Here is a 57,671-nt window from a genome sequence, read left to right on the forward strand (position 1 = left end):
AATTAAATAAATGTGGTTTATTTGTAAAAAAATTGTGGTTTATTTGTAAAACTATTAAGTTATAATTAATAGGAGAAAGACTTACTTAAAAACGCATTTGTCTTGCCTTTAAGCAAAAAGCTGAATGCCCTGAAAAGCTGGTTACCTGTTTTATTGTTTCATTTAATATTCTAATAGTCCAAATATATATCCTAATTTAATTAAGGAAATAAAGAGTCTTACAGGAGGAATAAAAATGAAGAAAGTAATCACTTATGGAACCTTTGATTTACTTCATTGGGGTCATATCAATCTATTAAAACGTGCTAAAGATTTAGGGGATTATCTTATCGTTGCCATTTCCACGGATGAATTCAATGCATTAAAAGATAAAAAGGCTTATCATAGCTTTGAAAACAGGAAGATGATCCTTGAATCAATCCGCTTTGTGGACGAGGTTATACCGGAAGACAATTGGGAACAAAAGAGAGAAGACATCCTTCGTGAAGGTGTAGATATCTTTGTAATGGGAGATGACTGGAAAGGCCAATTCGATGAATTATCTGAAGTTTGTGAAGTGGTCTACCTTCCAAGAACAATTGGCATTTCTACATCCCAAATTAAAGATGACCTTTTACAAGTTACTAATGGCTAAAGAATTCGCGATAGGAATTTACCTTTTTTGTTTTAAGGTTTTATTCTCTATCTTTAAACTTTTCCCTTTACGTGATAAAACGACCTTTGTCACATCATTCGGGGACAACTGCCAATATATAGCGGATGAAATGGACAAGCAGGACATTCCTATTCAAAAAGTATTTTTAATGAAGCCGAGCAGTCATATAGAAGTGAAGGACGATGGAAAAACCATCGTCCTTCCGTTTGAATCTAATAATATCATTGCCATGATCCAATCGATTTATCACCTCGCTACATCAAAATGGATCATCATTGATAATTATTTTGGCTTTCTTTCAGCCATTGGATTCAAAAAGCAAGTGAAATGTGTTCAAGTGTGGCATGCGGCCGGTGCCGTTAAGCAATTCGGGGCAAAAGACCCTTCCATTCAAAACCGCTCTGCCCGTGCAAGGACAAGATTTTTAGAGGTATATAAAAAATTTGATTATGTTACGTCAGGTTCAGAGAGAATGGCGGAAATTTATCAAGAAAGTTTTCAATTGCCGACATCCCATATTCTAAGAACCGGGATACCTCGGACTGATTTCTTTTTCAATGATGAATCAAAAAAAAATGCACGCAGTTCGTTGCTAGCCAAATATCCAGAACTTGAGCATAAGAAAATCATTTTATATGCCCCTACATTTCGTAATGACGGCTTGAACAACGGAGAGATTGCACTCGATTTGGAAATGCTCTACAAGGAACTAAAGGACGAACAATATGCGTTATTACTTAAACTGCATCCAGCTGTAAAAACGGGGGATGATCTACAACATAAATTCCCAGGGTTCGTTTACCCTGTCAAAAGTGAATTTCACGTAAATCAACTGCTGATCAGTACGGATCTTTTAATAACCGATTACTCTTCGATTCCATTTGAATTCTCTTTTTTGGAAAGACCAATGATATTCTTTGCATATGACTTAGAAAAGTATGTGAAGGAACGGGGATTTTGGGAGGATTACGCCTCTTCCATGCCCGGACCGGTGGTATCTACCACTGAAGAGCTTTTAGGGAAAATACGGGTCGCAGATCAATCATTAATGAAGATTGCTCCCTTTAACCAAAAATGGAATCAATACTCCACAGGAAATTCAAGTAGGAATTTAGTTGATTTCCTTTTTAAATAAAATCAACCCACTTTGTAAAATGAAGTGGGTTTTTAATGTTAAGTGGCAGAATATCCAATAACCCCTCATAAAAAGAAGGAAATACCTTCTCAATGTGAAATTAGATGGGACAGGAAATAAACATTTTAAAAATAGCGCTATTTTTACAGGGATTGACAAATAGGAAAGCACGAAGCCACATTGTGAGAAAGGACTCATAATATAGAAAATATTGTAGATTACACCTCTCAAACCTAACCAATATAAACCAGTAAAATACTACTATTTTCCCCTTGTAACAAAAATGTAATATTTTTTAACCCTTTTCATTTGTTAGAATAGGGAAAAAGACATATTCGAGGTGGAAAACCGTGAAAAAAAGTATAGTCGCATTTTCGACATTAGCCATTTTATCTTCGACTTTTGTTTCTCCTGCCCTTGCCAGTACTTATACAGTCAAAAGCGGCGATAACCTAAGTAAAATTGCACAGAAGCATAATACGACAGTAAAAGACTTAAAACAGCTTAACAACTTAAAAACAGACTTTTTGAAAATTAATCAAAAATTAATTACATCCAACTCCAAAACAACATCAAATGCTTCTTCAGTTTCCGTGAAAAAAACAAAAAATACCACATATACCATTGTTTCAGGTGATACCTTAACAAGGATAGCAAACAAGCATAACCTTACACTTGCTGAATTGATGAAATTGAATAACTTAAAATCCGATAGAATTTATGCAGGTGCTAAACTTATCGTATCTAAATCAACCACTACCACTACCATTGATTTACCCAGCAGCTCCAAGCCGTCCAATGTTACACAGACCCCAGCGAATTCAGCTACATACATTGTGGTAAAAGGTGACACACTTTCCGGAATTTCCAGAAAAACCAATTTGACTGTAGCTCAGCTTAAATCTAACAACTCGTTAAAATCCGATTTAATCAGAGTTGGACAAAAACTAAAATTAGGTAAATCGGCAAGTACAGCCCCTGCAGATAAAAATGATGGAAAAGTGGAAGCCCCAAGTTCCGGGAACAAAGTAACCGCACTCGTTTCCGAAGCAAAGAAATTAATTGGATCACCTTATTCGTGGGCGGGCGCCTCCCCATCAGGTTTCGATTGCAGCGGATTTATTTACTATACGTTCAAAAAGGCCGGGTATGAAGTTTCCAGGCTATCATCTTCCACATATTATGATATGGGTAAAAGGGTTACTTCACCGAAAAGTGGCGATCTTATCTTCTTTGCAACGGGTTCTAATAAATCAGTTGTAAGCCATATGGGAATCTACTTGGGCGGCGGGCAGTTCATTCATGCCTCAACAAGTAAGGGAGTAGAAATCACTTCTACTTCAAACTCCTATTTCAAGAGCAGAATCATCGGTTATAGAAGTTTATAGGATTTACTTGCAGACTTTCTCTTAAAGCCGAAGTTCATGTAAGAGAATCACATCTTCTTTTTATATATGGGTATATAATTAACTAATATTCGAATGATTAGGAAGCGAAGGAATTCATTTTCTGTGAATCCTTCGTTTTTTTTGAATAAAAACAGGTAAATATGCACTCTAAGTACAAAAAGAAACTATTCTATTTTTGATTAAAAAAAGGTATAGTTAAAAACATACCGACTAGGTACTTTTTCACATCTTCCATTTAGTGGAATGGTTCAGGGAGGAATTAGATGAGATCCGAACATAAAAAAAAGAAAAAGAAACGCAAATCGTTTAAAATAATCGGCTTCACCCTTCTTATCCTTTTCATTGGCACAGTTGCTTATGGAGCTTCAGTTTATCAATCTTTGGCAGGTGCGATTCAAACTATGCAAGGTACTGCGCATAAAACGGATAAGCGTGTAGATGACATCAAGTTCAAAAGCAAAGATCCATTTTCTATACTAATTCTTGGCGTGGATGAAAGGAAAAATGACAAAGGTCGATCAGATACGATGATTGTCATGACTGTTAATCCTAAACAAGAATCCATTGAATTATTGAGTTTACCCAGAGATACGCGTACAGAAATCATCGGTAAAGGCACAAATGATAAAATGAATCATGCCTATGCCTATGGCGGAGTTTCCATGTCGATAAACACAGTGGAGGCCTATTTAGATATTCCAATTGATTATTACGTCAAAATGAATATGGAAGGCTTTCAGGATATAGTGAATGCCGTAGGCGGTGTCACTGTTGATAATGATATGGACCTTGCCTATAAAGGGTATAATTTTAAAAAGGGCACAATCGACTTAAATGGAAAAGAGGCGTTGATTTATTCCCGAATCCGAAAGGAAGATCCCCGCGGGGATTATGGACGGCAAATGCGGCAACGCCAGGTTATCCAAGCCGTCATGAAAAAAGGAGCAAGTCTCTCAACACTTACCAATTATGACGATATTTTCGAGGCACTAGGTAAAAACGTGGAAACCAATTTAAGTTTCAATGAAATGTTGAGTATCCAAAATAACTATAAATCATCCCTTAAAAATATAAAACAATATACTCTCGAAGGTGACAATCAAAAGCTAGATGGCATTTGGTACAACATTGTTCCAGAAGATATAAAACTTGAAGCCCAGAACCGTGTGAAGAAACATCTGGGATTATAATGGAGAAAGGATGGCTTTTATCAGTCATCCTCTTTTTTTCGGTCAATCCTTCGTTTGTTTAAAATAATCGGTACGTATCACTTGGTCACTCAGATCAACCTCCTTTTGGTCTTCTGGTGAAAATCCTTCGACCTTCCCTTTTCCATTTATTTTCATTTGAGAACCATAATCCCCTTTTAATATCAATGCGTCGCCATCTTCGCCATTCAGCATGCTCTCCCCAAAGTATGATGAACTCTTAATATTTAATAAATCGTATAGAGTTGGTAAAATATCGACCTGGCCCCCTACCTTATTAATCGTTCTTCCTTCCATATCCTCCTGATAGATGATCAACGGAATGGGCATATATTTTTCAATCCACTGCTCATCGCTAATTTTATTCTCGTAATACGCTTCAACTTCTTGTTTATCTTTTAAAAATAGTCCATCATGATCTCCGTATATGACAATCACGCTGCCTTTCAATTTCCCGTCATCCTTCAGCTTCTTTACGAAATCCCCGATGGCTGAATCTGTATAATGAATTGCTTCGAAATATTTAGTCAGATAGCTGTCCTCTTTTCCAACTTTAGGTTTCAATGTTATCTGTTCCTTCGGTAGCGAAAAAGGTACATGACTGGTCAGCGTAACGAAAAAAGCGTAATAGGGATTTTTTTTATCTTTTAAGAAATTATAGCTTTGATTGAAGAAACTGCGGTCTCCCAGGCCCATCGATATCATCTCATCCTTCTGCATATCCTCTATGGAAAGATAGTCATCAAACCCTAGCGAGGGATATGCATGCTGCCTATTCCAGAAGTCTTCTTCATCCCCGTGGAAAGCATAACTTTGATAATCCGACTTCTTTAATTCTTTAGCAAGACCCGGAAAATCATTATAAGGGAACCGAAAAAAGGTCGCCCCTTGCTTTAAAGGAAATAAACCGGTATTCACGATCAGCTCTCCGTCAGATGAATTTCCAAATACAGTCTGTGGATATACATGCGGGAAGTACAGACCCTCTTTCGCCAATTCATTCATGAATGGTGTGACCTCCTGTCCGGCACTCTTTTGAAATAGCGGAAACGCCTGTAAAGATTCCACCTGGATGATAATGAGATTCTTCCCTTCCAAAGAGCCTGAAAACGCATGATCCTGCCTGTTCTTTTCATCGAAGTAATCAGAAACGGCCTTCTTTTCTTTCGAAGACATACCATGCCTTCCCGAGTCAGTAAAATAGGCATACGTATCCAATACGTGATGACCGATCGGACCCCAGTTTCGCAAGAAGGTATTCGCCTCATAACGCCGGGTTATATCGACCTTATCGATAAATATATTCTTTACCGGCTTTAGCCCCGCTATCATGAGGAATATTACGGCCGGTACAAGTGCCATATGCTTGAGGGGGTATTTTTTCTTCATGAATGACTCAGCAATTGGAAAGCCTAACAGAAGAAAGATTGAATCCTTCATTTTCATCATACTGAATATACTTTCACCAAGCCCATTCAGATTGCTTTTTTGCATCCACATATAGGAAGTGATAGGTGTCGAGTAATAGCGATAAAACCAAATGTCCCCAAGGAAAAAGGCCATGATCGAAAGAAGGAAGACTGAAAAAATGATGCCCTTTAGGACTCCATTCGGTACGCATTCCTTCAGATAAACAATAAAACCGGCAACGCCGATGATTATCGTAAAAATTCCAATCGAAAGATCATTACCCATCCTATCATTCGTATAAATGAAAAGTATTGCCACGATTAAAATGGACATAATCTCAAATAACCGTTCCTTCAATCGCTGATTCAGGTTGTTCTTCATGCTCCTGCCACTTTCCTCTTCATTATTTCCAGGACTTAATTAAGCCTGATTACGGAAGAATACTTATAAATATTACTTAGCGTTGCCATTTATGAGAAACTGCACACAGAAAACAGCATAAATATTTGGCAGTTATCCAACTAGTCTTTAATGTCTTCCGTTAAAAACAAAAAGCCTTCATCGGATGAAGGCCTTTCAACTGTTCTAATCATTTCTGCGTGTTTTGATTTGGCAGTCCGGCAAAAAAATATCGTCCGGCTGCCGCCAATCATAGTGTTTTTCCTACTATCTCTTCCATTCAAAAGCAATCTTCCAATCTTCATCAGGAATCGATTCTGCCAACATATCCCCTTCTTCGAATAAAAACCGCCATGGCATGCTTGAAAGTGCTGGTATCTCACCCAGCTTTGAAAGATCGAAAGCCTTTTTTGCCAATAATTTTCCGTTCTCATCAACTAACAGTAAATCCACGATATCAAACAGGACAGCTTTCTCCAATGAATTTCGTAGAAAAGCCACTATGATTACATCATCCTCCACCCTAGTCAGCTTAACACCGGAAATTGAAATTTGATTCGGTTTTAATGCAGGCAGCCTTTGATGGTGGAATTTATATACATATTCCTCTTGCTTGGAAGTTTCCCAATCCTTGTGAAACATTAGGGAATTATGAACAGTGACATCCGGATTGTGTACCTTATGCCCATCTGAAGCTAAAATATTTTCCCTTCCATTAACCCCTTTATCCCTTTTTCCAAAAAAACTCATCATTCATCACTCCCCAAAGCAGCTTCGTCTTCCTGATTGCTTTTCATATATTCCATAAAGCCGATGCTAATCTCCGACTCGATTTTACTTAATAGAAGATTGAATTGACTAAGAGCTTCTTTTTCAAACAGCATATATGGGTCCTGTTGACCATAACCGATTAAACCCATTCCTTCCTTCACACTATTCATTTCGTCTAAATGGTTCATCCAATTTGTATCAATATGCTGCAGCATGAAAACACGTAACTGATTTTGCCATTCTGCATCGGCTTGAAAAATTTCAAGTATCGCTTCCAATTCACCTAAAGCATCCAGAGCTTTTCCCTCAACTATATGACCTTCTAAGTCCTGCAAATCACTTGCCTGCCAATCCAACGTCAGGAAAGCAAGGGAAAGCTCTTCAATAAAGGCCGAGTAATCAGGTTCCTCTATATGCTCATGGTAATATTTCACTATGAGCCGACGAATGTATTTTTCGATATATTCAAGTAAAATGGCCGACATCCGTCCAGATTCCAAATCTAGTATCCGGTCTCTCATCGCGTATATGATTTTACTCTGCTCATTTAATGCATGTTCTAACTTCAATAAATGGTAACGGCTTGATTGATGCATCTGCTCTATCGTTTCCTGTACCCTTTTCACGAATTTTTCGGGTGCATGGCCCACCACCAATCCACTTTCATCCGTTTTGATTTTCTTTATATACCGTTCGAGTTCTTCTTCATCATAGTAATCAAACAAATCATCTTCAAATGAAATGATGAATTGTGTTGAACCTGGATCACCCTGCCTGCCGGAACGTCCCCTAAGCTGCATATCAATCCGATTGCTTTCATGTCGCTCAGTACCGATAATATGAAGGCCGCCCAATTCCTTGACAGCTTCATCCAATAATATATCGGTTCCTCGCCCAGCCATGTTCGTCGCCAGCATCACTTGATATTTTTGGCCGCTATTTGCGATGATTTCCGCTTCATCCGCTTCCGTCTTCGCATTAAGGATTTGATGCTTAATTTTCGCCTTCTCTAAATGAACCGAAATTTTTTCAGATTGCTCAATGGAGGTCGTCCCGATCAAAATAGGTCTACCTTCATTATGAATCCGTTTTACTTCTGTGACGATTTTGTTGATTTTGCTCATTTCATCCTTATAAATTAAATCAATCTCATCAACACGAATAATGGGCTTATTAGTTGGAATTTCAATGACGGGGAGCTGATATATTTCCTGGAATTCCGACTTTGATGGCATGGCACTGCCGGTCATCCCAGATATTGAATGATATAAACGAAAATAATTTTGGACGGTAATCGCTGCCTGTGTTTCATTCTCTTCGGTAATCTCCAAGCCCTCTTTTGCCTCGATTGCTTGATGAAGCCCATCACTGAAGCTTCTACCTTCCATCACCCTGCCTGTGAATTTATCGATTAACGCAATCCTTCCATCCATGACAATGTAGTCCACATCCAATTTCATAATCGCGTGGGCTTTAAGTGCCTGTGTTACATTATGTAATAACTCTTGATGATCCAGTCCATACAGATTGTCGATACCAAAGGCCTCTTCAATCTTCAATGCCCCTCGGTCCGTGAAAAAGGCAGCCTTTGACTCAATGAAAATTTCGTAATCATCATATTCTATAAATGACTTCATGATTTGTGCAGTGATCTGGTGAAGCCCGGTACCATCGCTTGACTTACCCGCAATAATTAATGGTGTCCTCGCTTCATCAATCAAGATGCTGTCAATCTCATCAACAATGGCAAACCGGTGTCCTCTTTGAACCTTTTCTTCTCTTCGGAAAACCATATTATCACGCAAATAATCAAAACCGAACTCTGTTGCCGTTCCATACGTGATATCCGCCGCATACGCTTCACGTTTTGCAGAAGGCTCCAATTGGGAAATGTTCAAACCGACCGTCATTCCTAGAAATTCATGAATTTGTCCCATTAACTCTTTATCACGTCTTGCCAAATATTCATTGGCCGTAATTATATGGACACCATTCCCGTACAGTGCATGTAAATAGCTTGGTAAAGTAGACACAAGCGTCTTCCCCTCGCCCGTATTCATTTGTGCAATGCCCCCTTCATTCAGGACAAAACCGCCTGCAAGCTGAACATCATGGTGCCTAAGATTCAATACTCGTTTAGAAGCTTCCCTTACTACCGCAAAAGCTTCGATTTGTATATCCCATATATTTTTACCAGCATCCAATACGCTTTTAAATCTATCCTTCATTCCGCTTAATTCTTGATCTGAATAACTTTCATACTTACCCTCTAGTCGATTCACGGCATCAACCAACTTATACATTCTATTCAAGTCTTTAGAGCTTTCTTTGAAGAACTTTTTCATACTGGATAGCATAGGGTTCTCTCTCCTATTATTTCAAATGAACTCTAGTGAAATTATAACAGTTATATATTTACTGTTTATAAATTATTGCCTATATATTGTAATTTATAGAAAAGTTTTTTTCACTTTATTACAATATCATTTTAAAACTGTATATTCTTTCATTATTCAATGAGTAAAAAAGGTTCAGGTTACGGTTGGCGGATCATTCGTCAGCTAACATTCTTGGCGATTGCTTTTTCCTTGTTGCACAAACTGGCAATATAGGCAGGCTCTTTACTTTTGCATTCACATAGCGCAGAAATTAATGAATATCATAAAGGGGTTTTTTTATCGATTTTAACAAAGAATATGGAGACTTTCACCCAATGGAGGATTACCGATGATTAAGACATCCAGAAGTCATAAACATTTACAGTCTCATCACTTTGGATTACTCGTTCTTATCTGCTTTATTTGCATGACCTCTCCTATTCAAGCAGAAACAAAGAACACTCCCAGGAATGTCATATTGCTGATTGGCGACGGTATGGGGTTAGGTGCAATAGAAATTGCCCGACAAATGGAATATGGAAAAACAGGTATTTTACATTTGGAAAAACTGGAGCACGTTGCCCTAATGCGCACCTATTCCGCCAATAATTATGTCACTGACTCAGCGGCAGGTGGGTCCGCGATTGCCACTGGAATAAAAACCAACAATGAATCGATCGGTGTCGATGCCAATGGTTCCGAGGTAGATAGTGTATTGGATGCATTTCAGGCTAACGGAAAAAAAGTCGGGATCATCTCAACCAATATGGTAGTCGATGCCACTCCTGCAGCCTTTGGTGCAAGTGTATCTAACCGCTGGACAGGCGGCGCGAATATCGCGAGGCAGCTCTTTGATAACCGGATCGACGTCATTCTTGGCGGAGGTTCCAGTTATTTCGAGGCAAATAAGCAGAATGGCGAGGATTTAATCGCTAAATTTAAACAAGCTGGCTATGGGATTACAACGACGAAAGAAGAACTTAGTTCCATTAATAAACCGGAAAAACTTTTAGGGTTATTTCACCCTACCTACATGAATTTTAAGCTGGATAAAGAAGTATTACATTCACAAGAGCCATCTCTGCCCGAAATGACATCCAAAGCGATTGATATTTTATCCCAGAGTGATAAGGGATTCTTCTTGATGAGTGAAGGTGCACGTATTGATCATATGGAGCATGCAGCTGATATCACTGGAATATGGAAAGAAACGATCGAATTTGACCAGACCGTGAAAGAGGTTGTGAATTGGGCAAAAAATAGAAATGATACTTTGATTGTTGTGCTTGCAGACCACGAAACAATGGGGACCTCCGCTTCTGAAACGATGGATATCCCCGCATTGAAAAAAATCAGGGTTTCTTCTGAATATATGTCCAAACAACTTATATTCGATAAAAATAATGAAATCATTCCAGAAAGTGTCGTTTCCGCATTCAAGAAGTATGCACATATATCCCTTACGGATCAGGAAGTTCATCAATTCATCGATAACGTAAAAAAGAATAGAACGCTTGTCTATCCACAGCATCAAATTGATTGGGAAATCGGAAGCACCATCGCCAAGCATTATAAGGCAGGTGTAGCTGATAGAAGCATACGGGCCGCCAGTTCCACAGGAGGGCACACCGCCAATATGATTCCCATTTTTGCTTCTGGCCCGGGAAGCGAAGCCTTTGATGGGGTCATTGAAAATACAGATGTTTCGAAAATCATCACAAAAGCCGCCGGTGTTCCGTTCACACCTGGTCAGCATAAAACAAAAGAGGAATGAATTCATTCCTCTTTTAAGTTCATTCTTCCGTCTTATTTTACTTTTATGAGGTGCGTTAACTCGAGTTTTGGGCAATTACTAACGATATTGCGCGATATCCCTGAGTTTAGTGGATTTACTCGTGTGTTCCAAGCGTTTACTCGTGAATTCACGCCGTTTACTCGTGAGTTTAGTGCATTTACTCGTGAATTTGCGCCGTTTACTCGTGAGTTTAGTGCGTTTACTCGTGAGTTACACCTTTTACTCGTGAATTCGTGATTTAGGGATCGGACCAGTTGATAAAAAGACGCCATGAATGACGTCTTAATTACTCATTTTTTAACATGTTTTATTAAAACATACCCAATTTGGCTTCCTTTTTTCACTTTATACCACTCACCTTGTTGAGATAGTATCGTAATGGTTTGATCCGTGTTCAGTTTCCCGACCGTTTTTGAAGATGTACTTCTTTTTTCTTTAATATGTAATACACTTGCTGTCACAATTCCCATCGTCTTCCTAATAGGGATTTTCGTTGAAACGGTATTCCGATTGTCGCTCTCATCCTTAGCGGAGATGGTCACGGTAAACGTCCCGGTGGACATATTTCTGAAATCCCAAGTTGCCGATTGCCTGCCTTTAGTGACCTGCCTTGAAGCAAGGGTTCCAACCACTATTCCTTTACTGTTCTTGATTTCCACTGTTACATTGGCATTTTCATTTATTATATACGTTATGTTCGCTTTCTCGGTACTGTAATTACCCGATGTATCGACATCGGTGATATCCGGAGCCGACGCATCCTTATTTATCTTAATCTTCATTGTTGTCGAACCTTCATTACCGCTTCGGTCCATTGCAGACATTTTTGCTGTATATGTACCGTTATTTACAGCTTTCGTGTTCCAGGTTGCTGAATGGCTCCCCTTTTTCAAGGTTTGGTCATGGACTGGGGTGGCTAAGACTTTCCCCTTACTATCTTTAATCGTGAGTGAAACTACAGCTTCTTCTTTAAGGGAGTATATGATTCCAACCCCATCATTTATATGATCCTGCTTCGCTTTTAGGTTTATTGGATTCGGTGCCGCCTTCGCAACAGGATCCCTTTTAGGTTCAGACACTGCATGTCCATATTCCTTTTCTATATTAGTGTTAGGATAATAAAACCCCAAGATCTCTTGATACGTTTGACCTGCTTCCGCTCTGTTTTTCGCTCCAACCTGACTTAGGCCGACGCCATGTCCGTATCCTGACCCTTCAATAGCAATTCTGGAAGGATTGGAAGATGAATGGTCAACCAGGTAGCTTTTCATCACATCCTGCCCCACCATGCCCCTGATTTTGGAAGCCGCTACATTCGTAAGGCTAACCTTTTGCTCCAAAAGTTTCCCCCTTTCATCAACGAGATTCCTTACATAGAAATTGATTTGGATGGAGCCTTTCGTAACCCGGCCTCCCGTTTTTTTACCAGTTAAGGTTAAAGCGGGTATTTCAGCAATTTTAATATCCTGCTTGGCATATCCGTTATTTTTCAGCCAAACCTTCAGCTTAGGTACAACCGCTTTATCTTTTTCCTGTACACTTGTCCACCATTCATCCGGCTGTGATAAATCTTTCTTTGACAGGTCAATTTGCTGCTTGTCCAGCGTTATCGCCCAATTTGTTTTTGTATCATAGGAATCTTCTTTTATAGGTAAATATGCAAGAGGGTTCCCACTTGACCAAACATTCGAATTCGATTCGGTCATGCCTCCATTGCTTGAGGAAAAAAACGCTTCGATTATTTCACCATCATGTTTGATTACCATACCCGTTGTCTGCTCAATGGCTGAATTAGTTTGGTAGTGACCGTCCGCCCCGCCATATACTTGGTAGGAAACCGTATCATCAATTAATGCAGATTGATGGCGAAGTGCATAAGTCCGGGCTGCAATTGCCTGTGCCTTTAAGGCTTCGGAATGCCATAGTGCGGGCATTTCCCGCGGGACAACGCCCTTTAGATAATCTTCAATGTAAACATGATTGATAGGACGAATGTAACCGCCCTCCACTGTAAATAAAAATGATCCTGTATACGGCCGGCCGTTTATGGACAATAAAGCATCTTGTTTAACAGGAATTATCTTTAAGGAGGCATCGGATCCCATTTTCTTGGAATCTTTGTAAACGCCAAGTTTTCCTGACTCCATTTTCAAAGTCAGTTCTTCCCCCTCCTTGATGAATGTCTCTCTCCCTGAAGTACGATAGTCCCCGGTTGCCGTTAATTTGACACTGGTTTGATTCCCTAAGTAATTCTTCAGTTTCACTTCCATCGTTTTACTCTCTTCCGTTGCCGATGCTTCATGAGAAGGAAATGCAGAAAAAATGATAAAGAAAGCAATAAACAAATACTTTAGACTCCTCATTCCTCTTCATCCTCCCTAAACTATTTATCCTTCAAAGATTTCCAGATCCTTGTACGCTCAATTCATTGTCCATAACGGCGAGGATGATGTCACTGCTGCTGAATGATTCCAGGACCATAGAATTCAGGTCCCGGGTTCCCTTTTCATTATTCGTAAAGGCTTCTATGATTATGGCAAACTATATTCCGTTCACAGAACTCTCTTTTTACATTCTGGATGTATGGCTCATTATCCTTCAAATCCAACCTTTAATATTGAGATAACGTGACTCATTCCATAACCGGTGAAAAAATAAAAAAGCTGGACACGGAAGAAACCATGTCCAACTTTTTTAGGGTAAATGCTAGATGCATATAACCCATTACCGATGAATTATTTCTTTACTTCAAATACTTCTTCAAAACCGGTTTCATATGATCGATGACTAAATGGCTGCCGCCACGTCCTTTCACATCTTCAATCATCCAGGCCATGAGAAGTTCTGGATCTTCCGTGTCCATGGCAACAAACCAGCCATTTTCCGTTCCGTCAGAATTTTTGGATGCCTTGATTTCAGCAGTACCCGTTTTGGCTGCCATTTTGATGCCAAGATCATTTATTCCATGTCCGCTTCCCTTAGGATGTTCCACCACTTGTGTCAGCATCTTGGTGATCTGATTTGCTTGGTCAGCTGATATGGCATTTTCTTTCCATATTTTCTTTTCTATTTTATCTCCAGCTATCAACGAAGGTGCCAGGATATTTCCTTCATTCAAGAAGGCTGAATAGGTCATAGCGAGATGAAGCGTGCTCATTTGGACTTGCGCTTGACCATATCCAGCGTCTGCCAAGCGTCCTTCACTGTCGATCTTACCAATGCTCGATGCTTTGATCGGATAATCGTAGTTCAAAGCTTCATCAAATCCGAATGCCTTGAGTCCATTTGTGAATTTTTCCTTTCCAAGCCCCAATGCTTTTTGGGCAAAGTAAATATTGTCTGAATAAATTAATGCCTTTTCCATATCGATTGGAACACCGGGGTCAGAAACCCTTGTAATGGAATGGTCTTTCCATGTCGATTTGGCCCACGTTCTTCCTTCGATATTGATCGCCTCATTCGGATCCACGCCATTTTTCAATGCGATTGCCGCAGTTATGGCCTTAATGGTTGAACCAGGTGCAAACGTCGAACTGAAGCGGTTTAGAAGCGGTTTTTTTGGATCTTCTTCAAGCGCTTTTTGTTCCGCTTTTGTTATCCCGAATATATATTTATTAGGATCAAATGACGGACTTGAAACAAGTGCAAGTGTTTCACCGGTCTTCGGATCAAGTGCCGATGCTGATCCTGCTTCGTTTTTATATTGCTTAAAGATATCCTTTTGAAGCTCGGCGTCGATGGTCAATGTAATTGTTTCTCCCTCTTCAGCGGGCTTCTCAGCAATCACCTTTTCTTCGCCATCTGCTGTTTTAATAAAGATCTTACCGCCCGGTTTCCCTTTAAGGCGTTCCTCTAAAACTTCCTCAAGGCCGCGCTTGCCAATAACGTCATTTGAGGTGTAGCCTTTTCCTTTTAATCTCTCCAGGTCTTCGGCCGATGCCTCGCCGACATATCCGATTAGATGGGCAGTGGCCTCTTTATATGGATATATGCGTTCTTCCGTATTATTGACCGATACCCCAGCAATGCCCAATAGCTTTTCCAGGGTTGCAGCATTATCACTTGACATTTTCTTGATAGGGACGAAATAGCTGGGCTTTACCCATGATTGTTTTAATTTCTGATTCACTTCGTCGGTGGACATATTGAGGATTCCAGCGACCTTTTTAACCGTTTCGGATGCGTTGGCCATTTTCTCTGGCACAATTCCTACTTCCGATACCGTTCCATTCATGGCAAGACCACGTTCATGTCGATCGACAATTTCCCCGCGAATGGCTGGATACGATTCGACCGATATCTTTTCACCGGCTTCCAACTGAGGGAATATATAGCTTTCATCCCACTTTATGTACCAATTCTCTTCCTCACCTTCCCCTTCCTTGACAAGGGTCGCTTTATGGTCAGAGCTGACAGCCCCCGCCATAGTGGACATATCTACGGTATAATCAAGGTTTACCTTTTCTCCATCTTTATGATCTTTTTCTTCTTTTGGCTGTTTATAATCCACCTTTAATTGGTTGACTTCTATGCCCTTATAGATTTTTTCATAACGCTTCGCAAATTCATCCGCACTGATTTCTTTCTTTGTCTCAGGTGACAGATACTCGTACATTTTCTTAAAATCCTGTTTATTCCAAAGCTTCGTGTATGCCGCAAAGCGATCTTCTGGACTTGGCTCATCCGAGCATCCGGCCAGGAACAATACGCTCATCAACAATAAGCTGGAAACTAAAACTAGTTTCTTCATGATTTCCTCCCAATGAATAGTTAGAATGGTATACATATAGTTTATCAAAATATTAGGGGAATGGGGGAATTTGTATGACCAATTTCTTCATTTTGCTAATTTACCATGTTTTTTCTAAAGCAAAAGTCCTGTACATAGTGTACAGGACTCTTTACTAAAGCATTCTTTTTTTTCGGCTTTTCTTCTCTTGCAACCATTTTTTCAAGAAGAAAAAACCCATGACGCCCGAAATGATGAGACCGCTTGTCGTTACAATGACAGCTATCCATTCGTATAAGGTGTAATCCATATATGCTTTCCAAGGTAATTTCCCTTTCCAATCTTCAATATATAGATTCATTCCGAATATCCCGGAGATAACCGTATAAATCGTTAGTATTTGCAAAAGATAATTACTGCTTTTCCCAGCCAGTTTATCCTGATTTTGATAAAGGTAGGAAAGGGTCTCCTTCACTTCTTTGTAGAGTGGAGCTATCCTGAAGGTTTCATCCGTTTTTTTGAATAGCTCTTTACCGATAGCCGTACTATTGACTTCTGTAAATAAATATTTTGCAGAAAACTCAGTGATCATGAAAATCAGCATTTCCGTATCCGACTGATCTTTTTCTACATCTATCTGGGAATTCTCATGAGCCAATTTGAGCAGTACGATCTTATAATAGAAGAAAAGCAACACTGTATAAAAGTGCTGGCCATACATTTCGCTTGCCAGTTCCTGTTCCAGTTTACTTGTTGCTTTCGTGACACACGCAAAATGATACATGCTTGTTACATAATAGGTTTCCTTGCCCCACCTGTCATATACTCTTTCTTGATAATACTTTTCAATATAATCAGGGTTTAGTGCCCCTATATATGGCGCTCCATCATTGTCATATCCGTTCAGCTCGCTGATCCGGAATAAGTCATTTTTAGATATTTCACGATTCTCGGGGAATGCAATATAACTGATTACGTACATTCTTTCATCGATGAAGAAGGGTAAACTGCCAAAATAGGTCGGGTCCGCCTGATCTTCATCCATATATTTTTCCATTGGCGGCAATAGTTCATTAAAGATGAAATCCTTCACCTGTTCATACTGATTTTCCCGACAGCCGACTTTCGTTTTCTCTTCGTCATCAGCAATCGGTTCGAGGATTCGGAATGTATCGCCAAAATAGAGCACATCATTATAGGAAAGTCCTTCAGGTAACGTAACACGAAGATTCATCATGCCAATATGAAATGGGCATATAAAAATATCTATAGAGTTAATAATAAATGGGGTATTTAGATAGGGAGATTCGAAGGTACATTCAATATCCAGTTTTTTCGTAAAACGGCGCAAGCCTTCCTTCTGTTGTGCGTTACCTGGAAATAATATCGGCTCGATGTAAGGCATAAAATACTTTTCCAATTTACGGTGTGAAACTTTATGGCCACCGTAAAATTGATTTTGTTGTTCCATATCTTTCAAGTTCAAAAAAACGAAATTGTCCTCAAACAACTTTTCGACAAACTTTTCAATCATATTTCCTTCAAGGGTAAACGGAAAGATGTATTGCTGGAAAGCTCGCTTCGTGGGATCATTCTTATTTACTTTCACATCCATAAAATATATTCCTCCGATTAAACTGGGATAAATCCAGGTTTAATTCATCTTGTTTCTTATATTTACCCATGTATATATAAACAAAACGAAACATATTATAGAAATAAAGTGGACATATTATCCAAGAAAAAAAGATCCCCCAAGCAAGCGCTCGGGGGCCATCGAAAAGAGTTCTCCAACTCTCTTCACTTTAGGGTACTAGAAACTGATGTTTCTAATGAAAAATCCGATATTCGGACCATTTTAGCATTTATTTTCAGTATGATAAAACACGGAATCCCTTCATATTTGGACTTTACGGCTTATTATTAACTTATTAATCCGGATATACAGTCGTTAACACATGAAAATATAACTATAGGAATAAACACAAGATCTCCTTACCATTTAATCCATCCTTTTATCATGAAAATCACGTTTTAAATAATGGAGAAAGGGTAAATAAAAAAAGAAAAGGGGAGACATCATGAAAACCGATAGCAATAAGCAACACTTTAAATTTTTCGAGAGAACAAATAACTCTAAACCAAGCGAAAGAAAACAAATGAGCGATTTCGTCAAAAAAATGAAAATGAATGCTCAAAGCTCTCATTTAAATGGTAAAAACTCATGACATATGGGATGTCATGAGTTTTTATCGTTTAAAGTGCGATTTCATTTCCCTGAAGGTTATGCCTCACACATTTTTTGATACCGATTACATTCAAAAAATGTTGGATTTTCTTCATGGAGGTTGCCTGATATTCATCTACAATGGCAAACTCTTTAATATAAGCGATTTTTTCTTGTACATCTGTATCTATATGATCATGGCTGTATTCTTTTTCATTCGATTTTTTGCATGTGTACACCACGGCTTCACCAATTTTCCTGGTTGCCTCATCAAAGTAAAAAGAAAACACAATGGCACATTCTTCATCGTAAAAAGAGGGCTGAACTTTCATATTAATATCAATCATTAACCTTACACCTCTCCCCGTTTTGTTATTTACACTATAACAAAATTAATAAAAGGAAATAGGCGTTCCAAACTACCCTCACGGTTCTTCCACACCTACCAAATGGACCTTACACTCCCAATGCATAGATAATTATAACTACAGGAATATGCGCAAAAGAATAATCCATTGATAAAAAAAAAACATCTTCAAATGAAGATGCTGAATGAGTGATTGGAAGCTTCATTACTTATTTATATAAACCTGGAAGTTCTGCGTAAAGGCCTGGTAATTCGCTTGGGACAATAACGAAAGCGGCGATGATAAGAAAAGATACGACTAATGCTTTAGTACTTTTTTTCATAGGTCATTCCTCCTTTTCTTTAAAAAAATATTGGTTAAAATAGAAATTAATTCTATAGTTATATTTAACCACATTTCTTTTAACCATATATTTCGACTAAAGAATCTATTTAATCAGTTAAGGACATGTACATACAGCTTTCACCGATTTTTCATAACAAAATATAACTCTAGGCATATTTCAAGGAGAATCAAAATGGATTTTTTTGCAGTTGGACAAAAGATCAAAGAGCTACGTAAACAAATCGGACTTTCCCAGGAAGAGTTGGCATCCGGCATTTGTACACAAGCACAGATCAGTAAGATTGAAAAAGGCGATGTCTATCCATATGCATCCACTCTCTACTTAATTTCTCAACGTTTAGGCGTTGATGTAAACTATTTTTTCGATATTGGAATGACCCCTAGGCTGGATTACGTGGAAGAAGTGATTTATCAATTAAAAATTGCCAGAAGAACCCGAAATTATGAGGAAATGCAGCAAATTGTAAAGGCTGAGGAGAACAGTCCTCTCTTTCTTCAGAATAAAAAGAATCATCAATTGATACTTTGGCACAAGGGGATATACGAATACGAAAAAAATAAAGATTTAGATAAAGCCATTAAATTTATTAATCAGGCCATCGCCATCACTCATACGACTGATAAAATTTATTCAGAACGGGAACTTGAAATCTTGAGTAGCCTAGGTGTAATGTATGTTGCCGAAGAACAATACGAAAATGCATTTGCCTTGTTAAGGAAAGCTTTAGATCATTTGGAAGCCCTGCCCTTTTTGACGGATAAAACGCTAAAGACACGTTTGTCCTATAATTTTGGCAGAGTGTTAACACGCCTGGTCCGATATGAGGAGTCCATTGCCTGCTGCCAAGATGCCATAAAGTGGTGCCTCCAACATGATCAATTATATGCTTTAGCGGATTTACATTACCATTTAGGTTATAACTTTGAACTCGTAGGTAACTTTGATGAGGCAAAAGAGTACTTGGAAAAGTCAGCATTTCTCTTCACATTACAAAAAAATCATACCTTTGCTACATTCATCAACAAAAAGTTGGACAGTTGGAAGAATGAAATGAAAATAAACTAATTCCATATATTAAAGCCATTCCCCACGGGAATGGCTATTCCCATTCACAAGAATATGTAGAATCTATCACATATCAATTCCAAAACCTCTATTCTACATTTCAAATTCCAAGCCAAAATGAAGTATAATAAAGAGATGCTTCAAAAACCCACTTTTAAAAAAGGGTTCCGGCCCCTCATCACTTGGTTTCGTGAGTGTGAAGAGGATGAAGGATTCGTGGCATCGTTATCTTGAAGGCCAGTTATTCCTGTTTGGAAGGCTATATATCCGAACTGCTTATATTCATGAGGGTTTTTGACGATATTGACTTTTACAGGGTTTAAATGAATATACGGCTTGTGGCATTGATGATTTGTTCGATTAAATGGATGAAGATGCAAAGTGAACGGCCATGAAATAAGTCCAGCATGATGCATATGATGGCTAAAAAAAGGCATTGCGGCAATTGCTCGGGATGTAATATACACGTCAAATCCTCGGTTAACCGAGGCAATAATATGGTTATTAAAGTACTGATAGTATATACAAAATATAATTTTGGTTAACAGGGATTGACCCTGAAGGAGGAGAGTATGGAGCGGGAGTTGTTGTTAGTTGGGGAAAGGCTGGCGGAATTTTTGGAGGTCGGGAATCCGGAAGATTCAGACGTGGTGAATCAAGGGCTCCAGTTATACCGTCAGGGGCTTGTTGATATTAAAGAAGAAGCGGTAGATACGATTGTGGCCGAGGTACAGGATGAGACTCGCTTTAAGTCCAGGTTGAATCTTCTCTTCCCTCAGGATGGAAGCTGTACATGTGATTCAAGGTTCATTTGCCGGCATCAAATGGCCGTTTTCTTTTCTGCGTATTCAGAAAACGCTAGTGTTTCCGATTGGCTGAGTGAATGGAAAGCACCAAAAGATACCTCAACCGCCCAAGCACTGCAGCAAGTAAAACGGGCGAGTGAATTACTTAAACAAGCGGGGGAAAAATCCCTCATCTTAGATAAAAACTATCCTTCATGGAAGCAATTCGTGAATGCAACCTTTGCGGAACATGTCGAGCCCCATATAGGCGAGCCTACTTATATAATTGAAAACCATATACAAACATACTTTAAACGCCTTAGCTCTAAAGCTCCAATGGAAAGGGAATGGAAACTGCTTTATCATTTTGTTACGCAATTTTGCACGATGCAGCTGACACTGAGAATGATTCAGTTACATAAAAGTCAGCCACAAACGATTCGGGTCTTTTATGCACTTGCTGTCGACCTAGCGGAAGAGCTGCATGAAACGGTGCAGCCGCTTAGCCGGCAAGCCAGGCCCTTCGCCTTTGACCCCTTCGTTTTCAGCATCAAGGAAGATGTAGCTAAATTACTTGACGGAGTAGAAGGTCTAGAATATGAAAAGATCGATCTCTACCGGGAGATTTGGAGCTTCTTATTCTCCAATTCCTCATGGCGTAAAGAGGAACTGGAACGAATCAAGAAAGAACTTCCTGAGAAGTATATGGGCACAACTGAGAGGACGTCCTATTCCCTCGCAGCCATTCACCTTTCCCTTCTGGAGAATCAAGATAAACAAGCGATTGGACTTCTCCATGAATTGAAGAAGGAAGCCTGTCCATACATTTTTTATTGGCTGAATCTCCTGTCTGAATCAGACAATCGGTCACGGGCCATTCCTTTCATTGAATTCATCATCGCTAATGTCCAGGGGTTCCTTGCCGATTTATCCGATTATTATCAGCGGGTAGATTTCGTAAGGACCTTTACGACTTTAATCAGCAGTTGCTGTTATAAATTAAAACGGAACGATTTGCTAGAGAAATTCTACAGAGCCACCCTTCCGCACAGCTATTGGAACTATGCAAATTTCCTTTTTGAACAAGGACAATATAAAAAATGGGTGGAGATGCATATTTACTCAGAAATCAGCATTGACTTAATCAGCAGTGAATCCATCAAAGAAGTGGTCTCTAAAGAACCGGAACTAATCCTGCCCCTTTATTACCATGCGGTCCAGGAAAAAGTTTCCTTAAAGAACCGGCCTGCCTATAAGCAAGCTGTCCGTTATTTAAAAAGGATGCGCACCATCTATAAAAAGAGCAAAAAGGAAGACGTATTCGACCGTTATATTCTGTATGTGGCCGATTCAACCAAACGGCTTCGCGCTTTCCAAGAAGAACTAAAAAGGGGTAAGCTTATCGATGTTTAATCCAGGGAAATTAAAAATCAAAATAGCGGCTCTCGAAAACGGATCCTACGCCCTTGGTGCCGTCAATGAAGAGAATGCCTTCCTCAACACGAATTATATACGCAGGTTGCTATTCAATTGGGATGACGCAAGCTTTTATGGAACTAAAATGACTTCGGATACCATTGATGGAAATCCTGTATTCATTCTTGACGCTTGGGGACTCCTCAACTTTTTTGCGAAGGAGAGTTTCAACTCCTTCATAGAATGGGAATGGTCGGAGATATCCTCCCTTTGCCTGTCTGCTGCGCCTGTTCTTCATGAATCCATCGAAGCGGGGATCCCCGTACCGGATTTCACTAATCTTCAGTTGGACTCCATCGGCTGGAAGCTGCCGGAAGAGGTAGAGGAGGAATTCGTCCCTTCCTTTTGGGAAGAAGAAATATCTTTAGATCTCCCTTCACCAGAAGTGGAAACCAATCGGACTTTTATCGAGAAATGGTATAACGGTGCCGCTAATATGTATTTAAAAAACTACTCACCTATGCAGCATAAATGGAGTGAAGCCGTCGGGGCATTAAAGGATTCAAGACTTTCCCCCGAAGAATTGCAGGCCTTTTTTGACAAAGACAGCTGGCAGGAATGGCTTGGGACCCAGCCTGATCCCAAACCATTCACTATAGGTCTCCGTTTGACTGAGCCTCCGGATGGTAATGGGCCCTGGGTACTTGATGTTACCCTTCGTTCCAAAAGGGATGAGAATATCATCGAAACCTATACAGGAAAAAAACTGCCGCGCGGCTGGAATAAGTATGCAAGCGAAGTGGTGCGTGCTACGAAACGCTGGCAACTCGTCGTACCATGGCTTGGAGAGAATGGACGTCTAAAAAGGGAGATTTCGGAAACGGATGCATGGGAATTCTTGACCGACGCAAGCGAAAAACTCCTGTTTCTTGGCGTCGAAATTCTCCTTCCATCCTGGTGGCTTGCCTTGAAGGAGTCCTCTTTGAAGGTGAAGGCGAAAGTAAAGAGCCAATCGAACCGCGGCCCTTCTTATGTCGGGTTAAAAGCTTTAATGGACTTTGATTGGCGGTTCTCTTTAAATGGAAAAGAGCTCACTGAGGCGGAGTTCGAGGAGCTCGTCGATGAAAAAAGGCGGCTTGTTTTCATCCGCGGCCAATGGGTCAAGCTTGACCCCGCTTTCATTAAACAAATTCAGGAGCTGATTGAAACAGCTAATGAAAAAGGAATCCAACTGACTGACTTGCTGCAGCAGGAACTGTTGAACGGCGAAAATGAAGATGACGATAGTGATTCTGAAAACGACGAAATGCTCCGAATTCAATTTGAATTGAACCAGGAGCTTCGTAAAATGGTGGGAAGACTCAGGGAAACCAAAAACATCTCCATCCTGCCCGTCCCTAATGCACTTCAAGGCGATTTACGCCCCTATCAAAAACTGGGCATGAGCTGGCTCCTTTTTTTAAGGGAGCATGGCTTTGGTGCTTGTCTAGCTGACGATATGGGGCTTGGAAAAACAGTCCAGATGATAGCCTACCTCCTTCATGTAAAAGACAAAGAAGGAGCCAGTAAAGAGCTGCCCACTGCCCATATGGACGAACAAAAGAGTGAACCGATCATTGTTGATGAGGATAGTAACGCAGAGAGCTGCGAAGAGGCTGAGGTCAATACCGCTACATGCGAATCGATCTCTGTACAATCGTCGCTCATCGTATGCCCAACATCCGTCCTAGGCAACTGGCAAAAGGAATTGGAGAAATTCGCACCAACACTAAAAGTTCACCTTCACTACGGGTCTAATCGGGCTAAAGGTGAAGCATTTGCTAAAATAGCAGTGGATCATGATATTGTCTTAACATCATATGGCCTTACCCACCAAGATGCAGCTGAACTATCCTCCATCCATTGGAGCAGCGTGATCCTTGATGAAGCACAAAACATCAAGAATGCCCAAACAAAGCAATCCAAAGCGGTCCGCAAGCTAAATGGCAGGCATCATATTGCCTTATCGGGTACGCCAATGGAAAACCGTTTAAGTGAGCTATGGGCGATTTTCGATTTCATAAATAAAGGGTATCTTGGAACGCTAGGACAGTTTCAGGAAAAATATGTGGCAACCATTGAACGTGATGAACAGAAGGATAAAATCAAAGAATTACAGCGTTTGATACAGCCATTTTTGCTCCGCCGTACAAAACGCGATAAAGAAGTCGCCCTTAATCTGCCGGATAAGCAAGAACAAAAGGAATTCGTACCGCTTACCACCGAGCAAGCATCGTTGTATGAACAACTGATCAAAGATACATTCACTGATATCGAACAACTGTCGGCCTTCGAAAGAAAAGGCATCATCCTGCAGATGCTGAATAAGCTAAAGCAACTTTGCAATCATCCGGCTCTTTACTTAAAAGAGATGGAAAAGGAAAACATCATGAAGGCGCCTAACCGTTCTGGCAAACTCGAGAAGCTGACTGAGCTTGTCGATGCTGTCCGCGAACAGGATGAAAGCTGTCTCATTTTCACTCAATATATTGGTATGGGCAATATGATGAAGGAATTGTTGGAAAAACGGTATGGCTTTGAAGTGCCATTCCTGAACGGGAGTGCGAACAAGAAGCAGCGTGATGATATGATCACTCGATTCCAAGATGGGGAATTCCCTGTCTTTATCCTGTCGTTGAAAGCAGGCGGCACGGGGCTGAATCTAACAGAAGCAAACCACGTGATTCACTATGATCGCTGGTGGAACCCAGCTGTTGAAAATCAAGCAACCGACCGTGCATATCGAATTGGACAACAGCGTTTCGTTCATGTTCATAAGCTAATTTGCACAGGGACACTGGAAGAAAAAATTGACCAGATGCTTGACAAAAAGCAAGCCCTGAACGACGAGATCATCAGCAGTGACAACTGGATCACCGAACTTTCCACAGAGGAAATCAAGGACTTGGTTGCTCTTCAATAATGTTCTCACACTCAAGAATCCGCTCTCACGATACGAAGTTGAATGAGGGCATGCTAGCTTATCAAGACATAAGAAAATACAGGAGAATACATATTCGATATGTATTCTCCTTTTTATTCAAAAAGCACGGGTTAATGCTGCAAAAACGACCTCAGTTACTTCATTTTTCAAACTCCGAAAACCTTTCATAGCTTTCTGGACTGGTATATAACTTTCCCTGTCCGCCCATACTTAAGTAGCCATCCACCATCGATCTAAATCTGTTCAAATAAGTCTGTATCTTTAAAGCGTCGCTCATCATTTTTCCCGGACGTTGAAAGAGGCACTTTATCATGGAAACCATAAAGAACCACCGGTAAGCCATATTTGTTTCAACTTCTTCGATCGTTTTTACGCATGGAACGAATACCGAAGTTATATTGAATGAATGTCAGTTTAACTAAAATAACTGGATCAATACTTGTGCGTCCTACCTCTGGATACATATCTTTCACCAAGTCATATTGAATGAGAAGTCAATGGCGGCCTCCATTTTTCGAACCAAATGGTCGCTGGCACCAGTTGATCTAAAGTAATCATTTCAAGTTGATCTCGCTGAATGGAATCATGTTTAGAAAGCATCCTCATCACCTAAAGTTTTAATACTTCCATTTTAAAACAAAAAAGACTGTAGGCAAAAAGAGATTTTAATTTTATAACGAAGTTGATTGGAACGGGTGTGCGAGACCCCTGCGGGAAAAGCGCGTCTAGGGGCCCCAAAGGCGCAAGCCGAGGGCGGGACAGCCCTCGGAAAGCGAGTGCCCTGCGTTCCAATCAACGTTCAAATTGTACAAGCCATAAAAAAACTGTAGTTAAGTTCGAACTCTGTTTCAAAAAATCGATTTCACCATATAGAGTGCCGTAATCCAGATGATGATTGCAGAGATTTTATTTAATATTCCAAGGAATTTGCCTGATGCATCAACCTTTTTCAACAGTCTTCCCGCAAAACATAATCCATGGAACCAGCACCATGACACAACGATGCATGTTCCCGTGAAAATCACTTTATCCATTCCTGAATAAACAAGTGAGCTCGAACCGATTACACCTATCGTATCCAAGATTGCATGTGGATTCAGTAATGATACTGATAAGGCAAATACAATTTGTTTTTTGGTGGACATTTGCATAGTTTGAGCGTCCGACTGTGGGTTCGCTTTGGCAGACCAAATTTGAAAACCCATATACAATAAAAAAATGACTCCGAATATGATTAATGTAAGACGCAGCCAATCATATTGCATGACAATTAACGAAACACCCAAAATAGCTAACAGGATGAGCACTGTATCACAAATGGCAGCTGTGATCGTTGCAGGCAATGCTTTTTTTAAGGTCGGTTGGATTGCACCTTGATTAAAAATAAATACATTTTGCACTCCTAATGGAAGTATCAGCCCCAATGCCAATAATAATCCATGAAAAAATGGTCCCATACGAATACTTCCCTCCATTCACATTCAGTATAATGAAAAAGACAAAGGAATTGACCCTCCATTTGGTTGGTATTCAACCCAACCAATTTATAATGAATTTAGAACATGAAAGGGGTGGTTTTCGTATGTTTATCGACTGGAGGCCAAACCGGCCGTCGAGCATATCACTACACCAACAAATAGTAGATTGGGTGAAACAACAAATTACACAAGGGGAATGGCCGGTTGCGACCAAGCTTCCCTCACAACGCTCATTAGCCGATTCTTTTGGCGTAAACCGAAGTACCGTCATTACAGCTATGGATGAATTGATTGCGGATGGATTATTAGAAACTAGGGTTGGATCTGGCACATTCGTTTCGAATAACACATGGAATGTGCTCGTCTCTAGCAAACAGCCCGACTGGAAAAACTATGTCCGCAATGGCCTTCATGAACCTAATTTAAAAACGATTCAGGACATTAATCAGCATGAAACGGACTCTGCCATCATCAGATTGGGCACCGGTGAACTTTCTCCAACTCTATTGCCTACTAAAAAAATCGAAAAGTCTTTGCAATCCACTTCTTTTGACGCCCACTCATTAGGTTATTCTGAACCCAAGGGTGATAAGAGGCTACGCCAAAGTATAAGTGTTTATTTAGAAACAAAAGGAATCAACGCTAGCCCAGGCTCCCTCATGATCGTTTCTGGCGGGCTTCAAGCACTCCAGTTGATTTCAGTTGGTTTACTTCAAAAGGGCTCAATGGTTTTACATGAATCCCCTTCCTATTTAAATTCTGTTCATCCCTTTCAATCTGCGGGAATGCAATTAGTAGGTTTATCAAAACAAGGCCGGGAAAGTATTCCGACACAAATAAAGCGCATCAATGGAAGGAAGAAAGCGTCACTGTTTTATACTGTTCCAACGTTTAACAATCCAACCAATACTACATGGACTAAAGAAGAAAGACTAAACCTCTTATCCACATGCAAAAAAGAACAGATTCCGATTATTGAAGATGACGTATATAGTGACTTGTGGTTTGAAAAGAGACCACCGCTACCTATAAAATCCCTTGATACAGATGGCCTTGTATTGCACATTGGCAGTATGTCCAAAACATTGAGCCCCGGATTGCGCATCGGATGGATTGCTGGTCCAATAACTGTGATTGAACGTTTAGCAGATATTAAAATGCAAATGGATTACGGTTCCAGTGCACTGTCTCAACACCTTGTCGCAGAATGGTTAGAAAGTGGTCAATATACAAAACATTTAGAGTGGCTAAGGCATCAGTTGATAGTACGTAGAGATTTTACATTATCTCTTCTCAATCAGTATTTTAAGGGACTAGCAGAATGGCAAATACCTCAAGGCGGATTTTATATATGGGTAAAGTTATGTAAACCAATTGTGAATCAAAACCTTTTCAAGCAAGCGATAAAGGAGAATCTTCTCCTTAATCCGGGGTACATATATGAACCAAATAACAATACGCATCTACGGCTTTCATATTCATACGCCTCGGAGGAACAATTAGATTATGGTATCCAAACCCTCTCAAAGATCATTCGGCGGTTGATTTGATACATGACATCATCGTGTTGAGACATTGATGGAGCTGCCTTGGCAGCCCCATTCTTATTGAACTGAACAATCTGAGTGGGTAAAGAAGTTGTCGAATTACGTTTCACTTAACGAAAGTCACCTGCCTAAGAAAGTTAAAGAGGATATCACGGGGTAGCGGCCTTCCTTTTTACATTCCACTCTTTCGGTTGGATGATGAAAAAAGAATGGTGATTTCCATGATTTATCATAATATGATCGAGGATTGCGATAAGCGCCTCACCCTTATTCTGCTGATATTCATCTGAACTTTCCTCAATGGTGATTTTTTCCTGGTGGGGGTCATAATTAATAGATGTTTTAGCACCCTTTTCAAAAAAGGAAAGGGTAACCTCCTGACATAGGGGATAATCCTGATAGGGTGAATCCGAGCGGGGCTCCTTTTCAAATGGAGAATTGACGTGCTGAAGTGCATCAAAAAAACTTGGTTTTGTAAGATTTGACCTGTGGCTTCCTTTTTCTTCAAATTTCACTGTAATTCCACGACTATATACCTTTTTGCTCGATTTCTTCTTATAAATCATAGACATCCTCCTTTTTTCTGATTCTTTATACCTAATTCCTTTATCTTTCACCAAATACCTGCTAGATAATAAAAATAATTCCCCACTAATAGATTTCCATATAAGCACAGTGAAAACACAGGAAACTACACCTAAAGAATTATACTTCAAATCCATAATCCGGAAAAAAAAGCCCTCTTGGATAAGAGGACTCATACTGAAGACAAATTTGAATAAAGCGAGTTTGCCTTCAGTTTTTTCTTTTGGCTCTTTTCGTAAAGATTGTTGTTTTAAAACGAAACTTTTAAGGTTGATTGGAGCGGAAGTGCGAGACTCCTGCGGGAGCAGCAGGACAGGTGAGACCCCACAGGCGTTTACGCCGAGGAGGCTCACCGCCCGCACCAAGGAAAGCGAGCATCTGGAGGGGAAATCAACCACAACTCACTACCTGGTAAATAGCAACAAAGTATGTGAAAACAGCCTTCCTTTAAAAAAGTTCCAATCAACGTTCGAATTACACAAACCCTCAAAAAAACTATCGGTAAAATCACTTATGTCTACAAACTGCAGCCCTCTTGGATAAGAGGGCTGTTTTTGGTCATTTTTTTGCTTTATTGATGTTAAAGGATTTCTTCGATTCATTTCCTGCAAGATCGGTCACCTTAAATTCGAACTTGTTGTTGCCTGATTTAAGCGGCAGTTCCAAATCCTCTATCTTCTTCTTATAGGCACGCATTTTATATGGTTCCTTGAATTCATTATAGAAAACTTCGCTTCCGTTTAGATAAAGGCGGATTTCATCGAAATTATCTTCTACCGTCACATCCACTCTTGGATTTTTACCTTTGACTCCCACAGTTGCCGGTACACCTTTTACTTTTAAACCTGGTTTTGTTGCATCGACCATAATCGTCCGTTTAAAGGAAACCGTGTTATCCCATTTGTCCGTTGCTTTAACCGTAAAGTTTTGGACGCCATCTTCAAACTTCTTTTCATAAGTGAATTCATATTTATTATTCGTTTTGTTATACGTTACAGGGACCGTTTTATCATCGATTTTAAATTCTTTGATTTCCGACGCTTCTTCAATATCTCCTGTTATTTTGATTTTATTTTTATTGTTCACGCTTAAGGCCTCAGGACTTTTAATCTTTACAGCTGGTGCATGATTATCGATTGGAGCTGAATCATTAGCTAATTCAGTTTCAGCCGTTTTTTCATTACCTGCATAGTCAATTGCCACTACCTGAACCTTTTCCCCTTTTACATCAGGTAGAGTGAATTGTTTCGCATTCGCTGGAAGCGGCTCTTCCATTATGGATGCTCCATCGACTTGTACATCGTAATAGGCAAGTCCTGAACCATTCAAATTATCCTTACCTTGGATGGTTAATACATTACCTTTTTTCGAAATCTTGACTGTCGGCTTTACCGTATCGATTTTGATAGGCATTTTAAACGTCTGCCATTTTGCACCCTCGTAATCTATCATCGCTTTGATTTCAAAATAATAGACCCCATCCTTAGCGAGTGCATTATTGATTTTACCGTCCCATTTACGGGCTGGATTAATTGTGTATGCAGTCCCTTTTCCACCATCATAATAGTCCTTTCGCACATTATTCTCCGCGCGAATTTTCCGGACTGATTTGTTCTCACCATTCAATATATTGAACTCTACCTTTTTCGCATTCCTCAAGAATGATAGGACCGGCACGAAGTCATCCTGTGCTCCATCGCCGTTGGGGGAAATCGCAATATTTTTGCCATTAAATGTTTTTCCTGCAGGGTCATAGCCAAGATAAGTGAAATCTTTCCCTGCTGTCGATACTGCTCCTGCCCTGCCATAGAAAGACTCTTTATCATATATAGTGCCATCCAAGATCGGTGCCTTGTCCCATTCCCCTTTAAACCCTACATACGGTACATGCAGTTCCGGATGAGTGTCAGCTGGATCCTTCAATGAAATGAACCCTTCAACAAAATATCCATTTGGGAAGACCTTGTCAATGTCTACAAGAGTCTGAAGGTCATCTCCAAGCACCTTTGCATTGGAGATGTCCACTTTCACTTCGAATGTAACCGATTTTTTTGCAGGTACGGTAATCTTATTTGTACTTCTATTATTGATTTTAATTGAAGCGTCCTTAATTTCCTGTGCTTCTAACTGGTTAGCGGAATAACCCAGTTGTCCCTGGATTGCATAGTCTGTTTGGATATTTCCTTTTACATCATATTTGACTGCTTTGTTGCTGAAGTTTTCAACCTTTAAAGTAAACGCGAACTTATTGCCGATCTCCTTCATTGCAACCTTCGCTTCTTTCGTGAATGCCTCCGTCACGACAGCTGGTGTGGACAATGCGGCTTGCAGCTGCATGACTCCAGCTCCTTGCCTGCGAGGCGAGTATGGGTTATCCCAGTCAAGGGCCTTATTTACGACACCCTGATCCGTTAATGGTTTTGAAGTATTCATCATCAGGTTCTTAGCCAAATTTGCCCGGGCAAATCCATCTAATTTAAAGTCTTTATCCACTCTTTCAAGAACCAGTGCAGAGCCGCCGGAAACATGTGGTGCAGCCATCGAAGTACCGCTCATCATACCATATTCATCATTGTTCAACGTCGAATAAATTTGTCCGCCTGGAGCAGTGATTTCCGGTTTGAAGTCCAGGTTCGGTGCGACTCCCCATGAACTGAATGAGCTCATTTTTCCTGCTTCTGGATTTACAGCTTTTGTTTTATCACCATTAAAGGTAATCTTCACCTTTTCTCCATCCATTAAGGCCGTTTTCAGCTTTGCACCATCCGATTTCAACATAAACAGCTGCGGAATGGTGATGCTTGGATCTGTAGCCATGGAGATATATCCGTCAGCATTATTGAAAATAATCACGCCAGCCGCTCCTGCTGCCTGGGCATTTTGCGCTTTTTCTATAAAAGAAAGCGTGCCGCGCTCGATGAGGGCGAATTTTCCTTTTACATCCACTTTGGAAAGCTCCCCTGGCGTCCCAAGACCTGCAGCGACCAAGTCATATGTTTTATCCTTTAATGCATTGGGATGTACGCTTGAGGCCGACATGAACGGCGCTTTTCCTGCTTGCCCGTTTATATCATATGTCGCCGCATCCAAATCCATATAGTTATTCTCGACCGATGCAACTTGTACCGAATCATAAGCAAGTCCAGGTGAACCTGAAACTCCAATATCCGGGTTCGAAGCTAACGGGTTTGCAAATCCATTTCCAAAGTGAGCCGAGTTTCCTGCTGAAATCGACATGAGAATCCCATTATCAACAGCTCTAGATACCGCCTGCTGCTCAGGATCTTCTGCTGATACAAAACCTGCAGTGGAACCAAGGCTCATATTCAGCACATCTGCCCCAAGGATGATTGCATCGTCAATTGCCTTAATATATATATCGCCCCAAGTTGTTTGCATGGCGGGATCATTTCCGAAGACCTTCAATGCTAGCAGCTGGGCTTCAGGAGCAACCCCTTTAATGCCGCCATTCTCTTCATCCCCATTGGCGCCAGCGGTTCCTGCTACATGCATTCCATGCATGGAGGCCCCTTCACCAAGGTCAAGGATTTCTTCATTTTCATCCATGTAATTGTATCCATAAGGTACCTTCGCCGTATAATAGTTGCCTAATAGATGGCTAGATTCCTTTATTCCGCTAATTTCACTTTTAGTCAGTTCTGCCTTATTCTCGTCGTTTAGGACCATATCACGGTGTGATGGGTCGATTCCAGTATCGATAATCCCGACGACCATCCCTTCGCCTTTATATCCATATTCCCGCCAAGCTTCCTGGGCTTGGACAAGTTCTTTACTATAAAGCATCTCGGGTTTTTCTACAGGACGTTCATATTCATTCGCTATATGTACCTCAGCAACTTCAGGCATGGCTTCCACCTTTTTGATTTCGCCATACTGAAGTTCACCACTGAACCCATTGACGACTGTCGTAAAGCTTTCAAGTTCCTTGAAAGCTATTTTTTTCGCTTTCACCTTTTTTTTCAATTTCTTCTGGTTAGCCAGCTTTTCAGACTTTAATTGTTGTTTCTTACTTTTCGATAACTGTTTAAATAGCTTACCCTCTTTGGAAGCTATTTCTATCGCAGGCGCTTCCTTCATCTCTACGATGACCCTGACCTTCTCGTTACTTTTATAATTCTTTCCCATATCGTTTTTCTTCAACTTCAGGATATTCTGCTGATTTTTCTTCCCTTCACCAGAGCCGCTCGGTGAATTCGGAAGCTGGGCAGCGGAAACGCTTGCAGTAAACACTAATAGAAAGATTGCCAGAATGGACAAGCTACGTTTAATCAATGAACTTTTCCCCCTCTAAAATAATGAATATTTGGAATTTTCTTACTGAGTATAAAAGTATCACAACTTTTGGGGTGATTTAAGAGATAATAGTCACTATTTTCCTATTTAGAACTAGGATATTGTCATTATTTTTCATATATTAATAGATTCACAAGATAATCGACAAAAAGATGGTGATGTTAAAACTAACATCACCCATTTACTTCTAGTTTTTCATTCTTGGATCCAACGCATCGCGCAGTCCATCACCCATTAAGTTAAAGCCGAGGACAGTTAGCATAATCGCAAGACCAGGAAACAGCACCGTCCATGGTGCCTGAATGATAAATGACCTCGAATCGGCAAGCATTTTACCCCACTCTGGTGCCGGCGGTTGAGCACCGAGACCAAGGAACCCGAGTGCTGCACACTCAATGATGGCGGTGGCAATCGCCAAAGTACCTTGAACGATGATGGGTGCAAGGCTGTTCGGAAGGACGTGGTGAAGTAGAATCCTGCCATCCCCCATTCCTATTGCCTTGGCAGCTGTTACATATTCCTCTTCTTTCACCGTTAAAACTCTCGAACGTAAAAGCCTCCCGAATATCGGGATGTTGACGATGGCAATGGCAATGAGTGCGTTGCGAAGAGAAGGCCCCAAAACGGCCACTACGGCAATGGCAAGCAATATACTTGGGAATGCCAGAATGATGTCAAAGACCCTCGATATGATTGTATCTATCCACTTACCGTAATACCCGGCAATGATTCCAAAAAAAGATCCAACCACGACAGACCCTGCTACAGATAAAAAGCCGACTCCTATTGATATGCGCGAGCCATAAATGACCCTGCTCAAAATATCACGGCCAAATTCATCCGTTCCAAACCAGTGTTCCGCAGACGGTGCCAAATGTTTGTCACTTAGCTTTTGCCCCTCAAATGAATAGGGTGCTATAAGCGGCGCGAAGATGGCGATTAAGATGAAAAATAAAACAATCCCCATACCAACAAGGGCTACCTTATTTTTCTTAAAGCTTTTCCATCCTTCCTTCCAGGGAGAGATGACTTTTTCCTCTGTTTCTTTTGGAGGAAGGATTGGCGATGTATTCGTTGCAATTTCAGGCATGAGTTTCCCTCCCTATTTATACTTAATCCTAGGATCGATCGCTGCATACAACAAGTCCACAACAAGATTAATCATGACAAACAAAAAGGCGATGACCAGAATTCCGGACTGTATGACCGGATAATCCCGGGATAGTATTGCATCATAAATATATGTACCGATACCTGGCCACCCAAAAATGTTTTCCGTTAAAATGGCACCGCCTAAAAGTAATCCTGTCTGCAGGCCGATAACCGTCACCACTGGAATTAATGCATTCTTGAAGGAGTGCTTGTAAACGACCCAAAACATTCTCATCCCCTTAGCACGGGCTGTACGGATGAAATCCGACCTCATAACCTCCAGCATGGACGAACGTGTCATCCTTGCAATGATGGCCATCGGAATGGTCGCAAGCGCAATTCCTGGCAAAATGAGATGTTTGATCACTTCAAAAAATTGATCCACCCTGCCAGCAATGAGTGTATCCATCAAATACAAGCCCGTTATGGCCGCAACGGGATCCCTGATATTATCCCGCCCTGTCGTCGGAAGTAAATCCCATTGAATTGAAATGATGTATTGCTCCATTAATCCCAGCCAGAATATAGGCATGGACAGCCCAATCAATGCAATCACCATGGCTACATAATCAAACCATGAGTTTTGGAACCATGCTGATATTATCCCTGCATTTACACCAATGACCACTGCAATGATCATGGCGATCAATGCAAGCTCAATAGTGGCCATTAGGTATGGCCCGATTTCTTCGGAAACCGGACTATTCGTTTTTAACGATACACCCAGGTCACCCTTTAGCAGGCCAGATAAATAATCCCAAAATTGAATGAACCAAGGTTTATCCAAACCGAGTTCCTTTGTCATTGCCGCAACTGCCTCTTTTGTTGCTTGCTGTCCTAAAATTACTTGTGCTGGATTTCCAGGAATCGCCCGAATCATCATGAATACAATAAATGCCATTCCGAGTAACACTGGAATGAGAGATCCTAAACGTCGTACGGTATAGGAAAACAAAACAATCACCCGCCTTTTAAATAAGGGCCCTTCGAAGCGCCCTCGATCATTTTGAAATGCATTCCATAACAAAACCGGGCAGCATGCATAAATCCATACTCCCCGATTCGTACGGTTAATTCTCTATAGACACGTTAACTAAAGATTGAGAACCGGTTGGATGCGGAACGAATCCTTTTATTGTCTTAGTTCCAGCAAGTTGTGGTAAAGAGTGTACAAGTGGAACCCATGGTGCTTCTTCATGAATGATTTCCTGAGCTTTTCCGTATAACTCATTACGCTTGGCTTCATCAGCAGTGGACTGAGCTTCGATCAATAGCTTATGGACTTCCTCGTTTGCATAACGGGCATAGTTGTTGGAGCCGATATTATCTTTATCCAATAATGTGTAAAGAAAGTTATCCGCATCTCCATTATCGCCTGTCCAGCCTAGCATGAAAGATTGAGCTTCACCAGCCTGCACTTTCTCTAAGTATGCAGCCCATTCATACGAAACGATATTTGCTTCAATGCCTACTTGTTTTAAGCTTGCCTGAATGGCTTCAGCCACTTTTTGACCATCTGGCATATATGGACGTGGTACCGGCATTGCCCAAAGGTCCATTTTGAACCCATCTTCTAGTCCAGCCTTTTTAAGTAATTCCTTAGCTTTTTCTACATCGTAGTCATAGTCTTCAATGTTGTCATTGTAGCCAGAAACAGATGGCGGCATTGGATTCTTGGCAGGCTCTGCTGTGCCTTCGTAAAAGTTATCAATGATTTCTTTTTTGTTAATTAGGTGAGAGATGGCTTGGCGTACTTCCTTTTTGTCGAATGGTGCTTTTTCAACATTGAATGCAAAGTAGCCGACATTCATGGATGGACGTTCGAATATTTGTAGTTTGTCATCCCCTGTTACTTTGCTTATATCACTTGGATTTAACCCGTCCATTAGATCAACTTCACCTTTGATTACAGCATTTAAACGAGCGGAGTTATCTTTAATGACTTTAAACGTGATTCCATCAAGCTTTGGCAGTCCATCTTGCCAATAATCATCATTTTTCACCACTTCAATCGTATCGCCTGGTTTCCATGATTTGAATTTGAATGGACCTGTTCCAGAAGGATTCTTACCGAAATTGTCTGCATCTTTTTCAAAGCCAGTTGGACTTGCTATGGCAAATGTAGGCATCGCAATGTTTTTCAAGAATGGTGCCTGCGGACGATTTAACGTGAATTCCACCGTATTATCATCAATGGCTTTTACCTCTTTGATAACATGACCTTCATCACCTTCAAAGCCGCCAAACATAGAGGCATAGTATGCAAATTTAGCTTCATCCTTACTTTGTGCCCAGCGCTGAAAGTTTTTAACAACTGCTTCTGCATTGAAATCCGAGCCATCATGGAACTTGATGCCGGTTTTCAATTTGAATGTATATGTCTTTGCGTCATCTGAAACTTTCCATGATTCTGCAAGACCTGGCTTTATTTCCGTATTATCTTCCCCGTATTTTACAAGTGTTTCAAAAACCTGCTGTGTGACGATAAATGATTCACCATCCGTTACTATAGCGGGATCTAGTGAAACTGCATCGCCGCCTTTACCGTAAATCAATACGCCCCCTTTTGCTTCATGTGATCCCCCTTTATCATCATCTTTCTCTTTTGATGTAGACGAGGAGCATCCTGCAAGTGCAAGTGAGAGTGCCAGGATTGTAGTCAACAATAAAGCCAATGTCTTCTTCATATTCTTCCCCCTTTATTTTTTTAAAAATTTATGTGTACGTTAAATGTCAATTGTATAAATGACAAGCAACGTAGTGACCGGGTTTATGCTCATGCAAGTCGGGTTTTACTGATTTGCACTCTGCCATGGCCTGCGGGCATCTCGTATGGAAGGGACAACCGCTTGGCGGGTTAGATGGGCTTGGAACATCACCCTGCAGGATTACCCTATCCCCTTTGTATTCCACATCCGGGATGGGCACGGCTGATAGTAAAGCCTGCGTATATGGATGAAGCGGATCTTCATAAAGTCCTTCACTTTCCGTCAATTCAACGATATGTCCAAGATACATGACACCGACACGGTCGGAGATATGCCTCACCACTCCAAGATCATGGGCAATGAAAAGGTAAGTCAAATCAAAATCTTCCTGCAAATCCTGCAGGAGGTTCAAAACCTGGGCCTGAATCGACACATCCAGTGCAGATACCGGCTCATCGGCAATGATCAGCTTTGGGTTTACCGCAAGTGCCCTGGCGATGCCAATGCGCTGCCGCTGGCCCCCACTGAATTGATGCGGATACCTTTTAGCATGGTAACTGCTTAAGCCAACAACCTTAAGAAGTTCCTGCACACGTGTCTTACGCGCCTTTTTATCTTTAACCCCATGTACGATGAGCGGTTCCTCCAATATTTTTTCAATAGTATGCCTGGGATTGAGGGAAGCGAATGGGTCCTGGAAGACCATCTGCATTTCACGGCGCATCTTCCTCATTTCACGGGAAGATAAAGCCGTCAGGTCCTTTCCTTCGAAATAAACATTCCCTTCACTCGGCTCAAGCAATCGAAGCAATAATCTTCCCGTCGTCGACTTTCCGCAACCGCTTTCACCGACAAGTCCTAAGGTTTCCCCTTTATAAATGGAAAAAGACAAACCATCAACTGCCTTGACCTCTCCGATGGTCTTTCCGAGAACCCCTCCTTTGATTGGAAAATGCTTCTTTAGGTTTTCTACCTTAACCAATGTTTGATTCATGCAAGGCAGCTCCTTTCCCATCTTCATACAGCCAGCAGCGAACATGCCTGCCCTCATCAAATTTCAATAGAGACGGGGTCTCATTTATACATTGCTCCATGGCATGGGAGCATCGGGGGGCAAACTGGCACCCGAGGTTGCTTGTCCCAGGTTTTGGCACATTGCCCGGTATCGAGTAAAGGCGATCTTTCTTTATTCGCATATCGGGAATCGACTGAAGTAAACCGACCGTATAAGGATGTTTAGGGTTTTGGAAAATCGTTTGCACATTTCCTTCCTCTATCACCTTGCCGGCATACATGACAATGACACGTTCACACATTTGCGCCACAACGCCAAGATCATGGGTAATCATCATGATTGCCGTGTCTGTTTCTTTATTTAAATTCTTCATTAACTCTAGGATTTGTGCCTGGATCGTCACATCCAAAGCCGTTGTCGGTTCATCGGCTATAAGGAGTTTCGGCTCGCAAATCATGGCCATTGCTATCATGACCCTTTGTCTCATTCCACCCGAAAGCTGATGCGGATATTCTTTGAGCAATTCCTCGGCACGGCCAAGCCCAACCAGCTTCAACATTTCCACCGCTCTATGTCGGGCCTGTTTTTTGTTCCATTTTTTATGTATCCGAAGCGTCTCAACCAACTGCTCTCCAATAGTGAACACAGGATTCAAGCTTGTCATCGGTTCCTGAAATATCATCGCTATGTCATTCCCGCGAATCTTTCTCATTTTCGCTTCAGAGGCATTTGCGATATTCTCCCCTTTAAAGAGGATTTCTCCCTCCACCTTACCAGCAGGTGAAGAAACCAGACCCATGATGGATAAAGAAGTTACGCTTTTTCCGCATCCTGATTCTCCTACAATCCCTAAAACTTCACCAGGATTGACGTGAAAATCGATTGAATTTACGACAGGAATCACCCCATCGTCAGTACGAAAGCTGGTTCGCAGCCCATTCACCTTAATAATTGGTTCATCCATCAAATCACTTCCTATATATAACTTTTTTCCCATTACATTATTTGGTTTATTATTGCATCAAAATTAAAATTTTACAATATATTTTCTAAAAATTCTAATTTAACAGAATATTTTTTTTATTTTTTATACACTCACATTTTGGCATAAAAAAAGACTGCTTATTTGCAGTCTAAGAAAGAGGGGAATCAGAAAACTTGATTCCAAATGAGGGTAAATCGGAGTTTCCAGCGAGGAAAAAGCTATATTTGCTTTGGGGAAGTAAGGGATGAAAATGAACTAATACTACAGTCAAGCTTTACGGGAGTTTTTTCGTCATCGGAATATTTTATGCTTTGTTCAAGTGCTGAAATTCGTTGCATTAATTTTTCATTATGTTCGTATAAATACTTGTTTTGTGTTTTCAGTTGTGTAAGCATCAAATTAATCTGTACTAATTCATATTCATTATTCGAAGTTTTCACATGGGTCTTCGCCACATGACGGATCAAATCACTTATGAGTTCTTCCATACGCTTTTTCTCATGCATTGTCTAAAAGCGAGCTTGCTCCTGCCCGGGGGCAAGCTTTATATCCTTTACTCATGCTCGACCTCCACGTAAGACTATAAGCCAATATGTTCAAAATCCTTGGGTTTAATATCGTTTTGTTTAGATGCGATGAATTGAACCCTCTCGGCGACCACTTCAGTAACATATACATTTTTACCCTCTTGATTTTCGTATCTCCTTGTCTGTATTCTGCCTGTGATACCGATTAAGGCACCCTTTTTACAGTACTGAGCAGTATTTTCAGCAGACCTTTTCCATATGATGCACTGTACAAAGTCCGCCTCATATTCACCAACAGTATTACGGAAGTTCCGGTTGACTGCTAACGTTATATTGGAAACAGCCTTGCCGTCTGGTGTGTATCTTAATTCGGGATCCTTCGTAAGCCTGCCGACGAGGGTAACTTGGTTAATCATTTTTTCACTCCTTCCTCTTTAATATGCTTTTATCATACTCGTTCTACCTTCGAATAAAAAATGAAGGAAATGGCATTATTCCACCCTTTTCCTTCTTAAAAAACCGTTTGAATTGATGTAAAATCAATTTTTTTCGATTAAAATTAAGTAATAAACGCATTGTTAACAAAATTTAATATTTTGCAAATTTTTATTCTATCCTGCATAATTTAGACAATTGCTGGGTTTTCATTTCATTAAGGGACTATCTTTTAGTATGATATAATTACCTTTAAAAGGATTAATCGACATGAACCATTCCAGATAAAATAAAATTCACGTTTAAGAAGGGGCTTTTATCACTCTTCTGGCTAGAAATGGAGGAATTAGATGAAATCATTTAAATTAATTTCGTTGCAAATTGTTACTGAGAATTTACAATTGATTGATATTGTATTAACAGATGGACTAATAATAAATAAAGAAAACGATGCTAGAACATGGTTACTGGAAGCCTTTGTAGAAGAAAAGCATTTCAAAGAGCTTGAACCCTCACTCCCCAATATAGACGGAGAGGTTTATATCCAGGCCGTCATTACCAAAAAGGACAATGAACCGGCATTGTTTCACACTGTTTTACGCACCATAAGAAAAGTAGGCAACCATTATAGCCTATTATTCCTTGGTCACATCCAAAAAACGCGTAGCAAATATGCTGAACTTCTTCTTGAAGATTTAGTCCAAAAAGGTCTCGCCGGCGATGAATTAATAAATGAGTTCAAGGAAAAAATCCGTTCAAAGCCTAAATTAGCTACGAATAAATAATCCCCCCCTTTATTTCCCTAATCGAATATACACAAAAAAGACTGACTTAGACGAATAAGGATGATAATCCTCTTCTTAACTAAGCCAGTCTTTTTCAATCTGTGCTAATTACTTATTGTCGTCGTGTTTCTTGTCAATCAAGTCATTTCCATCATTATTGTCATTGTCATTATCAATCACATCATTATTATCATCATTCAAGTGGTTATTATCCGTGCCGTTGTTATCCTTTACACCATTTTTATTCTTATCTATGATGTTGTTATTATCTTCTGGTGCGGGTTTGTTGTCATTATCCTTATCATTCGTTCCACATCCAGCAAGGAACATAATAGATAATAAAGATCCCCCAATTAGTGCAAAAATTCTTTTCTTCATTTTTGGCAACCTCCTTTCCTTCTTTATCATTAGTTATTTTGTCCGAATGAGAAAATAACTTGCGTCCTATTTTTAATTTTAAAAAGGAAATACACTTACCTCATATTTATTGGAATTTAATCATTAAAAAATGCCGGACATATAAAAATGTCCGGCATTCAAAGGGAGAATGGAAAGGGTCTAATTAAAAAAGCCCATGCAGTACTCTTTAATATATACACCGCTGCACGATTCCTTAAACCACTTTTAAAAATATAGTCATATTAGTCCATTTTCTTTCCCCGAAAATGAATGCACTTCTTATTTGTCACCAAAGGCAAACATGATTTCGGCTTCACATGCTACTTCTCCGTCTACCGTTGCCACTGCTTTCCCTTTACCCATTGAGCCTCTCATACGCACTATTTCCACTTCCAGGCGCAGTTGATCACCTGGTTTTACTTGCTTTTTAAAGCGGCAATTATCAATTCCAGCAAAAAATGCAAGCCGTCCTTTATATTCTTCTTGTTTCAAAACCGCTACAGCGCCAACTTGCGCTAAAGCCTCTACAATTAAAACACCAGGCATAACTGGGTAATCCGGAAAATGACCATTAAAGAATTCTTCATTAGCTGAGACATTCTTCAAACCTACCGCTCTTTTCCCTTCATCTATTTCTATGATCCGGTCCACTAATAAGAATGGGTAACGATGCGGAATAATTTCCTTTATTTGTGTGATATCAAGCATTTTTGTTCCTCCTATGATTTAAATATTTCTAACATAACGTTAACTCGCCCCTGCCATAAAGACAGAGGCGTAGTTGCTATGTAATATAAATCCGTTAACGACAGCAACTACCTCAATGGAACTACGCATCCTTGTTCACTATATCAATAATATGGGTCCATGTGGATTTTTGGAAAACATCCATTGCATGTCCTCCACCGATCACACTGTATCCTATAAGTGCCCCGGATAACACAGCAATGAAAATCAATCCGATAACAATGAGTAAACGAAGCCAAATTGGCAAAAGACGGACCTTGATTCTACGATTCGGTTTCGTCTCAACTTCCTTTATCTCTTCTTCAATTTGTTGTCTCATTACACGATTTTGTTCCATATAGAATGTGAAAGCTCCTTTTTCTAAGAAAACTCGCCGACTTGATTCCCCCCATACTCCAGAAAATAGGCAGCTATGGACAAACGATTCTCTTTGATATGAATTCATTATAACCGATTTGCTATAATTCCGCAGGGAGACATTTTATTTTCCCCGATAACTTAACGGATTCCATTGATTAATCCGCTCATTTGATCAGCCATCGTTACAGCCCGGGATTGAAATTGATAAGACCGCTGAACATTGATAAGATCCGTCATTTCTTTGGAAAGATCGACATTTGAGGACTCCAGAGTTCCTTGACGGATAGCTATTTGGTTGCGGGAATCCCCTGTTAATGCGGTCATGATATCGTCATCAGTTACACCCAATTCATTGATGTTTTCGGGAAGGCCAAGTAAATTTCCGCCTAGCCGCTCAAGAAATTGCGGCTTCTTTATCGAGACGATGCCAAGCCCAAAACTCTTTTTTCCGTATTCTTCCGTATCGACCGTCAAAAAACCATTTTTCGAAATCCTAATGTCTCTAACATTTCCGTCAATAAGGATCGGGTCACCATTTTCATCAAGCACCTGATGTCCAGCAGAGGTAACGAGCACCATTTGGTCCTGATCATTCGCATTTGGAGATAAATAAAAGGCGCCATCCCTTGTAAGCCTTGTATTAACCCCTTTACCGTCCTGAACGCTTACGGTGAAGAATTGGTCTTCACTAGTGAATGCAGCATCAAGATTACGGTCCGTAGTCTTTAAGGACCCCTGTGAAAGCACCAATTGAGACTGGCTTATCTTAGCACCTGTTCCCTGCCTTATGCCAGGTGTGGTCAGCCTTCCTTTTTCCTTGGTCTCACTCGGTTGATTATTGAAACTCTGTGTCAGTAAGTCATTGAAGCTCGTTTGGGTCTTTTTGTAGGCAGTCGAGTCCACATTAGAGATATTATTACTTATTTGATCGATTTTACTTTGAAGCTGGTTCAGCGTATTTGTCGCTGTCATCATGGTACGATTCATGTATATTCCCCTTACATGTCCAAATTTCCAAAGGCGGTTTTCTGCTAATGTTCAATTAAAGCCTGCCAACTTCATTGACCGCTTTATCCAAACTTTTATCATAGGCTTGGAGAACCTTCTGACTCGCTTCAAAAGAGCGGTATGCCGACATCATTTCTGTCATCGTTCTCGATTGGTCGACATTAGAGCCTTCAAGGAACCCTTGCTTAGTAGAAAAACCGACCCCTTCAGACGTGTATGCGCTAGGTAACTTCCCATCATTCACAGCCTTATAAAGGCCTTCCCCATCCTTAATGAGCTTTGATGATGGATCATCTGAATAACCGATGCCGAGACGTGCCGTTTGAACATTCCCTTCTAAAATAACACCGTTTTCCGTTACGGTGAACTGATCGCTATCAAGCTGGATTCGATTATTATTTTCATTCAATACATAATGACCGGCAGGTGTAGTCAGATAACCTTGTCCATCTAGAGTGAAACTGCCGTTGCGCGTATAACGGATGCCACCATCACCATCCTGAACAGTAAAAAACACCGACCCTCGCAGACCGGTTTCTTCATTGATCGGAAGGTTTTCATCGGCCAAGGAAATATCTGTATTAAGCTCGGTTTCCTCCAATGTACCCTGGGTAAATAAAGGATTTGCCTCCTGTACGTAAACCCCAGTACTGAGCCCCCCGACCTGGGATAATTCAGGCAAATTCAATTTATTCTCCGCAGGAACCGTTTTGCCTTCTATGTTGCTGATAAGCATTTCCGGAAAAGACCTTACACTCATTTGATCTGCTTTATACCCTGTTGTATTCGCATTGGACATATTGTTTGTGAGCAATTCTGTGCGCCTTTGCTGTGTAAGCATCCCGGAAGCAGCTGTATAAAAACCTCTTAACATCCTCTTCACTCCTCATTCTACATAACTTATCCCGTTCAATTTCTCATATTTATCTTATCGGTCATGAACGTCAGTATCTTAAGGAAAGGACTAGCATTAGGCAGAAGAATTTATATGTATCGTAAGCTAGGTCAGATTTAAAGGAATTGTGTTAAATTCTCGACTAAAAGAAGAGGGCCTATTGCTCATCAGTACTAGAACTGCACGCACTTTCACTATGCCTCATGTTTGTCTGAACCTTAGACCCCTATCTTATGATGCAGATTTCCATCCGCTTTTTAGTTGAATTTGTGCCGTGGCAATTTATCCATATTATCAAGCATGATTCCAGTTCCAATTGCTACACAATCCATCGGGTGTTCGGCAACGAGTACTGGGACCTTAAGCTCTTCAGCGAGGAGTAAATCAATCCCGTGAAGCAACGCTCCCCCGCCTGTTAAAATGACGCCGCGATCGATGATATCAGCAGAAAGTTCAGGCGGTGTCCGCTCAAGTACGCTTTTTGCAGCTTGTACAATGATTGAAACCTGCTCACGAAGAGCTTCCTCAATTTCTTCCGAATTGACCGAAATGGTTCTAGGTAATCCTGATACCATATCTCGTCCACGAATATCGATGACTTCATTACGGGAACCAGGGAAGACTGTTGCAACCTGAATTTTAATGTTTTCCGCTGTACGTTCACCAATCAGAAGCTTATACTTCCGCTTGATATAATGTAAAATTTCATTATCGAATTTGTCACCGGCCATTTTAATGGAAGAAGATGTAACGATATCCCCCATTGAAAGGACGGCAATATCCGTTGTACCCCCGCCAATGTCCACGACCATATTGCCGCTTGGTTGAAAAATATCCATGCCGGCACCGATTGCAGCCACTTTTGGTTCTTCTTCAAGGAATACTTTCTTCCCTCCGCTTTTTTCAGCAGCTTCTTTAATCGCCTTTTGTTCGACACTTGTTATGTTCGTCGGGCAGCAGATCAAAATTCTAGGCTTTGAAAGGAAGCCTTTCACATTCAATGTATTGATAAAATGCTTAAGCATCGATTCTGTTACATCAAAATCCGCAATGACCCCGTCTTTTAATGGACGAATTGCGATGATGTTTCCTGGAGTACGGCCTACCATTTTACGAGCTTCTTCCCCGACAGCAAGAACACGGTTCGTATTCTTATCAATCGCTACTACCGAAGGCTCATTTAACACAATTCCTTTACCTTTGACATGTATAAGAACATTGGCTGTTCCAAGATCTATCCCAATATCTCTAGCAAACATTTCTTAAATCCTCCTTGAATATCCTCACATATAACCTACTTCTGTCCTAATTGTTTATTTTACCATATTGCATTGGCACAAGTAAGTATGAATTATAAATAAACACTAATACTTACTATTTTTACCTCTTTTTCCAATATGTAAAAAATTACGATGCCTTATGTACTATCTTCGGTCTTTCCCCACAAAAAAATTCCGGCAAGGAACCGCAGTCAAGGTTAAGAAAAAAGCTGACACTATTCCATGTCTCTTTATTCATCCCCTGATTGCTGGATTCGCTTCCAAATGCCGGAATGATATCACAAAGATTATTTGACGATTTCTTCTTCTCTTTCCGATCGTTTATATTTTAACTTTGTCGCTTCTCCACCTCGAAGGTGACGAATGGATTTGTGATAATCCAATATATCCTTCACTTCGTTAGCCAAATCAGGATTAATTTCTGGCAGCCTCTCAGTTAAGTCTTTATGAACTGTGCTTTTAGAGACTCCGAACTCTTTTGCAATGACGCGGACTGTTTTTCTAGTTTCCACGATATACTTTCCTATCTTGATAGTTCTTTCTTTGATGTAATCGTGCACACCACTCGACCTCCCCAAATTGGATGTGAGAAGTGTGAAATGAGATTCGTATTTTTCGAATCGAATACCGCTGCCCTATAAACAATGAAAGATAGAATTATTCACCTATTAGATAATTTGTAATAAACGATTCCTCACCTCAAACACTCTCTTTGCATGGTTTATAACATCTTATTAGCTTGGTTAAGAATATATGCCTAATGGGACAGGAGGTTTGGATTTATTTCTGATTTTCAACTGTTTATTTTCCTTAAGAACAAATTATTTCCCGAGAAATTTGTCGGAAATTCAAATGTTTCAGCATATCGGCCAATATTTCCTCGAAAGAAAAAAAGGAAGCCGTTCAAAATGAACGGCTTCCTTTTACCAAATTTTCAGTTGTTGTCATTCGTAACGCTCAAGGTTTTTTGTTTTGATATTATTAAAAATCTTGATCTTAATTAGATTGTTTTAATGAATCTTTTAAGGAATCGCTTTCCTCAGTTGTATCTTCACCTGGGACAGAGCCTTCTTCATCTGTGCCACTATCTAAATCAGTGCTCTCGTCAGTTTCGTCAACGGCAGGCGATTCATCCGTGCCAGTTTCAGATTCTTCGATTGCAGGTGATTCTTTCTTATCCGTTTTAGATCCTTCGACTGCAGGTGCTTCTTCTTTATCAGTTTCAGTTTCGTCAACCGCAGGTGTTTCTTCTTTTTTAGCTGAATCGTCAAGTTCGCTGCCTTCAGCTTCAGTTGCCGATTGAATGGCAGAAGCTTGTTTATCGACAAAATCAAGTGGATTTAACGCAATGTTATCTTTTCTGATTTCGAAGTGGACATGCACGCCCGCCTCTTCGTTGATTTGGCTTTTTCCAGCTGTAGCAATTGCTTGCCCTTGTTTCACTTTGTCACCGACTGCAACTTTAATGTCTTTAACAGATTGATAACGAGTAACTACACCATCTTCATGCTGTACTTCAACCAAATTTCCAAGTAACGCATCGTCTTGGACTTTCGATACATTTCCACTTAGTGAAGCTTTTACATCGAAAGATTTTCCATCTTTCATTGCAATGTCTATACCTTTGTTTTGCTCATATCTATTGTTGTAGAATACCAACGCTTCTTCTTGTGCCTTTTCATCCGCATTCACATCATAAAACTGTTTCTTAATAACCGTTTTGTCTGCATCGGCTACAGGCATCTTGATTGTCTCAAGATTACTATTAACCTCGACAGAAGGCTGATCATAGTTTTTTCCTGTTTCAGCTGATTCCTCTTTGCCATCCTTAGCTGAATCATTAAAACTATTTTGTAATAAGAAGGCCGCGGCTAAGATTATGGCTGCACTTGCGATATAGATTGCTGATAATGCCCAACGTTGTTTTAGTATACGTCGGATTGTGGAAGTTGGTTTCTTTTCTTCCTCTCTCATATTAATCACCTCAGCAATCATTCTGAACATTTTGGTAAGATTATATACATTCAGATAAAAAAATTTTTAGATTTATTTTGTGGAAATGAAACCGATTTTATTCGTAGAATGGTAAAATGTTTGGTATCTAACTATTGAAGGGTGTTTAATTCATGAAAAAAGCCTTTAAAATCGTGTTAACGTTATCGCCTTTTCTATATATGATTGCCATTTGGATAATGTCGAGCAACCCCGATGATATGATTCTTGATCTTCCATCATCCTCAATTGACCGATTTATCAAAGAGGCACTTCATTTAGTCGAATTTGCCCTTTTGTATATATTATTGGTTTCTGCTCTTGCTGCAAACCAAAAACTGAAACCTGGATTAAGCTTGTTGGCGGCCATAGCAGCATGCTTTTACGGAGTTATAGATGAATATCACCAATCATTCATCCCATACCGCTCCGCTACCTTAATAGATGTCATTAAAGATATCATTGGAGTAGCTGCTGTGTATTTTCATGTCCAATATCATTATTTCAAGCATGAACGGGGCTTTTTGACCATTATAGAAAAAATAAGCACAAAAAAATGAGAGATGGGATTCCCCATCTCTCATTTTTTTGCCGTCATCGTATTCAGCCACTTACTTGAAGACTGAACTTTAACGCCTTTATAATAATATTTTACGATGTCTACATAGGTTTTCCCTTCCCTGGCCATTCCATTAGCACCGTATTGGCTCATTCCAACTCCGTGCCCAGATCCTTTTGTCGTGATGACAATCTGGTTGCCTTGACGCTCCCAGTTAAAATCGGATGATGTCAGACCCAGCTTTTCACGGATCTGTTTTCCTGTCATTTTCTTTCCTCCGATTTTCACCACACCTACGCGATTGCCTGATGTTCTTTCAATGACAGTTCCTATTGTTGTTCCCGCTGATAGACTTACACCCAGTTTGCTTTCAAAATCTGCAGTGTTCACAACAACTTTATTATAAAACTTTGGTGATTCCTGTTTATCCCAAGGACTGGATACGCTTTTTAAATAGGGGAAATCCGCTTGCCAATAATCCTCGGAATTCTCAGTGTAGCCATTGCTGGTCGAAAAAAAAGTCGCAGTAATCGGTTTTCCTTCATAGGTTAGAATTTGACTCGCTGTTTCCTTTATTGCTTTGTTAATTTTCTTCATCTTCCATTTATAATCAGAGCCCCACTGTTTTTTCAGCTCATCATTATTCTTATAAACTTGGTGCATGACCGTATCGCTTACATCGGCACCATCAGGCAAGCCTAATCGACTTTCGCTTAGGAGCTGATTGACAATGTAGGTTCTCGCTGTCAATGCTTGTGCCTTAAGTGCTTCTTCCTCGAAATCCGCTGGCATTTCAGCCGCTACTACACCAGCTAAATACGTTTCAATCGGCAGTTTTTCAATCTTTCTTGCAGATGTACGGTAAACAGCAACTTCAACGGAACTCATTTCATTTGCACTTACCTCTTTACCTTCATTCTTCACTTTTTTTTCTAATTGTTCGGCTAACTCTCCACTTGTCTTATCATTTGAAAATGGAAGCACAAGCACTGCTGGAATCATGATAATTACGAATGCTACTGCTATGAATAGTACAATCATCGGTTTGATTGCTTTCAAATTCCTGAGCCTCCCTACACTTGTTTTCTCTGCCGTAAATCACTATCCGGCAGGTATCTTTACATAACAAATGTATGTCGAAGGACAAGCTTTTATGAATAGAAAAACGACAACCATTTAGCTAGAGGCCATGAATGCCTGATACAAGACAAAAAAAACCATTCACGTTGCAATGACTCGAACGTGAATGGTTTTATAAGCTATCTTATGCGTTTAAATCGGCAATTTTTTTTGTTTCTGCAGGTACATCTTCGTTAATACGTTCCACATCGGCACCTAGAGAAGCCAATTTACCATGGAAATTCACGTATCCTCTGTCAAGATGCTTTAATTCTGTAACACGAGTAATGCCATCTGCAACCAATCCAGTCAGGATGAGCGCTGCCGCGGCACGTAAATCTGTTGCAGCTACTTCAGCACCTTGTATGTTAGTTGGTCCATTAACGATAACAGAACGACCTTCAATTTTAATATTGGCATTCATGCGACGGAATTCCTCAACATGCATAAAACGGTTTTCGAAAACGGTCTCCGTAATCATACTTGTTCCTTCAGCACGCAATAATAATGCCATCATTTGCGATTGCATATCAGTCGGGAAACCAGGATGCGGCATTGTTTTGATATCAATGGCCTTCAAGGTTTTTGGACCGATAACGCGTAATCCATCTTCTTCTTCAAGAATTTCAACACCCATTTCTTCCATTTTAGCAATAAGGGAAGTAAGGTGTTCAGGTACAGCGCCTCGAACAAGAACATTGCCGCCAGTAAGAGCAGCAGCCGTCATAAATGTACCGGCTTCGATACGGTCAGGTATAATCGCATGTTCAGTGCCATATAATTTATCGACACCCTCGATTCTCATCGTACCAGTTCCAGCACCTCTGACTTTGGCACCCATTTTATTAAGGAAATTCGCAAGATCTACAATTTCAGGCTCTTTGGCCACATTTTCAAGAACAGTTATACCTTCTGCAAGTGTTGCTGCCATCATGATGTTTTCAGTAGCACCCACACTTGGGAAGTCAAGATACACTCTTGCACCCTTAAGTCTGCCTTCTACCTCGGCATCAATGAAACCATTGCCGACCTTCACTTTTGCTCCCATCGCTTCAAAGCCCTTTAAATGCTGGTCGATAGGACGTGATCCGATGGCACAGCCACCAGGAAGAGCAACGCGGGCCCGGCCATTCCTTGCTAGTAATGAGCCCATCACTAAAACGGAAGCTCTCATTTTTCGTACATATTCAAATGGTGCTTCTTCTAATAACTCTCTTGATGCATCTACAGTTACTTGATTGTCATGAAAGGCAACATCTGCATTTAAGTTGCGCAATACTTCATTGATTGTATATACATCGGAGAGCGTAGGAACATCTTTAATGATACTTTTCCCATCACTTGCTAATAATGTTGCAGCGATAACTGGCAAAACGGCGTTTTTAGCACCTTCTACTTTAACTGTCCCGCTAAGCCTTTTTCCGCCGCGGACGATGATTTTTTCCAAAAGTATTCCCCTCCGCGTCCATTTTCTCTATATTAATATTCAAACGTTATGATTGGTGTGCCAACTACAAAGTTCGTTCGGTCACCCAATCCTTCTGTCCGTAGCCCAAACTGCAAATTTAATTTTTCTTTTGTCAAAGGTTGTTTAAACAATGTTGAATGTGCAGATATAGATGTAAAGTTTGTTTCATGCACACTCTCAATTTCCCTTGCTTGGAACATATCTAACAGGTCTTCAGTTTTAGCGTTTAAAACCGAATCCATATTATCATTGATAGACCCTTTAATACAAGAAAAAATTGAAGGAGTCCCTATAAATAGTTCATCCACCCTGTTCTGGAACGCAGTTGTAAAAAATGCCGAATTAGCTTTTTCCCACTCTTTTCCCTTCACTTCGTAAATGACATAGGTAACTTTATCAAATTTCTCTTCCGTTGTCATTATTTTGATGGACTCGGTTAGACCTGAATCGACATTGTAAGTTAACGCCTCAGCCTTCCAGCCGGAAGCATCATCTTTCCGGTGCCATTGAAATTGAGGGTATTTTCGTTTTAAAGCCGTAACTTCTCTTTCAAACTCTTGTTTAGTTGTAATCTCTTTATTTATTTCTCTAGCGAGTACAGACCAATCCCCTATGTCCAAATCCTTATCCTTTTGTAACAGTCCCACCAATTTAACTATATCTGGTTTACTTTCTGCCACAATCGTACTATTCCCAATTAAAATCACCATCAAACCAAGAAATACTATGTATGTTAACATTTTTTTGTTTAAATTATACATGTTAAATCCCTCCCCTTTTATCATTCTTTCCATAAGGAGAGAGATCATACTTCGAGTTTTCCGACAATTGGTGACACCTTCCACCTGACAAATGGCAGGAAGCAAAAGCGAATACAAGAGTAGAATCATATTTTGCTATAAGAAGAGCCTTACAGCTTATCAGTCATCACTAAACATATACGGGAGTTGGTTTGCAAATCCCAGGTAGTCAAGGAAGAAATTACTCACAACTGAACCGATGGCAACCGTTAATAAAATATATAAAACCCTGGCCTTGATGACCGAATTGGATCTTAAGATTTTATCAAAGTGTAATGCCTGTAAAGCCCACCAGGTAACTGCAATGAAAAACAAGTGTGCAATTATTCCTGTTAAAGYCTGCTGTCCCATTGCTGAAAACATGTACATACCTCCTAAAAGACACCCGTCTTCTATTCTAACACAAAACCCCTTCGTATTTGGAATATAAAAGGAAGAATTGCAAAATTTCTTTTTAAAACTGTAAATAGAGGCTTGATCCAATGGAGCAAGCCTCTGATACAGGCATTATATCATTTACTCGAAATAAAGTCTGTAAATTCACCGAATTGATCATGAATAAAATCTAAGGCAATATTTGGCGCCACCCCGAAAAGTATGGTGCCTATTACGCAAATGATCAACACGGCGGATAGACCCGAACGAATTTTAATGACCTTCCCTGAATGAATGGGCCGGAAAAAGACTTGAACCAATAATCCGAAATAATACACATAGGACACAACAGTACCGGCAATCATGATTCCCGCAAGGACAAAATGTCCAGGTTCCGTAATGAATGTTCCAAGGAATATATTGAGTTTGCCAATGAATCCTGTCGTCCCGGGAATTCCTGCAAGCGATAGGATAAATACAGTAAATCCTATGGCAAGAAACGGTGATTTCCTCCCAAGTCCTGCAAGAATGCTAATGTCTTCTGATCCACTTTGGCTGGCGAGCAGCTGAATGACTGCAAATGCACCGATATTCATTAATACATAAGCCATTAGGTAAAACCAGACTGTATCGATCAGGAAATATCCCCCGCCCAATGTAGCCACCGCTACAAGGAGGTAACCCGCATGGGCAATGCTTGAATAAGCGAACAATCGTTTTAGATTTTGCTGCCTTAACGCAACCACATTTCCAATGATGATCGTCAGACCTGCCAATGAAGCTATATAGATATTATTTTTTTCCAAAAAGTCGAGTGCTCCGAAGGTATCGCCGGAAGCTGTTAGGAACAACGAAAGAAAAATGCGCAGGATGATGACGAAACCCGCTATTTTCGAAATTACACTTAAGAAGGCTACAACTGGTGTCGGTGCCCCCTCATATATATCAGGTGCCCACATATGAAATGGGGCAGCAGCTATCTTGAAGGATAAACCGACAAATACCATGAAGAAAGCGAGGCCCATAATATATTGCAGCTGACCATCCGTCATCGCAGCCATCGTCCGGCTCATCTCGCCTAGATTGACAGAACCAGTCACTCCATATAAATAGCTCATCCCGAATAAAGTGATCGCCGTGGAAATACCTCCGTTTATCACATACTTCATGGACGCTTCGTTAGACTTCCGATCATGTTTACGCATTCCGACTAATATATAGGATGAAAGTGAAAGAAGTTCCAATCCAACGAACAGTGTTATCAAATCCCCGCTTGAGGACATGACCATCGCTCCAAGCAAAGCGGTCAGGAACAGATAATAAAATTCCCCCCGATGCTCTCGCAGCCCCTCTTGCGGTTCATAGCCTTCAGCCAGAAGGATGATTAGGCCCGCCCCGAATAATAGGAGCAGCTTAAATGCTTTTGCAAAAGAATCTAAACGAAACGTATCGGATAAGATACTGACTGTCTCAAAGGATAGTAAGCTAATCAGTGACAAACATGCCAAAATGATTCCGGTTAGCGCGAGCCATGCCAGTTTTCTCCGATTAAAGTGCTTCGGCCAGAATAAATCCAATATCGAAAGGATCATGGCCGTTCCAAGGATGATGAATTCCGGCATCATCGCTCCCCAATCATAAGAAAGCATCGTGTTCCACTCCATCCTTCATCGCCCCCCTAGAGCTAGCATCATGGCTTTAATCGTTCCTTGAAGAGGCCCGCCTAACAAATTTGGGTATACCCCAACGGATATTATCAAACCGAGAAGAACCGTTGCTGGTACAAGCTCCCAGCCTCTAAGGTCCCGTTTCTCTTTCTCTACCAAGCTATCATTTTTCCCGAAAGTCATCAACATGACCGCCCTCAGTATATAGACAGCGGTTAATACCAGCCCGATCACCCCAATTGCTGCAAGCAATGGCTGACTCTTGAACAAGCCAAGAAATACCATGAATTCGCTGATGAAGCCCGACATGCCAGGCAAACCGAGTGAGGCCAGCCCGCATGCTAACATGAAGCCTGAAAAAATCGGCATCGACTTGGCCAATCCCCCAAGCTTAGGAAGCATGGTGGTTCCCGTCCGCTCATACAACACAGCCACCAAGAAAAATAACAAAGCAGCAATAAGACCATGTGAGATGACTTGAAAAATTGCTCCCTGAATGCCCGCTTCATTCAAGGCTCCCAGCCCCATCATGACGATTCCCATATGTGAGATTGACGAGTATGCTAAAACAAGTTTAAAATCCGTTTGTACCAATGCTAAAAATGCACCATATAAAAAACTGAGGACCCCAAATAGGACAACGGTAAAGGCCAAGCTTTTATATTGTTCAGGAAATATCCCCATTCCAAACCGGATGATTCCATATGCCCCTATTTTCAATAGTACACCTGCATGAATCATCACTATGGATGGAGGTGCTTCTGCATGGACGCGCACCATCCAGCTGTGAAAGGGAAATACGGGCAACTTTATCGCAAATGCAACGAGAAAGGCCAGACATAAACCAAACTTCATCGAACCGGATATTGGTGCAAAAAGCGAAACACCGCCCATTGTCATAATCTGTGTCAAAGCCGCAATATTGGTCGTACCTGTCCTGGCAAACAAAATCAAAATGGCCACCAATAAAACCGCCGAACCAATGCCATTATAAATCAGAAAACTATAAGACGCTTTCTCCCTCTCCAGAAAGCCCCATCTACCAATTAAAAAGAAAGCGGGAATCAGCGTCATTTCAAAAAATATGAAAAAAAGGATCAAATTTTCTGCCGTGAAGACACCAAGCATCCCAATCTCCAAGATTAAAAATAACAAATAATAACCTTTCCATCCTTTTTTTATATAAATGGATGCGATTGCGGCCAGTGAAGAAATGATTGTCGTCAGTAATATGAAGATAAGACTTAATCCATCCAGCCCCAACTCAAAGTCAACCGTGAAGAGCTTGGGATCATACATCTCCAAATTCCCAAATCTTATCCAATTCAACTTAATGTCAAATAAGGATAGGGCCACACCCGAATAATATTGGCTACATAGAAAGAACGATAGGAAAAGGGGAGGCAGTGTTCCGAAAAATCCAAATTGTTTAATCGTCCTTTCCTCTTTTTTCGGCATAAGGGCAACCATCACTATGCCCAGCAGAGGTGAAAACACTAAAAGCGAGAGCAAATAGACATTCATCTTAGATACCCCCCAGTTACTGCAAAAATCACCAACAGTACCGCAAGTCCCAGAAAGGCTATCATTCCATATTGCTGTACCTGTCCCGTTTGCAGTTTAGACCCTATTTTCCCCAATCCTTCTATTGAACTTGTAACAGTGGATACCAAGCCACCGACAATGAACCTTTCGAAATAAGATAGGAATATACTGAAGCCTTTGATTACATGGCCTACAGTGAAGTGATAAATCTCATCAATATAATACTTATTTTCCAAAATTCTATATAATTCGGAGTTTTCCTTAACAAGCCAGCCTGGATGTAACCTCTTTTTAGCGTAAATCGTATAAGCAAGGAATATCCCGGCCAGCGATACAAGAACGGCCATGAACATTATCCAAACAGGTCCCTCACTATGGCTGGCGCCTAGAAGATTTTCATTTCCCTCCACGAGCCACTCTCCCAGGAAATCTCCAAACCAAGGTGTTTGGATATATCCACTGATTACAGCAAGCAATCCCAATACGAGCATGGGAAGTAGCATGATGGAAGGTGATTCCTTGACCTGTTTTACTTGACTGCGTGAATCTCCTGCAAAGATCATGAAAAACAGCCGGAACATATAAAACGCAGTTAAAAAGGAGGTAATAGCCGCCAGTCCAAACAAAACATAATTTCCGTTCTCCCAGGCTGCCATTAGAATTTCATCTTTACTGAAGAAACCCGAGAGCAAGGGGAATCCTGATATTGCCAAAGTGCCAGTCAAGAACAGCGGCCCAGTCCAATTCAATTTACCCCATAATCCGCCCATCTTTTCCAAATCCTGTGTATGTATAGCATGAATAACACTGCCTGCTGCCAAAAACAGCAATGCTTTAAAAAAGGCATGGGTCATTAAATGAAACACTCCCGCCACATATCCAGCAGTACCCAAAGCAAGCATCATAAAACCAAGCTGAGAGATTGTCGAATAGGCCAATACGCGCTTAACATCCTTTTGCACTATAGCAATGCTTGCGGCAAAGATGGCTGTAAATCCACCTGTTATTGCTACGACCTGCATCGCAGCAAAACTAGCCAGGAATAACGGAAACATGGTCGCCACCAGATAAACCCCTGCAGCAACCATAGTTGCTGCGTGAATCAATGCGGAAACCGGAGTCGGTCCCTCCATTGCATCCGGAAGCCATGTGTGCAGTGGAAATTGTCCCGACTTCCCAACTGCACCGATAAAAATCAAAATAGCGATCAAGGTCAACCTTCCATTTGATATAACGTCCGATTGAACGGCTTGAAAGATCTCCCCATATTCAAAGCTGCCTGTTTCCCAGAATAGTAGAATAATACCGATTAAGAGCCCTACATCCCCAATCCTTGTCATGATGAATGCCTTCTTTGCTGCATTCTTAGCTTCCTCTTTATAAAAGTAAAACCCAATAAGCAGGAAAGACCCCACCCCGACCAATTCCCAAAAGAAATATAGTTGTAATAAATTAGGTGCCATGACAAGCCCAAGCATGGCAAAGGTGAAGAAGCCCAGGTAAGCATAAAAAATGGAGAATCGCACTTCACCCTTCATATACCCCTTCGAATATATCTGAACAAGCAGGCTGACAAGGGAAACGATCACAAGCATCAAGGCATTAAGCTGATTGATTTCAAATCCCGCTGTAAGTTGCGTCCTTCCGAAGGAAAGCCAATCAATCGATATTTTATAAGTAGGTTCTTTAAACCGTTCTATCAAGGCAAGCAAAGATAAAACAAACGAAGCCAAAGTACATATAATTCCTATATGAGCCCCTCGTTCCCTCAACCGCCCACCTGATAGAAGCAGAACCAGAAACGTGACGAGTGGAAAGATCGGTATGAGCCAAGCGTTCTCCATCATCGTATCAAATCCCCTTCTTCATTTATATAAACCTTCAATGCTTCATGATATCCATTTCATCGACATTGACCGTCTTCCGGTTGCGATAAAGGGACATTAAAATAGCGAGCCCTACAGCTGCCTCGGCTGCAGCGATTGTAATCGTGAATAATGAAAACACTTGACCCGTAATGGATGGCGTTACCCCGAATTTACTGAAGGCAATTAAGTTAATATTCGCAGCGTTCAGCATCAGTTCGATTGAAATCAATACAATGACCGCATTTCTTTTCGTCAAAGCGCCATATAGCCCTATACAAAATAAAACGAGTGCCAATACAAGATAGGCCGACAAGGGAACTCCCGTCATGATTGATCTCCCTCCTCATCATCCTTTTTAGCCAATACGATGGCGCCGACTAAAGCAACAAGCAGGAGTACCGACATTACTTCAAATGGAATCACATATTTTGAAAAAAGTTCGATTCCTATTTGTTTTGTATTTTCCTCATGCAAGGCGGTAGGCTGTACAGATATATCCAGATTATAAATCCCTAGATAAACCGCCACGGCAAATCCAGCAATCGCTGCCAGCAAGGAGAATTTCCCCCAACCCCCTTTTGCGGGTTCATCACTTTCTTGGTGTTTCGTGAGCATAATTCCAAATAACATCACGATCGTAATTGCCCCGGAATATATAAGGATTTGGACAATGGCGACGAACTCGGCCGAAAGTACCATATATATGCCAGCAATGCTCAAGAAAGTAAAAACGAGTGCAATTACCATGTGCACTACTTTAGTTAAGGTAATTAGCAGTACCCCGCCTAAAATGGCGACGAGTGCCAAACCAAAAAAGGCAATTAATTCACCGGACAAACTCATACTTTATTCACCTTCCGGATATTCTCATCATTTTCATCCAGCCACTCCAGATTTTTAAATAAATGTTCACGGCTATACTCCGCCAGCTCAAATTGATTCGTCATCACGATTGCTTCTGTAGGGCAGACCTCCGTAC

50 protein-coding genes and 1 pseudogene (1 of these 51 only partly in view) are annotated in these 57,671 nt (G+C 40.6%); 14 read left to right on the forward strand and 37 right to left on the reverse strand.

Features of this window, described 5'->3' with window-relative positions; all coding sequences use genetic code 11:
- The first annotated feature begins 235 nt into the window (after positions 1-235).
- The 4 genes from tagD to AC1DVK_RS02930 all read left to right on the forward strand — a co-directional run bounded on the left by tagD (position 236) and on the right by AC1DVK_RS02930 (position 4,389).
- The gene (gene tagD / locus AC1DVK_RS02915; protein ID WP_061465620.1) at positions 236-634 is read left to right on the forward strand and encodes a glycerol-3-phosphate cytidylyltransferase; all 399 of its coding nucleotides are present in this window, start codon (positions 236-238) and stop codon (positions 632-634) included.
- Positions 627-1,790 (forward strand): CDP-glycerol glycerophosphotransferase family protein, encoded by a 1,164-nt coding sequence (locus tag AC1DVK_RS02920; RefSeq protein WP_477625784.1) that lies wholly within the window; start codon positions 627-629, stop codon positions 1,788-1,790. The genes tagD and AC1DVK_RS02920 overlap by 8 nt, the downstream gene beginning before the upstream one ends.
- 350 nt (positions 1,791-2,140) lie before the next feature.
- Complete coding sequence (locus AC1DVK_RS02925) at positions 2,141-3,178, forward strand: C40 family peptidase (RefSeq protein ID WP_410860585.1); 1,038 nt, start codon at positions 2,141-2,143, stop codon at positions 3,176-3,178.
- 284 nt (positions 3,179-3,462) lie between these two features.
- Entirely contained in the window at positions 3,463-4,389 is a 927-nt protein-coding gene (locus tag AC1DVK_RS02930) for an LCP family glycopolymer transferase (RefSeq protein WP_089361991.1), read from the forward strand.
- 42 nt (positions 4,390-4,431) lie between these two features.
- On the opposite strand, the gene AC1DVK_RS02935 is transcribed toward AC1DVK_RS02930, so the two are convergent.
- From AC1DVK_RS02935 to secA, 4 genes are all read right to left on the reverse strand, one after another.
- On the reverse strand, positions 4,432-6,198 hold the full coding sequence (locus AC1DVK_RS02935) for an LTA synthase family protein (protein ID WP_477625785.1): 1,767 nt from the start codon (positions 6,196-6,198) through the stop codon (positions 4,432-4,434).
- A 140-nt stretch (positions 6,199-6,338) separates the two neighbouring features.
- Complete coding sequence (locus AC1DVK_RS02940) at positions 6,339-6,500, reverse strand: hypothetical protein (protein ID WP_477625815.1); 162 nt, start codon at positions 6,498-6,500, stop codon at positions 6,339-6,341.
- Positions 6,484-6,966, reverse strand: coding sequence for an SLAP domain-containing protein (locus AC1DVK_RS02945; protein WP_477625786.1), 483 nt, complete (start codon positions 6,964-6,966; stop codon positions 6,484-6,486). Before AC1DVK_RS02945 ends, AC1DVK_RS02940 begins: the two co-directional genes overlap by 17 nt.
- The gene (gene secA, locus AC1DVK_RS02950; protein WP_477625787.1) at positions 6,966-9,344 is read right to left on the reverse strand and encodes a preprotein translocase subunit SecA; all 2,379 of its coding nucleotides are present in this window, start codon (positions 9,342-9,344) and stop codon (positions 6,966-6,968) included. Before secA ends, AC1DVK_RS02945 begins: the two co-directional genes overlap by 1 nt.
- Before the next feature lie 370 nt (positions 9,345-9,714).
- Between secA and AC1DVK_RS02955 the strand changes: the two genes are divergently transcribed.
- Together AC1DVK_RS02955 and AC1DVK_RS02960 are read left to right on the forward strand one after the other, a co-directional pair.
- Positions 9,715-11,139 carry an alkaline phosphatase gene (locus tag AC1DVK_RS02955; protein WP_410860588.1) on the forward strand — a complete coding sequence of 475 codons (1,425 nt, stop codon included), beginning with the start codon at positions 9,715-9,717 and terminating at the stop codon, positions 11,137-11,139.
- A gap of 45 nt (positions 11,140-11,184) precedes the next feature.
- The gene (locus AC1DVK_RS02960) at positions 11,185-11,397 is read left to right on the forward strand and encodes a hypothetical protein (RefSeq protein WP_477625788.1); all 213 of its coding nucleotides are present in this window, start codon (positions 11,185-11,187) and stop codon (positions 11,395-11,397) included.
- A 53-nt stretch (positions 11,398-11,450) separates the two neighbouring features.
- Here the strand turns inward: AC1DVK_RS02960 and AC1DVK_RS02965 are convergent, their stop codons facing one another.
- From AC1DVK_RS02965 to AC1DVK_RS02975, 3 genes are all read right to left on the reverse strand, one after another.
- On the reverse strand, positions 11,451-13,523 hold the full coding sequence (locus AC1DVK_RS02965) for a SpoIID/LytB domain-containing protein (RefSeq protein ID WP_477625789.1): 2,073 nt from the start codon (positions 13,521-13,523) through the stop codon (positions 11,451-11,453).
- A 380-nt stretch (positions 13,524-13,903) separates the two neighbouring features.
- Positions 13,904-15,910, reverse strand: a complete 2,007-nt coding sequence (locus tag AC1DVK_RS02970) for a penicillin-binding transpeptidase domain-containing protein (RefSeq protein WP_477625790.1) — start codon at positions 15,908-15,910, stop codon at positions 13,904-13,906.
- Between the two features lie 154 nt (positions 15,911-16,064).
- On the reverse strand, positions 16,065-17,504 hold the full coding sequence (locus AC1DVK_RS02975; RefSeq protein ID WP_477625791.1) for a hypothetical protein: 1,440 nt from the start codon (positions 17,502-17,504) through the stop codon (positions 16,065-16,067).
- 466 nt (positions 17,505-17,970) lie between these two features.
- Between AC1DVK_RS02975 and AC1DVK_RS02980 the strand changes: the two genes are divergently transcribed.
- The gene (locus tag AC1DVK_RS02980; protein ID WP_289336811.1) at positions 17,971-18,117 is read left to right on the forward strand and encodes a hypothetical protein; all 147 of its coding nucleotides are present in this window, start codon (positions 17,971-17,973) and stop codon (positions 18,115-18,117) included.
- Positions 18,118-18,145: 28 nt separating this feature from the next.
- Here the strand turns inward: AC1DVK_RS02980 and AC1DVK_RS02985 are convergent, their stop codons facing one another.
- Positions 18,146-18,463 (reverse strand): hypothetical protein, encoded by a 318-nt coding sequence (locus AC1DVK_RS02985; RefSeq protein WP_089361999.1) that lies wholly within the window; start codon positions 18,461-18,463, stop codon positions 18,146-18,148.
- 538 nt (positions 18,464-19,001) lie between these two features.
- Between AC1DVK_RS02985 and AC1DVK_RS02990 the strand changes: the two genes are divergently transcribed.
- The 3 genes from AC1DVK_RS02990 (at position 19,002) to AC1DVK_RS03000 (ending at position 25,058) form a co-directional block, all read left to right on the forward strand.
- The gene (locus AC1DVK_RS02990) at positions 19,002-19,895 is read left to right on the forward strand and encodes a helix-turn-helix domain-containing protein (protein WP_410860594.1); all 894 of its coding nucleotides are present in this window, start codon (positions 19,002-19,004) and stop codon (positions 19,893-19,895) included.
- A gap of 572 nt (positions 19,896-20,467) precedes the next feature.
- Positions 20,468-22,093 carry a hypothetical protein gene (locus tag AC1DVK_RS02995; protein WP_477625792.1) on the forward strand — a complete coding sequence of 542 codons (1,626 nt, stop codon included), beginning with the start codon at positions 20,468-20,470 and terminating at the stop codon, positions 22,091-22,093.
- Positions 22,086-25,058: a DEAD/DEAH box helicase gene (locus tag AC1DVK_RS03000; protein WP_477625793.1), complete on the forward strand. Its 2,973-nt coding sequence runs from the start codon at positions 22,086-22,088 to the stop codon at positions 25,056-25,058. Before AC1DVK_RS02995 ends, AC1DVK_RS03000 begins: the two co-directional genes overlap by 8 nt.
- A gap of 257 nt (positions 25,059-25,315) precedes the next feature.
- Here AC1DVK_RS03000 and AC1DVK_RS03005 read toward each other — a convergent pair.
- Together AC1DVK_RS03005 and AC1DVK_RS03010 are read right to left on the reverse strand one after the other, a co-directional pair.
- Positions 25,316-25,679, reverse strand: a pseudogene (locus tag AC1DVK_RS03005) (transposase); the annotation flags it as partial.
- Between the two features lie 248 nt (positions 25,680-25,927).
- The gene (locus AC1DVK_RS03010) at positions 25,928-26,536 is read right to left on the reverse strand and encodes a LysE/ArgO family amino acid transporter (protein WP_061465643.1); all 609 of its coding nucleotides are present in this window, start codon (positions 26,534-26,536) and stop codon (positions 25,928-25,930) included.
- Positions 26,537-26,568: 32 nt separating this feature from the next.
- Between AC1DVK_RS03010 and AC1DVK_RS03015 the strand changes: the two genes are divergently transcribed.
- Positions 26,569-28,107 (forward strand): aminotransferase-like domain-containing protein, encoded by a 1,539-nt coding sequence (locus tag AC1DVK_RS03015; protein ID WP_477625794.1) that lies wholly within the window; start codon positions 26,569-26,571, stop codon positions 28,105-28,107.
- Between the two features lie 146 nt (positions 28,108-28,253).
- Here the strand turns inward: AC1DVK_RS03015 and AC1DVK_RS03020 are convergent, their stop codons facing one another.
- Positions 28,254-28,670 (reverse strand): hypothetical protein, encoded by a 417-nt coding sequence (locus AC1DVK_RS03020; RefSeq protein WP_410860599.1) that lies wholly within the window; start codon positions 28,668-28,670, stop codon positions 28,254-28,256.
- Between the two features lie 208 nt (positions 28,671-28,878).
- Here AC1DVK_RS03020 and AC1DVK_RS03025 point away from each other — a divergent pair, with 208 nt between their 5' ends.
- Positions 28,879-29,232 (forward strand): hypothetical protein, encoded by a 354-nt coding sequence (locus tag AC1DVK_RS03025; RefSeq protein ID WP_477625795.1) that lies wholly within the window; start codon positions 28,879-28,881, stop codon positions 29,230-29,232.
- A gap of 15 nt (positions 29,233-29,247) precedes the next feature.
- Here AC1DVK_RS03025 and AC1DVK_RS03030 read toward each other — a convergent pair whose 3' ends face one another.
- The 8 genes from AC1DVK_RS03030 to ssb all read right to left on the reverse strand — a co-directional run bounded on the left by AC1DVK_RS03030 (position 29,248) and on the right by ssb (position 39,806).
- Positions 29,248-32,982, reverse strand: a complete 3,735-nt coding sequence (locus AC1DVK_RS03030; RefSeq protein WP_477625796.1) for a S8 family serine peptidase — start codon at positions 32,980-32,982, stop codon at positions 29,248-29,250.
- Between the two features lie 208 nt (positions 32,983-33,190).
- On the reverse strand, positions 33,191-34,093 hold the full coding sequence (locus AC1DVK_RS03035) for an ABC transporter permease (protein ID WP_089362004.1): 903 nt from the start codon (positions 34,091-34,093) through the stop codon (positions 33,191-33,193).
- 12 nt (positions 34,094-34,105) lie between these two features.
- On the reverse strand, positions 34,106-35,110 hold the full coding sequence (locus tag AC1DVK_RS03040) for an ABC transporter permease (protein ID WP_061465651.1): 1,005 nt from the start codon (positions 35,108-35,110) through the stop codon (positions 34,106-34,108).
- Between the two features lie 115 nt (positions 35,111-35,225).
- Positions 35,226-36,842 carry an ABC transporter substrate-binding protein gene (locus AC1DVK_RS03045; RefSeq protein WP_477625797.1) on the reverse strand — a complete coding sequence of 539 codons (1,617 nt, stop codon included), beginning with the start codon at positions 36,840-36,842 and terminating at the stop codon, positions 35,226-35,228.
- 46 nt (positions 36,843-36,888) lie between these two features.
- A complete protein-coding gene (locus AC1DVK_RS03050) occupies positions 36,889-37,857 on the reverse strand; it encodes an ABC transporter ATP-binding protein (protein ID WP_477625798.1) in 969 nt (322 codons plus the stop codon).
- Positions 37,838-38,842, reverse strand: coding sequence for an ABC transporter ATP-binding protein (locus tag AC1DVK_RS03055; RefSeq protein ID WP_176431815.1), 1,005 nt, complete (start codon positions 38,840-38,842; stop codon positions 37,838-37,840). The genes AC1DVK_RS03050 and AC1DVK_RS03055 overlap by 20 nt, the downstream gene beginning before the upstream one ends.
- Positions 38,843-39,081: 239 nt before the next feature.
- A complete protein-coding gene (locus tag AC1DVK_RS03060; protein ID WP_477625799.1) occupies positions 39,082-39,351 on the reverse strand; it encodes a hypothetical protein in 270 nt (89 codons plus the stop codon).
- Positions 39,352-39,443: 92 nt separating this feature from the next.
- The gene (gene ssb, locus AC1DVK_RS03065) at positions 39,444-39,806 is read right to left on the reverse strand and encodes a single-stranded DNA-binding protein (protein ID WP_061465657.1); all 363 of its coding nucleotides are present in this window, start codon (positions 39,804-39,806) and stop codon (positions 39,444-39,446) included.
- Positions 39,807-40,175: 369 nt separating this feature from the next.
- Here ssb and AC1DVK_RS03070 point away from each other — a divergent pair, with 369 nt between their 5' ends.
- Entirely contained in the window at positions 40,176-40,610 is a 435-nt protein-coding gene (locus AC1DVK_RS03070) for a YwpF family protein (RefSeq protein WP_410860604.1), read from the forward strand.
- A gap of 108 nt (positions 40,611-40,718) precedes the next feature.
- On the opposite strand, the gene AC1DVK_RS03075 is transcribed toward AC1DVK_RS03070, so the two are convergent.
- The 8 genes from AC1DVK_RS03075 to AC1DVK_RS03110 all read right to left on the reverse strand — a co-directional run bounded on the left by AC1DVK_RS03075 (position 40,719) and on the right by AC1DVK_RS03110 (position 47,273).
- Complete coding sequence (locus AC1DVK_RS03075) at positions 40,719-40,988, reverse strand: hypothetical protein (RefSeq protein ID WP_477625800.1); 270 nt, start codon at positions 40,986-40,988, stop codon at positions 40,719-40,721.
- 300 nt (positions 40,989-41,288) lie between these two features.
- On the reverse strand, positions 41,289-41,717 hold the full coding sequence (fabZ, locus tag AC1DVK_RS03080) for a 3-hydroxyacyl-ACP dehydratase FabZ (protein WP_061465660.1): 429 nt from the start codon (positions 41,715-41,717) through the stop codon (positions 41,289-41,291).
- A 121-nt stretch (positions 41,718-41,838) separates the two neighbouring features.
- Complete coding sequence (locus AC1DVK_RS03085; RefSeq protein WP_061466309.1) at positions 41,839-42,093, reverse strand: DNA-directed RNA polymerase subunit beta; 255 nt, start codon at positions 42,091-42,093, stop codon at positions 41,839-41,841.
- Positions 42,094-42,254: 161 nt separating this feature from the next.
- Positions 42,255-43,103 (reverse strand): flagellar hook-basal body protein, encoded by an 849-nt coding sequence (locus AC1DVK_RS03090; protein ID WP_477625801.1) that lies wholly within the window; start codon positions 43,101-43,103, stop codon positions 42,255-42,257.
- A 55-nt stretch (positions 43,104-43,158) separates the two neighbouring features.
- A complete protein-coding gene (locus AC1DVK_RS03095) occupies positions 43,159-43,998 on the reverse strand; it encodes a flagellar hook-basal body protein (protein WP_477625802.1) in 840 nt (279 codons plus the stop codon).
- A gap of 278 nt (positions 43,999-44,276) precedes the next feature.
- Positions 44,277-45,278 (reverse strand): rod shape-determining protein, encoded by a 1,002-nt coding sequence (gene mreB, locus AC1DVK_RS03100; RefSeq protein ID WP_057911932.1) that lies wholly within the window; start codon positions 45,276-45,278, stop codon positions 44,277-44,279.
- A gap of 308 nt (positions 45,279-45,586) precedes the next feature.
- Entirely contained in the window at positions 45,587-45,859 is a 273-nt protein-coding gene (gene spoIIID, locus AC1DVK_RS03105) for a sporulation transcriptional regulator SpoIIID (RefSeq protein ID WP_034315767.1), read from the reverse strand.
- 436 nt (positions 45,860-46,295) lie between these two features.
- Entirely contained in the window at positions 46,296-47,273 is a 978-nt protein-coding gene (locus AC1DVK_RS03110) for a peptidoglycan DD-metalloendopeptidase family protein (protein ID WP_477625803.1), read from the reverse strand.
- 152 nt (positions 47,274-47,425) lie between these two features.
- On the opposite strand from AC1DVK_RS03110, the gene AC1DVK_RS03115 reads away from it, so the two are divergent.
- Complete coding sequence (locus tag AC1DVK_RS03115) at positions 47,426-47,851, forward strand: VanZ family protein (RefSeq protein WP_477625804.1); 426 nt, start codon at positions 47,426-47,428, stop codon at positions 47,849-47,851.
- A gap of 20 nt (positions 47,852-47,871) precedes the next feature.
- Here AC1DVK_RS03115 and spoIID read toward each other — a convergent pair whose 3' ends face one another.
- The 10 genes from spoIID to nuoI form a co-directional block, all read right to left on the reverse strand.
- Positions 47,872-48,909 (reverse strand): stage II sporulation protein D, encoded by a 1,038-nt coding sequence (gene spoIID, locus AC1DVK_RS03120; RefSeq protein ID WP_477625805.1) that lies wholly within the window; start codon positions 48,907-48,909, stop codon positions 47,872-47,874.
- A 205-nt stretch (positions 48,910-49,114) separates the two neighbouring features.
- On the reverse strand, positions 49,115-50,416 hold the full coding sequence (gene murA, locus AC1DVK_RS03125) for a UDP-N-acetylglucosamine 1-carboxyvinyltransferase (RefSeq protein WP_477625806.1): 1,302 nt from the start codon (positions 50,414-50,416) through the stop codon (positions 49,115-49,117).
- Between the two features lie 32 nt (positions 50,417-50,448).
- Positions 50,449-51,198 carry a YwmB family TATA-box binding protein gene (locus AC1DVK_RS03130; RefSeq protein ID WP_477625807.1) on the reverse strand — a complete coding sequence of 250 codons (750 nt, stop codon included), beginning with the start codon at positions 51,196-51,198 and terminating at the stop codon, positions 50,449-50,451.
- A 159-nt stretch (positions 51,199-51,357) separates the two neighbouring features.
- Positions 51,358-51,600, reverse strand: a complete 243-nt coding sequence (locus AC1DVK_RS03135; protein WP_477625808.1) for a DUF1146 family protein — start codon at positions 51,598-51,600, stop codon at positions 51,358-51,360.
- 149 nt (positions 51,601-51,749) lie between these two features.
- The gene (gene nuoN, locus AC1DVK_RS03140; protein WP_477625809.1) at positions 51,750-53,276 is read right to left on the reverse strand and encodes an NADH-quinone oxidoreductase subunit NuoN; all 1,527 of its coding nucleotides are present in this window, start codon (positions 53,274-53,276) and stop codon (positions 51,750-51,752) included.
- Between the two features lie 3 nt (positions 53,277-53,279).
- Positions 53,280-54,803: a complex I subunit 4 family protein gene (locus AC1DVK_RS03145; RefSeq protein ID WP_477625810.1), complete on the reverse strand. Its 1,524-nt coding sequence runs from the start codon at positions 54,801-54,803 to the stop codon at positions 53,280-53,282.
- Entirely contained in the window at positions 54,800-56,671 is a 1,872-nt protein-coding gene (nuoL, locus tag AC1DVK_RS03150; protein WP_477625811.1) for an NADH-quinone oxidoreductase subunit L, read from the reverse strand. Before nuoL ends, AC1DVK_RS03145 begins: the two co-directional genes overlap by 4 nt.
- A gap of 34 nt (positions 56,672-56,705) precedes the next feature.
- On the reverse strand, positions 56,706-57,020 hold the full coding sequence (gene nuoK, locus AC1DVK_RS03155; protein WP_061465679.1) for an NADH-quinone oxidoreductase subunit NuoK: 315 nt from the start codon (positions 57,018-57,020) through the stop codon (positions 56,706-56,708).
- Positions 57,017-57,535, reverse strand: a complete 519-nt coding sequence (locus AC1DVK_RS03160; protein WP_477625812.1) for an NADH-quinone oxidoreductase subunit J — start codon at positions 57,533-57,535, stop codon at positions 57,017-57,019. The genes nuoK and AC1DVK_RS03160 overlap by 4 nt, the downstream gene beginning before the upstream one ends.
- Positions 57,532-57,671, reverse strand: the end of a protein-coding gene (nuoI, locus tag AC1DVK_RS03165; protein WP_061465683.1) for an NADH-quinone oxidoreductase subunit NuoI. It continues 280 nt past the right edge of the window; the window shows 140 of its 420 coding nt (coding positions 281-420); the start codon falls outside the window, past its right edge; the stop codon is at positions 57,532-57,534. Before nuoI ends, AC1DVK_RS03160 begins: the two co-directional genes overlap by 4 nt.

The organism is Peribacillus sp. P4_B1 (assembly GCF_056402395.1).

Bases quoted from the DNA above. Each gene is read 5' to 3' on its own strand.
- AC1DVK_RS03010 (WP_061465643.1), bottom strand. From the start codon at position 26,536: ATGGGACCATTTTTTCATGGATTATTATTGGCATTGGGGCTGATACTT.
- nuoK (WP_061465679.1), bottom strand. From the start codon at position 57,020: ATGACGGGAGTTCCCTTGTCGGCCTATCTTGTATTGGCACTCGTTTTA.
- AC1DVK_RS02935 (WP_477625785.1), bottom strand. From the start codon at position 6,198: ATGAAGAACAACCTGAATCAGCGATTGAAGGAACGGTTATTTGAGATT.
- AC1DVK_RS02980 (WP_289336811.1), top strand. From the start codon at position 17,971: ATGAAAACCGATAGCAATAAGCAACACTTTAAATTTTTCGAGAGAACA.
- AC1DVK_RS03070 (WP_410860604.1), top strand. From the start codon at position 40,176: ATGAAATCATTTAAATTAATTTCGTTGCAAATTGTTACTGAGAATTTA.
- AC1DVK_RS03130 (WP_477625807.1), bottom strand. From the start codon at position 51,198: ATGTATAATTTAAACAAAAAAATGTTAACATACATAGTATTTCTTGGT.
- AC1DVK_RS02975 (WP_477625791.1), bottom strand. From the start codon at position 17,504: ATGGATGTGAAAGTAAATAAGAATGATCCCACGAAGCGAGCTTTCCAG.
- AC1DVK_RS03015 (WP_477625794.1), top strand. From the start codon at position 26,569: ATGAAAAAGACAAAGGAATTGACCCTCCATTTGGTTGGTATTCAACCC.
- AC1DVK_RS03060 (WP_477625799.1), bottom strand. From the start codon at position 39,351: ATGGAAGAACTCATAAGTGATTTGATCCGTCATGTGGCGAAGACCCAT.
- AC1DVK_RS02965 (WP_477625789.1), bottom strand. From the start codon at position 13,523: ATGAGGAGTCTAAAGTATTTGTTTATTGCTTTCTTTATCATTTTTTCT.
- secA (WP_477625787.1), bottom strand. From the start codon at position 9,344: ATGCTATCCAGTATGAAAAAGTTCTTCAAAGAAAGCTCTAAAGACTTG.
- nuoL (WP_477625811.1), bottom strand. From the start codon at position 56,671: ATGATGGAGAACGCTTGGCTCATACCGATCTTTCCACTCGTCACGTTT.
- AC1DVK_RS02995 (WP_477625792.1), top strand. From the start codon at position 20,468: ATGGAGCGGGAGTTGTTGTTAGTTGGGGAAAGGCTGGCGGAATTTTTG.
- tagD (WP_061465620.1), top strand. From the start codon at position 236: ATGAAGAAAGTAATCACTTATGGAACCTTTGATTTACTTCATTGGGGT.
- AC1DVK_RS03020 (WP_410860599.1), bottom strand. From the start codon at position 28,670: ATGATTTATAAGAAGAAATCGAGCAAAAAGGTATATAGTCGTGGAATT.
- AC1DVK_RS03160 (WP_477625812.1), bottom strand. From the start codon at position 57,535: ATGAGTTTGTCCGGTGAATTAATTGCCTTTTTTGGTTTGGCACTCGTC.
- AC1DVK_RS03115 (WP_477625804.1), top strand. From the start codon at position 47,426: ATGAAAAAAGCCTTTAAAATCGTGTTAACGTTATCGCCTTTTCTATAT.
- AC1DVK_RS03055 (WP_176431815.1), bottom strand. From the start codon at position 38,842: ATGGATGAACCAATTATTAAGGTGAATGGGCTGCGAACCAGCTTTCGT.
- AC1DVK_RS02945 (WP_477625786.1), bottom strand. From the start codon at position 6,966: ATGAGTTTTTTTGGAAAAAGGGATAAAGGGGTTAATGGAAGGGAAAAT.
- fabZ (WP_061465660.1), bottom strand. From the start codon at position 41,717: ATGCTTGATATCACACAAATAAAGGAAATTATTCCGCATCGTTACCCA.
- AC1DVK_RS03085 (WP_061466309.1), bottom strand. From the start codon at position 42,093: ATGGAACAAAATCGTGTAATGAGACAACAAATTGAAGAAGAGATAAAG.
- AC1DVK_RS02955 (WP_410860588.1), top strand. From the start codon at position 9,715: ATGATTAAGACATCCAGAAGTCATAAACATTTACAGTCTCATCACTTT.
- nuoN (WP_477625809.1), bottom strand. From the start codon at position 53,276: ATGGAGTGGAACACGATGCTTTCTTATGATTGGGGAGCGATGATGCCG.
- AC1DVK_RS03075 (WP_477625800.1), bottom strand. From the start codon at position 40,988: ATGAAGAAAAGAATTTTTGCACTAATTGGGGGATCTTTATTATCTATT.
- AC1DVK_RS03145 (WP_477625810.1), bottom strand. From the start codon at position 54,803: ATGAATGTCTATTTGCTCTCGCTTTTAGTGTTTTCACCTCTGCTGGGC.
- AC1DVK_RS02985 (WP_089361999.1), bottom strand. From the start codon at position 18,463: ATGATTGATATTAATATGAAAGTTCAGCCCTCTTTTTACGATGAAGAA.
- AC1DVK_RS02960 (WP_477625788.1), top strand. From the start codon at position 11,185: ATGAGGTGCGTTAACTCGAGTTTTGGGCAATTACTAACGATATTGCGC.
- AC1DVK_RS03090 (WP_477625801.1), bottom strand. From the start codon at position 43,103: ATGAATCGTACCATGATGACAGCGACAAATACGCTGAACCAGCTTCAA.
- AC1DVK_RS03050 (WP_477625798.1), bottom strand. From the start codon at position 37,857: ATGAATCAAACATTGGTTAAGGTAGAAAACCTAAAGAAGCATTTTCCA.
- AC1DVK_RS02930 (WP_089361991.1), top strand. From the start codon at position 3,463: ATGAGATCCGAACATAAAAAAAAGAAAAAGAAACGCAAATCGTTTAAA.
- AC1DVK_RS03035 (WP_089362004.1), bottom strand. From the start codon at position 34,093: ATGCCTGAAATTGCAACGAATACATCGCCAATCCTTCCTCCAAAAGAA.
- AC1DVK_RS03045 (WP_477625797.1), bottom strand. From the start codon at position 36,842: ATGAAGAAGACATTGGCTTTATTGTTGACTACAATCCTGGCACTCTCA.
- AC1DVK_RS02990 (WP_410860594.1), top strand. From the start codon at position 19,002: ATGGATTTTTTTGCAGTTGGACAAAAGATCAAAGAGCTACGTAAACAA.
- AC1DVK_RS03095 (WP_477625802.1), bottom strand. From the start codon at position 43,998: ATGTTAAGAGGTTTTTATACAGCTGCTTCCGGGATGCTTACACAGCAA.
- AC1DVK_RS02920 (WP_477625784.1), top strand. From the start codon at position 627: ATGGCTAAAGAATTCGCGATAGGAATTTACCTTTTTTGTTTTAAGGTT.
- mreB (WP_057911932.1), bottom strand. From the start codon at position 45,278: ATGTTTGCTAGAGATATTGGGATAGATCTTGGAACAGCCAATGTTCTT.
- ssb (WP_061465657.1), bottom strand. From the start codon at position 39,806: ATGATTAACCAAGTTACCCTCGTCGGCAGGCTTACGAAGGATCCCGAA.
- AC1DVK_RS02970 (WP_477625790.1), bottom strand. From the start codon at position 15,910: ATGAAGAAACTAGTTTTAGTTTCCAGCTTATTGTTGATGAGCGTATTG.
- AC1DVK_RS03000 (WP_477625793.1), top strand. From the start codon at position 22,086: ATGTTTAATCCAGGGAAATTAAAAATCAAAATAGCGGCTCTCGAAAAC.
- AC1DVK_RS03110 (WP_477625803.1), bottom strand. From the start codon at position 47,273: ATGAGAGAGGAAGAAAAGAAACCAACTTCCACAATCCGACGTATACTA.